The 56236-nt window shown below is 68.9% G+C and carries 53 protein-coding genes and 17 pseudogenes; 39 read left to right on the top strand and 31 right to left on the bottom strand.

The annotated features are described in order from the left end of the window. Positions 1-131: 131 nt before the first annotated feature. Positions 132-350, top strand: coding sequence for a hypothetical protein (locus AMK33_RS37550; RefSeq protein WP_327380498.1), 219 nt, complete (start codon positions 132-134; stop codon positions 348-350). A 27-nt stretch (positions 351-377) separates the two neighbouring features. Here AMK33_RS37550 and AMK33_RS45370 read toward each other — a convergent pair. Continuing rightward, positions 378-1256, bottom strand: a pseudogene (locus AMK33_RS45370) (FecCD family ABC transporter permease). A 137-nt stretch (positions 1257-1393) separates the two neighbouring features. Beyond that, entirely contained in the window at positions 1394-1693 is a 300-nt protein-coding gene (locus tag AMK33_RS44375; protein WP_235618310.1) for an iron chelate uptake ABC transporter family permease subunit, read from the bottom strand. Positions 1694-2147: 454 nt separating this feature from the next. On the opposite strand from AMK33_RS44375, the gene uppS reads away from it, so the two are divergent. The 3 genes and pseudogenes from uppS (at position 2148) to AMK33_RS37525 (ending at position 5364) form a co-directional block, all read left to right on the top strand. Further along, entirely contained in the window at positions 2148-2861 is a 714-nt protein-coding gene (gene uppS / locus AMK33_RS37535) for a polyprenyl diphosphate synthase (RefSeq protein WP_073937643.1), read from the top strand. Positions 2862-3007: 146 nt separating this feature from the next. Beyond that, positions 3008-4357 (top strand): oxygenase MpaB family protein, encoded by a 1350-nt coding sequence (locus tag AMK33_RS37530; RefSeq protein ID WP_235618309.1) that lies wholly within the window; start codon positions 3008-3010, stop codon positions 4355-4357. A 264-nt stretch (positions 4358-4621) separates the two neighbouring features. Next, positions 4622-5364, top strand: a pseudogene (locus AMK33_RS37525) (IS6 family transposase). A gap of 332 nt (positions 5365-5696) precedes the next feature. On the opposite strand, the gene AMK33_RS37520 reads toward AMK33_RS37525, so the two are convergent. Beyond that, positions 5697-6182 (bottom strand): hypothetical protein, encoded by a 486-nt coding sequence (locus AMK33_RS37520; protein WP_073937641.1) that lies wholly within the window; start codon positions 6180-6182, stop codon positions 5697-5699. A 547-nt stretch (positions 6183-6729) separates the two neighbouring features. Further along, positions 6730-7506: a calcium-binding protein gene (locus AMK33_RS37515; protein WP_073937639.1), complete on the bottom strand. Its 777-nt coding sequence runs from the start codon at positions 7504-7506 to the stop codon at positions 6730-6732. 1397 nt (positions 7507-8903) lie between these two features. On the opposite strand from AMK33_RS37515, the gene AMK33_RS37505 reads away from it, so the two are divergent. Together AMK33_RS37505 and AMK33_RS44365 are read left to right on the top strand one after the other, a co-directional pair. Beyond that, positions 8904-9509, top strand: coding sequence for a lytic polysaccharide monooxygenase auxiliary activity family 9 protein (locus tag AMK33_RS37505; RefSeq protein WP_073937637.1), 606 nt, complete (start codon positions 8904-8906; stop codon positions 9507-9509). A 418-nt stretch (positions 9510-9927) separates the two neighbouring features. After that, a pseudogene (locus AMK33_RS44365) lies at positions 9928-10576 on the top strand (IS5 family transposase); the annotation flags it as partial. Here AMK33_RS44365 and AMK33_RS45365 read toward each other — a convergent pair. Both AMK33_RS45365 and AMK33_RS42610 read right to left on the bottom strand, forming a co-directional pair. Then, positions 10537-10698, bottom strand: a complete 162-nt coding sequence (locus tag AMK33_RS45365) for a PGAP1-like alpha/beta domain-containing protein (RefSeq protein WP_443030951.1) — start codon at positions 10696-10698, stop codon at positions 10537-10539. The pseudogene AMK33_RS44365 and the gene AMK33_RS45365 sit on opposite strands and share 40 nt — an antisense overlap. Before the next feature lie 40 nt (positions 10699-10738). Further along, entirely contained in the window at positions 10739-11089 is a 351-nt protein-coding gene (locus AMK33_RS42610; protein ID WP_073937635.1) for a hypothetical protein, read from the bottom strand. Between the two features lie 209 nt (positions 11090-11298). On the opposite strand from AMK33_RS42610, the gene AMK33_RS37485 reads away from it, so the two are divergent. From AMK33_RS37485 to AMK33_RS45360, 3 genes and pseudogenes are all read left to right on the top strand, one after another. Further along, a complete protein-coding gene (locus AMK33_RS37485) occupies positions 11299-14109 on the top strand; it encodes an AfsR/SARP family transcriptional regulator (RefSeq protein ID WP_073937633.1) in 2811 nt (936 codons plus the stop codon). An 889-nt stretch (positions 14110-14998) separates the two neighbouring features. Beyond that, positions 14999-15175: a hypothetical protein gene (locus tag AMK33_RS42605; RefSeq protein WP_158075165.1), complete on the top strand. Its 177-nt coding sequence runs from the start codon at positions 14999-15001 to the stop codon at positions 15173-15175. A gap of 87 nt (positions 15176-15262) precedes the next feature. Then, positions 15263-15485 (top strand): annotated as a pseudogene (locus AMK33_RS45360) (IS5/IS1182 family transposase); the annotation flags it as partial. Positions 15486-15576: 91 nt separating this feature from the next. Here the strand turns inward: AMK33_RS45360 and AMK33_RS37475 are convergent. Beyond that, positions 15577-16071, bottom strand: a pseudogene (locus AMK33_RS37475) (transposase); the annotation flags it as partial. A gap of 102 nt (positions 16072-16173) precedes the next feature. Between AMK33_RS37475 and AMK33_RS37470 the strand changes: the two are divergent. Next, a complete protein-coding gene (locus AMK33_RS37470) occupies positions 16174-16770 on the top strand; it encodes a DUF4240 domain-containing protein (protein ID WP_073937729.1) in 597 nt (198 codons plus the stop codon). 3 nt (positions 16771-16773) lie between these two features. Here AMK33_RS37470 and AMK33_RS40925 read toward each other — a convergent pair whose 3' ends face one another. After that, positions 16774-17451, bottom strand: coding sequence for a transposase (locus AMK33_RS40925; protein WP_079195124.1), 678 nt, complete (start codon positions 17449-17451; stop codon positions 16774-16776). Positions 17452-17669: 218 nt separating this feature from the next. Then, the gene (locus tag AMK33_RS40920; protein WP_158075164.1) at positions 17670-17924 is read right to left on the bottom strand and encodes a transposase; all 255 of its coding nucleotides are present in this window, start codon (positions 17922-17924) and stop codon (positions 17670-17672) included. 340 nt (positions 17925-18264) lie between these two features. On the opposite strand from AMK33_RS40920, the pseudogene AMK33_RS37460 reads away from it, so the two are divergent. Next, positions 18265-18797, top strand: a pseudogene (locus tag AMK33_RS37460) (hypothetical protein). A 365-nt stretch (positions 18798-19162) separates the two neighbouring features. Here AMK33_RS37460 and AMK33_RS37455 read toward each other — a convergent pair. Beyond that, on the bottom strand, positions 19163-19924 hold the full coding sequence (locus AMK33_RS37455; RefSeq protein WP_235618308.1) for a hypothetical protein: 762 nt from the start codon (positions 19922-19924) through the stop codon (positions 19163-19165). Between the two features lie 198 nt (positions 19925-20122). Here AMK33_RS37455 and AMK33_RS37450 point away from each other — a divergent pair, with 198 nt between their 5' ends. From AMK33_RS37450 to AMK33_RS37420, 6 genes and pseudogenes are all read left to right on the top strand, one after another. After that, the gene (locus AMK33_RS37450) at positions 20123-20755 is read left to right on the top strand and encodes a hypothetical protein (RefSeq protein ID WP_079195122.1); all 633 of its coding nucleotides are present in this window, start codon (positions 20123-20125) and stop codon (positions 20753-20755) included. 1136 nt (positions 20756-21891) lie between these two features. Further along, positions 21892-22695, top strand: a complete 804-nt coding sequence (locus tag AMK33_RS37440) for a class I SAM-dependent methyltransferase (protein WP_201263149.1) — start codon at positions 21892-21894, stop codon at positions 22693-22695. Between the two features lie 34 nt (positions 22696-22729). Continuing rightward, positions 22730-22888: pseudogene (locus tag AMK33_RS37435) on the top strand (IS5/IS1182 family transposase); the annotation flags it as partial. Between the two features lie 69 nt (positions 22889-22957). Then, a pseudogene (locus AMK33_RS37430) lies at positions 22958-23626 on the top strand (AAA family ATPase); the annotation flags it as partial. Further along, positions 23623-23817 carry a hypothetical protein gene (locus AMK33_RS37425; RefSeq protein ID WP_073937625.1) on the top strand — a complete coding sequence of 65 codons (195 nt, stop codon included), beginning with the start codon at positions 23623-23625 and terminating at the stop codon, positions 23815-23817. The pseudogene AMK33_RS37430 and the gene AMK33_RS37425, both read left to right, overlap by 4 nt. Positions 23818-24020: 203 nt before the next feature. After that, on the top strand, positions 24021-24479 hold the full coding sequence (locus AMK33_RS37420) for a PH domain-containing protein (protein WP_073937720.1): 459 nt from the start codon (positions 24021-24023) through the stop codon (positions 24477-24479). Positions 24480-24703: 224 nt separating this feature from the next. Here AMK33_RS37420 and AMK33_RS37415 read toward each other — a convergent pair whose 3' ends face one another. Together AMK33_RS37415 and AMK33_RS37410 are read right to left on the bottom strand one after the other, a co-directional pair. Further along, positions 24704-25231 (bottom strand): DinB family protein, encoded by a 528-nt coding sequence (locus tag AMK33_RS37415; RefSeq protein WP_107425343.1) that lies wholly within the window; start codon positions 25229-25231, stop codon positions 24704-24706. A gap of 139 nt (positions 25232-25370) precedes the next feature. Beyond that, a pseudogene (locus tag AMK33_RS37410) lies at positions 25371-25672 on the bottom strand (transposase); the annotation flags it as partial. A 101-nt stretch (positions 25673-25773) separates the two neighbouring features. On the opposite strand from AMK33_RS37410, the gene AMK33_RS37405 reads away from it, so the two are divergent. From AMK33_RS37405 to AMK33_RS37375, 8 genes are all read left to right on the top strand, one after another. Further along, positions 25774-26148 (top strand): hypothetical protein, encoded by a 375-nt coding sequence (locus AMK33_RS37405; RefSeq protein WP_073937621.1) that lies wholly within the window; start codon positions 25774-25776, stop codon positions 26146-26148. Positions 26149-26515: 367 nt separating this feature from the next. Beyond that, on the top strand, positions 26516-26668 hold the full coding sequence (locus AMK33_RS42600; RefSeq protein WP_158075162.1) for a hypothetical protein: 153 nt from the start codon (positions 26516-26518) through the stop codon (positions 26666-26668). Positions 26669-26819: 151 nt separating this feature from the next. Next, positions 26820-27410, top strand: a complete 591-nt coding sequence (locus AMK33_RS37400) for a transposase (RefSeq protein WP_235618314.1) — start codon at positions 26820-26822, stop codon at positions 27408-27410. A 36-nt stretch (positions 27411-27446) separates the two neighbouring features. Further along, on the top strand, positions 27447-27917 hold the full coding sequence (locus AMK33_RS37395; RefSeq protein ID WP_073937617.1) for a hypothetical protein: 471 nt from the start codon (positions 27447-27449) through the stop codon (positions 27915-27917). A gap of 125 nt (positions 27918-28042) precedes the next feature. Continuing rightward, positions 28043-28558 carry a lytic polysaccharide monooxygenase auxiliary activity family 9 protein gene (locus AMK33_RS37390; RefSeq protein WP_073937615.1) on the top strand — a complete coding sequence of 172 codons (516 nt, stop codon included), beginning with the start codon at positions 28043-28045 and terminating at the stop codon, positions 28556-28558. Between the two features lie 261 nt (positions 28559-28819). After that, positions 28820-29260, top strand: coding sequence for a DoxX family membrane protein (locus AMK33_RS37385; RefSeq protein WP_235618307.1), 441 nt, complete (start codon positions 28820-28822; stop codon positions 29258-29260). Between the two features lie 181 nt (positions 29261-29441). Beyond that, positions 29442-30161, top strand: a complete 720-nt coding sequence (locus tag AMK33_RS44825) for a calcium-binding protein (RefSeq protein ID WP_073937613.1) — start codon at positions 29442-29444, stop codon at positions 30159-30161. Between the two features lie 335 nt (positions 30162-30496). Beyond that, positions 30497-30829, top strand: a complete 333-nt coding sequence (locus tag AMK33_RS37375; RefSeq protein WP_143203899.1) for a hypothetical protein — start codon at positions 30497-30499, stop codon at positions 30827-30829. A 25-nt stretch (positions 30830-30854) separates the two neighbouring features. Here AMK33_RS37375 and AMK33_RS37370 read toward each other — a convergent pair whose 3' ends face one another. Beyond that, the gene (locus tag AMK33_RS37370) at positions 30855-31421 is read right to left on the bottom strand and encodes a TetR/AcrR family transcriptional regulator (RefSeq protein ID WP_073937608.1); all 567 of its coding nucleotides are present in this window, start codon (positions 31419-31421) and stop codon (positions 30855-30857) included. Between the two features lie 87 nt (positions 31422-31508). Between AMK33_RS37370 and AMK33_RS37365 the strand changes: the two genes are divergently transcribed. After that, the gene (locus AMK33_RS37365) at positions 31509-31970 is read left to right on the top strand and encodes a nuclear transport factor 2 family protein (RefSeq protein WP_073937606.1); all 462 of its coding nucleotides are present in this window, start codon (positions 31509-31511) and stop codon (positions 31968-31970) included. Positions 31971-32057: 87 nt separating this feature from the next. Next, positions 32058-32327 (top strand): annotated as a pseudogene (locus AMK33_RS45355) (leucine zipper domain-containing protein); the annotation flags it as partial. Between the two features lie 80 nt (positions 32328-32407). Here the strand turns inward: AMK33_RS45355 and AMK33_RS37355 are convergent. From AMK33_RS37355 to AMK33_RS44340, 4 genes and pseudogenes are all read right to left on the bottom strand, one after another. Beyond that, entirely contained in the window at positions 32408-33466 is a 1059-nt protein-coding gene (locus AMK33_RS37355; RefSeq protein ID WP_443030950.1) for an integrase core domain-containing protein, read from the bottom strand. Between the two features lie 136 nt (positions 33467-33602). Continuing rightward, positions 33603-33992, bottom strand: a complete 390-nt coding sequence (locus AMK33_RS44350) for a hypothetical protein (protein WP_235618306.1) — start codon at positions 33990-33992, stop codon at positions 33603-33605. After that, positions 33992-34369, bottom strand: a complete 378-nt coding sequence (locus tag AMK33_RS44345; RefSeq protein ID WP_235618305.1) for a transposase — start codon at positions 34367-34369, stop codon at positions 33992-33994. The genes AMK33_RS44350 and AMK33_RS44345 overlap by 1 nt, the downstream gene beginning before the upstream one ends. A gap of 122 nt (positions 34370-34491) precedes the next feature. Next, positions 34492-34824: pseudogene (locus tag AMK33_RS44340) on the bottom strand (transposase family protein); the annotation flags it as partial. 676 nt (positions 34825-35500) lie between these two features. On the opposite strand from AMK33_RS44340, the gene AMK33_RS45020 reads away from it, so the two are divergent. Next, positions 35501-36064, top strand: coding sequence for a GntR family transcriptional regulator (locus AMK33_RS45020; protein WP_107425339.1), 564 nt, complete (start codon positions 35501-35503; stop codon positions 36062-36064). A gap of 22 nt (positions 36065-36086) precedes the next feature. On the opposite strand, the gene AMK33_RS37340 is transcribed toward AMK33_RS45020, so the two are convergent. Continuing rightward, positions 36087-36296, bottom strand: a complete 210-nt coding sequence (locus tag AMK33_RS37340; protein WP_167748617.1) for a hypothetical protein — start codon at positions 36294-36296, stop codon at positions 36087-36089. A 229-nt stretch (positions 36297-36525) separates the two neighbouring features. On the opposite strand from AMK33_RS37340, the gene AMK33_RS37335 reads away from it, so the two are divergent. Beyond that, a complete protein-coding gene (locus AMK33_RS37335; RefSeq protein WP_073937602.1) occupies positions 36526-36963 on the top strand; it encodes a contact-dependent growth inhibition system immunity protein in 438 nt (145 codons plus the stop codon). On the opposite strand, the pseudogene AMK33_RS45350 reads toward AMK33_RS37335, so the two are convergent. After that, a pseudogene (locus AMK33_RS45350) lies at positions 36865-37365 on the bottom strand (hypothetical protein); the annotation flags it as partial. The gene AMK33_RS37335 and the pseudogene AMK33_RS45350 sit on opposite strands and share 99 nt — an antisense overlap. A gap of 239 nt (positions 37366-37604) precedes the next feature. Between AMK33_RS45350 and AMK33_RS37330 the strand changes: the two are divergent. The 4 genes from AMK33_RS37330 to AMK33_RS37315 all read left to right on the top strand — a co-directional run bounded on the left by AMK33_RS37330 (position 37605) and on the right by AMK33_RS37315 (position 40663). Next, on the top strand, positions 37605-38111 hold the full coding sequence (locus tag AMK33_RS37330) for a DUF2617 family protein (RefSeq protein WP_073937600.1): 507 nt from the start codon (positions 37605-37607) through the stop codon (positions 38109-38111). Next, complete coding sequence (locus tag AMK33_RS37325; protein WP_073937598.1) at positions 38108-38512, top strand: DUF4247 domain-containing protein; 405 nt, start codon at positions 38108-38110, stop codon at positions 38510-38512. Before AMK33_RS37330 ends, AMK33_RS37325 begins: the two co-directional genes overlap by 4 nt. A gap of 97 nt (positions 38513-38609) precedes the next feature. After that, positions 38610-39047, top strand: a complete 438-nt coding sequence (locus AMK33_RS37320; RefSeq protein ID WP_073937596.1) for a DUF350 domain-containing protein — start codon at positions 38610-38612, stop codon at positions 39045-39047. A gap of 11 nt (positions 39048-39058) precedes the next feature. Further along, positions 39059-40663, top strand: coding sequence for a polyamine aminopropyltransferase (locus AMK33_RS37315; RefSeq protein ID WP_073937594.1), 1605 nt, complete (start codon positions 39059-39061; stop codon positions 40661-40663). Here the strand turns inward: AMK33_RS37315 and AMK33_RS37310 are convergent. From AMK33_RS37310 to AMK33_RS37285, 6 genes and pseudogenes are all read right to left on the bottom strand, one after another. Beyond that, a complete protein-coding gene (locus tag AMK33_RS37310; protein WP_073937592.1) occupies positions 40657-40887 on the bottom strand; it encodes a hypothetical protein in 231 nt (76 codons plus the stop codon). The genes AMK33_RS37315 and AMK33_RS37310 overlap by 7 nt on opposite strands. A gap of 493 nt (positions 40888-41380) precedes the next feature. Then, positions 41381-41704: pseudogene (locus AMK33_RS44330) on the bottom strand (DUF6262 family protein); the annotation flags it as partial. A gap of 104 nt (positions 41705-41808) precedes the next feature. Then, a pseudogene (locus tag AMK33_RS44325) lies at positions 41809-42306 on the bottom strand (transposase); the annotation flags it as partial. Between the two features lie 141 nt (positions 42307-42447). Beyond that, positions 42448-42657, bottom strand: coding sequence for a hypothetical protein (locus tag AMK33_RS37295; RefSeq protein WP_235618317.1), 210 nt, complete (start codon positions 42655-42657; stop codon positions 42448-42450). A gap of 267 nt (positions 42658-42924) precedes the next feature. Continuing rightward, on the bottom strand, positions 42925-43458 hold the full coding sequence (locus tag AMK33_RS37290) for a 2'-5' RNA ligase family protein (protein WP_073937590.1): 534 nt from the start codon (positions 43456-43458) through the stop codon (positions 42925-42927). 403 nt (positions 43459-43861) lie between these two features. Next, the gene (locus tag AMK33_RS37285) at positions 43862-44308 is read right to left on the bottom strand and encodes a hypothetical protein (protein ID WP_073937710.1); all 447 of its coding nucleotides are present in this window, start codon (positions 44306-44308) and stop codon (positions 43862-43864) included. Positions 44309-44355: 47 nt separating this feature from the next. Here AMK33_RS37285 and AMK33_RS37280 point away from each other — a divergent pair. Both AMK33_RS37280 and tpg read left to right on the top strand, forming a co-directional pair. Beyond that, positions 44356-45524: pseudogene (locus tag AMK33_RS37280) on the top strand (telomere-associated protein Tap); the annotation flags it as partial. A 16-nt stretch (positions 45525-45540) separates the two neighbouring features. Then, the gene (gene tpg, locus AMK33_RS40910; RefSeq protein WP_079195118.1) at positions 45541-46137 is read left to right on the top strand and encodes a telomere-protecting terminal protein Tpg; all 597 of its coding nucleotides are present in this window, start codon (positions 45541-45543) and stop codon (positions 46135-46137) included. Between the two features lie 173 nt (positions 46138-46310). Here the strand turns inward: tpg and AMK33_RS37270 are convergent, their stop codons facing one another. Together AMK33_RS37270 and AMK33_RS37265 are read right to left on the bottom strand one after the other, a co-directional pair. Beyond that, positions 46311-46793: a saccharopine dehydrogenase NADP-binding domain-containing protein gene (locus AMK33_RS37270; protein ID WP_235618303.1), complete on the bottom strand. Its 483-nt coding sequence runs from the start codon at positions 46791-46793 to the stop codon at positions 46311-46313. A gap of 154 nt (positions 46794-46947) precedes the next feature. Further along, positions 46948-47820: an aldo/keto reductase family oxidoreductase gene (locus tag AMK33_RS37265; RefSeq protein WP_073937586.1), complete on the bottom strand. Its 873-nt coding sequence runs from the start codon at positions 47818-47820 to the stop codon at positions 46948-46950. A gap of 141 nt (positions 47821-47961) precedes the next feature. On the opposite strand from AMK33_RS37265, the gene AMK33_RS37260 reads away from it, so the two are divergent. Together AMK33_RS37260 and AMK33_RS37255 are read left to right on the top strand one after the other, a co-directional pair. Further along, the gene (locus AMK33_RS37260) at positions 47962-48399 is read left to right on the top strand and encodes a winged helix-turn-helix transcriptional regulator (RefSeq protein ID WP_383462909.1); all 438 of its coding nucleotides are present in this window, start codon (positions 47962-47964) and stop codon (positions 48397-48399) included. Positions 48400-48751: 352 nt separating this feature from the next. Next, positions 48752-49417: pseudogene (locus tag AMK33_RS37255) on the top strand (transposase family protein). 140 nt (positions 49418-49557) lie between these two features. Here the strand turns inward: AMK33_RS37255 and AMK33_RS37250 are convergent. Beyond that, positions 49558-50553, bottom strand: coding sequence for an L-histidine N(alpha)-methyltransferase (locus AMK33_RS37250; RefSeq protein ID WP_079195117.1), 996 nt, complete (start codon positions 50551-50553; stop codon positions 49558-49560). Positions 50554-51477: 924 nt separating this feature from the next. Further along, a pseudogene (locus AMK33_RS45015) lies at positions 51478-52618 on the bottom strand (transposase); the annotation flags it as partial. A gap of 351 nt (positions 52619-52969) precedes the next feature. On the opposite strand from AMK33_RS45015, the gene AMK33_RS37235 reads away from it, so the two are divergent. After that, positions 52970-54322 (top strand): FAD-dependent oxidoreductase, encoded by a 1353-nt coding sequence (locus AMK33_RS37235; protein WP_073937707.1) that lies wholly within the window; start codon positions 52970-52972, stop codon positions 54320-54322. 70 nt (positions 54323-54392) lie between these two features. Beyond that, positions 54393-54848: a hypothetical protein gene (locus tag AMK33_RS37230; protein WP_073937578.1), complete on the top strand. Its 456-nt coding sequence runs from the start codon at positions 54393-54395 to the stop codon at positions 54846-54848. Here AMK33_RS37230 and AMK33_RS45010 read toward each other — a convergent pair. Together AMK33_RS45010 and AMK33_RS37220 are read right to left on the bottom strand one after the other, a co-directional pair. Further along, the gene (locus AMK33_RS45010; protein ID WP_327380480.1) at positions 54845-55165 is read right to left on the bottom strand and encodes a hypothetical protein; all 321 of its coding nucleotides are present in this window, start codon (positions 55163-55165) and stop codon (positions 54845-54847) included. The genes AMK33_RS37230 and AMK33_RS45010 overlap by 4 nt on opposite strands. Positions 55166-55710: 545 nt before the next feature. Next, positions 55711-56127, bottom strand: a complete 417-nt coding sequence (locus tag AMK33_RS37220; RefSeq protein WP_073937576.1) for a hypothetical protein — start codon at positions 56125-56127, stop codon at positions 55711-55713. Positions 56128-56236: the final 109 nt, after the last annotated feature.

Genomic DNA, 56236 nt, shown 5'->3' with positions numbered 1-56236 from the left:
CACGTATCGCCGACTTGGCGCAGTACACGCCCTGCACCCCGCCAACACGATTTCCAACTGTGTCGGCGGGGCCTTTGGCCATGTGCAGGGGCGTTCACCTGCGTTCAACCGACCTCCGGCTCGTTCACATCGTGCACCACCACCAAGACGACGAAACGGAACGGATCGGCTTCTTCTTCGAAGCCATCGAATGGGAAGGGGAGCCCCTCAACAAGGAACCGGACAAGTGCCTGGCACTCACCTGGTTCACCGTGCACGAACTACCCGACGACATCATCGAATACCCAAACGCCGGCCTGCTCGGCTACCCCAATGGCACCGGCATCTTGACCATGCACAACTGGCCGTAAGTACTCGCTCGGTGGCCGGTCTCCCCGTCACAGCCGGAAGCCCCGGCGCTCGGCGCGCAGCAGCCAGGCCAGGTAGGCCCCGCCGGCCACGCCGGTCACCATGCCGACCGGCAGCAGGGCGGAGCCGGTCAGACCCTGGGTGACCAGGTCCGCGGCGGTCACCAGGAATACTGCCGTCACCCGGTGGGAAGGACGTTCGGGCCCGCCGCCCGCGTCACCCGGCGGGCCAGCTGCGGGGCGGCCATCGCGACGAACGGGACGGGTCCGGCCGCGGCCACCGCCATGGCGGTAAGGTCCATGCCCGCACCGAGCAGCACCAGGCGGCTCCGCTCGGGCGGCACCCCGAGCGCGGCGGTGTCGTCGCCCATCTCCAGCACGGTCAGTCGTCGTCCGTACGCCGGGACGACCGGCGCCAGCACCGCCGGCCCCAGCGCGGCGACACGGACGTCGTTCCAGCCCCGGGCGTTGAGCGAGCCGATCGTCCAGGCGGCGGCCTGCGCGGCCTTGCCGATGTCGGTGCGCAGGTACAGGAAGCTGGTGGCCGCGCCCAGCACCGAGGAGGCGCCGATGCCGACGAGGACCAACCGGTAGCCGTGCGCCCCGCGCTTCCAGGCCAGCAGGTAGACGGCGACGGCCGTCGAGGACGATGATCGCCACGAGCGCGCTGGCCGAGGCTCCGTTGCCGAAGCCGATGACGTCGGGGCTGCCCAGCGGGTTGCGGGTCAGGGACTGGAAGACCGCGCCCGCCATGCCCAGTCCGAAGCCGACCAGCGCGGCCACCAGGGCCCTGGGAAGGCGCAGGTCGAGCACGACGAACCCGGCTCCCGGCGGGCCGTCGCCGGCGAGCGTGCTCAGCACCTCGGTCGGGGACAGCTCGTAGGTTCCGGTACCGACGGCCAGCACCATGGCGCACGCCGCGAACACGGCGAGCAGCACGCAGACCAGCAGGGCCCGGCTGTCGTAGCGCAGCGACCAGCGGCCGGTGCGCAGCAGTCCGCGCCGCACCTCCGCGCGGGCCCGCGCGGGGGCGTCCTTCACGAGGCTCACAACTGGGCCACCTTCCGCTGCCGTACGAGATGGATGAGGAACAGTCCGCCGAGGAACGCGGTGACCGTGCCGACCTCGATCTCGGACGGCGGCATCACGACGCGCCCGATCACGTCCGAGACGAGCAGCAGCACCGGCGCGAACACCGCGCAGCAGGGCATGAGCTGACACGGGTCGGACCCGCAGAAGGCGCGGGCGGCGTGCCGGGTCATCAGGCCGATGAAGCCGATCGGCCCGCACACGGCGGTGGCTCCGCCGCACAGCAGGGTGACGGCGACGACGGACAGCACCCGCACGCGCCGCACCCGGGTGCCCAACGCCCGCGCGTGATCTTCTTACGTCTCTCACCCTGCCCCAGGCGAGTTCGGACCAGCGGTCTCTGGGGCAGGATGGGTCGCCCATGAACCGGGCAGGAGTTGACGCCCGAAGGGGTGGCGCGAGCCCGGTCGGCATCGACAAGGAGCGCGAACTCTCTGACTTGAGCTCACCCCCGCCTCGTTCCAACCCACACATACGTACCAAGGGTGAATTCGTAGGATGTGCGGACCGTGCGGCGCTGAACGCTGTCAGTCTTCCGTTGATGACCGTAAGACGGTGGCGGTGCCGCTGGACGATGCCTCCTCCACTGCGGGGTGGCGTCCGTCTCGACCGCTGAGAGGGGCGGGCGTGACAGTAAAGCAGTCCACAACTGAACGGCCCGCTTCCCGTCCTGCCACCGCCAAGGACACGGCGCCACCGAGGCCGCGTGAGGTGCCGCGTCACGTCGCGTGTGTGATGGACGGGAACGGCCGGTGGGCAGCGCAACGATCGCTCCCACGAACCTCCGGCCACCGCGCCGCGGAGACAACAGTGATCGACGTCATCGAGGCGGCGCGGGCGGCCGGAGTGGGCTGGCTGAGTCTGTTCGCGTTCTCCACCGAGAACTGGCGCCGCCCGGACACCGAGATCGAATTCCTCATGCACCTGGTGCGCCGAGTGGTACGCAAACACGCCCCGTTGCTGCACGCGCGGGGCATCCGCTGCCGCTTCCTCGGCATGACCGATCCCCGCATCCCTTCCGGGCTGGTCCGAGACATCGCCGACCTGATGACGCTGACCGGCCAGAACCGGCAGATGACGCTGACCGTCGCCTTCGATCACGGCGGCCGCAGGGACATCGTGGAGGCCGCACGGTCGCTGATCCGCAGCGGCGTGCCGTCCGAGGCCGTGACCGAGGAGAGCTTCGCCGCTCATCTGCCCTTTCCCGACACCCCCGATGTCGACCTGGTCATCCGCACCTCCGGCGAACAGCGCATCTCCAACTTCATGCTCTGGCAGGTCGCCTACGCCGAATGGGTCTTCCCGCCCGCGCTGTGGCCCGACTTCCGCGCGTCCGACTTCCTCGAGTGCCTACACGCCTACCGGCAGCGCGAGCGCCGCTTCGGCGGCGTACTGCCGAACCAGAACGGAGAAACCCGATCGTGACGACCGCAGACAGTCCTCAGTCCCCCACCGCCGGTGCCGGTACAGGGGGCCACGGAACTGAGGATCGCGACTTCGGAGGAGAGCCCCTGTTCGGTCCTGGCTCACAGTTCCACACGCTCTTCAACGACCCGCGCTGGGCGTTGGCCATGATCCGGGCAACCGTGCTCGAAGCCGCGCACCCACAGATCGGCGCCGCCCTGATCGAGAACTCCACCTTCGTCGTCCATCCCTGGCGGCGACTGAGCAACACCTTCATGAGCCTGCGGCGGATGTTCGGTGCCGACGACCACGTACGGCAGAGGGAGGCGACCCGGCTCAACCGCATGCACGCACGGCTGCACGGCACCGACGCACGAGACCGGCCCTACGACGCGATGGACCCGGGTGTGCGTGCCTGGGTGGTGGCGACCATGTTCGAAAGCGCCATCACCATGTGCCGGCTCAGCGGACAGCCCCTTGAGCAGAAGACCATGGAGCAGTTGTACGCCGAGTTCCAGGCCTTCCTGGCCGCGATGGGCGACGAAGCCGGCCATCTGCCGCCCACCCTGGACGAGTTCTGGCCCTACTACGACCGGGTGGTCGCTGAGGAGCTGGAGAACACCGAGGCGATGCGGATCATCCTCTACAAGCTCTTCGACCACCTCCCCGCGCCACCCGTACTGAACGGCTTTCCTGCCCTGTGGGCGACCGGCCGGGCCGTCGCCGGCCCGGTCATCGGAGCGATCACCGTGGCATCCCTGCCGGAGCCGTTCCGGCGGCGAGCCGGTCTGCCCGAGATCGCGGGGGTGCAGACCCTGATGCAGGGTGCGTACCTGGCGGCCGGTCTGGCCCGGTTCCTGCCCGAAGGGTGGATCCAGGCCGAAAGCATCGCCGAACTGCTGTCGCTCTCCCCCGACAGCGACGATCCCCGCGCGAGGACGATCGCCGCCCTGCGTGATCAGATGAAGCGGGCCGGCGCCCTCATTCGCCTCATCGCCCCGCTGCCCCCGGAACCGGAACCCGTCGCGACCACCACGGCGCAGCGCAGTGCGGAGGAGTTCTTCACGGACGTCCTCGACCAGACCGGGGACGGATACCTGGATTGGCCCGACCTCGCCGCCATGGCCCGCGAGCTTTCCAGCCGGCTCGACCTGGACGAGCCCGAGGAGACCCGGCTCTACAACGCCTACGCCGACTGGTGGCGGGAACTACAGGCGGCCCTCGACGCCGACGGCGACGGCCGCATCAGCGCCCACGAGTACGCCTCCGCCGTCCCGTCGCTCGCCGGTCCCGCGCTGATCAGGGTCGCCGAAGTCCTCTTCGACGTGACTGACAAGAACGGTGACCAGAGCATCGACGCGGACGAGTACCGGGCCCTGTTCCGGACCGCGTTCCACCGCGACACCACCGGGAGCGGCGAGACATACAGCCGCAGCGCGTTCATCAACGACTTCCTGTCCTTCATGTCCGCACGTCGGCGCACCACCCCCTACGACCCCCTCCTCGCCGAAGCATGACCGCCCGGACAGGCAACCAGCCGGAAACGGCGCCTTCCGGCACGAGCACGGCCGCTGGCACGGCGGCCGTGCCCTACGGCCGGCCCGCCCATGAGGCGGTTGCGCAAGGTGCCGCTCTTCGCGGTCGGGTGAGCTTCCGAGGTCCTGCGACGGCGTACCGGGAGGAGCCGCTGGAGGAGGGAGCAGGAACCCTTCGATGGGCACTGTCACGTTGGTTGACCGGGGGGACGCTCTTCGGGTTGATCATGTTGGGAGGGGTCGTCCGTGGAGGGCACGCCGCCGCCGTACAAGGAGCACCGGTACCCGGCCGAGGTGATCTCCCACTGCGTGTGGCTGTACCACCGATTCCCGCTCAGCTTCCCTGAGGTCGAGGAGCTCGTGCTCCAGCGCGGGGTCCGGGGTCATCGTCTCCTACGAGACCATCCGCCGCCGGTGCGCCGAGTTCGGCCAGGCCTACACGAACGGACCACGCCGTCACCGGCCCCCGACCGACGACAAGTCGCACCTGGACGAGGTCCTCACCAAGACCAACAGTGGGCTGAAGCACTTGTGGCGCACCGTCGACCAGGACGGCAACGTGCTCGACATCCTCGCACAGAGCCGACGGGACAAGGCCACCCCCAGGCGCTTCTCCCGCCGCCCGTCGAAGAAGACGCGCGCGGTGCCGCGGGGGGTCATCACGGACAAGCTCCGCTCCTACGGAACGGCCCACCGCGAGGCCATACCCTGCGTCGAGCACCGTCAGTCGAAGCACCTCAACAGTCGAAGCACCTCAACAACCGGGCGGACAACAGCCACCAGCCCACCAGGCAACGCGAACGGACCATGAAGGGCTTCCGCAGCGTGGGCGGAGCCCAGCGACCCCTGCCCGCGTTCAGCAGCAGCTCACCCCACAGCCGACCTCACCGCCACCTGCTCACCGCCCCGACCACCGAACCGAAATCACCACCCGCTTCACCATCCGGGACCACGCCACCGGAGTCGTCGACACGGCCGCAACGGCCTGACCCAGACCGACACTCGAGCCGACCACACCCCGGCACGCCACCAGCCCCACGCACAACCAACAACTGACAACGCCCCAGACTGCCTTCGGCCGGAATGCCGTCGATGTACGGCAGGCTCGACGCCATGCGGCCGACGGACTGGCCGTCCATCGCGGCCCGGGACGTGGACGATGAATATGTCCCGTGGGGCGCAGTCCCGCAGGGCCGCCGCGCTGGCCTCCTCACTGCGGCTTCGTGGTGCCCCCCGCCGCGTGCCGGGAGACACCATGAGGCCGTCGCACAGCTTTGCCGCCCGACGGTTCCCGGCTTCCGCGAGCCGTGACCGGCCGTGCTCAGGCAGAGATCCGCACCTGCCGGTAGGGGACCAGCCGCACGGGTCCTACCAGCCCGTACCGCTGGCGCGGCTGACTGGTCTGCGCGGGGAATCCGTCGGTGACGCGTAGCCTGTTCCTGAGCGGAGTGGCCACCCGGACGGTGACGGTGTTGGTGCCGGGCCGCAGAACCTCGGTCAGGTCCATGCGCCGGGTCACCTGGTCGCCCGGCGGCACGGCTCGGCCGTTGACCGTCACCTCATAGGTGTCGACGACTTCACCGAGGTGGAGGTAGGCCCCGTCCAGGTCCCCCAGCCGGACGCTGGTGGTGTAGGTGCCGATGCCCGACACGTCCTGCAGGGCGGGGATGTCGGACCAGGGCCGCAGTGCGTCAAGGGTGAGGTGGTGGGCGGTGGTCGCGCGCTTGCCGTCCGGGCCGCGGTGCCAGTCCTCGACGTCCAGCGTCCAGGAGCCGAGGGTTTGCGCGCTGGGGACTTCGGGGGCCACTACGGTGACCTTCTTTCCGTAGCGCCGGTGAGGCGGGCGGGGCGTGACGCCTCCGGACGCATGGAGGCCCGAACGCCGCCCGGACCGGCGCCCGGGCGACGGGTGCTGTTGTGCTGCGCCTGCTCAGCACCGCACGTCGACATCGGTGTACAGGAGCAGCTCACGGAAGGAGGGACCGGCCCACACGGTGCGGGTGCCGGTACCAAGGACCTAGTACTGCAACGGTGCTCGCACTATGACCGCATAGGTTCACCGGGTTGGGTCCCCGATCTGGTTGACGCAGCGGCCCACCGCGATGATCTCCTGCTGGTCGACCTGCCGGGTCTCTACGGGATCGGGTAGGCCGAGCAACGTGGAGACTCGCGCCCGCGCCGACCGACAGGTTCGACGGTCCGGTCCAGCCGGGTCACCTCGTGTCGCGCGGGGACCTGCCGCCTGCGGCGTTCGTGGTTGACGCGGCTCGGGTGGCGGGTCGCCGACGGTCGTGGCTCGACGCCCGCGACGCTGTTCGCGCCGCGAGCCAGGGCCTTCGGGCATGGAGGCGCGCTTACGGAAGGACGATGTTGCGGCCTGGTCCGCCTTCGAGAGCGTCCTTTCCGGCGCCACCGCAGACGAGGTCGTCGCCGCCTTCGCCGTCCAGTGTGTCGTTGCCGGGGCCGCCGAGGACGATGTCGCGGCCGTCCCCGCCCATGGCGTGGTCGTCGCCGGGGCCGGCGTGCACGGTGTCGTCACCGCCGTAGCCCTCGATCATGTCGTCGCCCCGGCCGCCCCACATCTGCTGGTTGCTGCCGTCACCCATCAGGTGGTCCATGCCGTCGCCGCCGTGCAGGGCCGCGGGTCCCATGACCATGTCGTTCCCCGCGTCGCCCAGCACCGTGCGTGCGGTGTGGGCGTGCAGTTCGTCGTCGCCGGGGCCGCCGCTGACGGTGCCGATCCCGGGGGTGAAGGCGGCGATCGTGTCGTTGCCGTCACCGAGGAAGACGTCGATCCTGTCGGGCCGGGGGCTGTCAGCGGGCAGTTCGCAGACGACGGAGGTGGTGTCCTCGGCTCTGGAGTACGCACAGTGGTCGCCCGGTTCGAGCGGGACCACGTCGCTGAAGCCGATCCGCCGGATCCCGTCGCTGGTGTACATGGAGAATATGTTGAGGTTGTTGGTCTGTCCTGCAGCGGCGGTGAAGACGATCGACTGAGTTGCCCAGTCGGCTCCGACACGGGCCTTCGCCTCGGCGGCGGTGGCGGTGGCGGCGGCCGCCGGGCCGACGGCGAGACCGGCGGTGAACAGGGCCACGGCGACCGCGCTGACGGTGGCTCGGTTTCGGTTCATCAGACCTCATCTCGGTGGAGTGACGGTGGACCGACCTGCTTGGCGTGGTACTGCCGGGGACCGGGCGGACCCGGTCGTAAAGGCAGTCTCCCCTGCCGGTCCGGATCTGCAAGACCGCGAATTGACGCGGCGTCATGGTAAGCCGATGTCCCTCCGGATGTGATGGTTGGGCTTCTTCGGTCAGGCATGTTCCCGGTGTCGCCTTGACAGAGTTCGCTAGCTCAATTCTGTCTCAGCGAAGGCGAGTTGGCCGATGCAGTCGATGGTTGGGAGTGCCGGAGGAGCGGAAGGCGGCTGCCCGGGTGCGGGCGGAGGAGCTTCGCCCGCAGGCGGAACGAATCGCGGCCGGATTCTCCGAGACGGAAGCGGTGTTGGAGCGTCGGGTGATCGACCGGGAGGAGCTCATCGAGGCCCTGACCGCTCCGGACGTGGCGGAAGTGCCCGCTGCGGGTGCGCGGGGCGGTATCGGCGGTGGTCGAAGAGGCCCTTGGCGCGGGGCTGTCATGTCGCACTGGCACGAGGTGGCGACCGTGGAGGTGCTCGCGGTGGACTACCGACGGGTCGTCGAGCTGGTGGCTGCTACGTGGGTGAGGGCGGAGGGCTCGGCGGGGGAACCATCATCAGTGGGGAACTGGCGACGGCCGAGCCGCAGCCCATGCCGCCCGCTCACCGCGGGGCAGCCCCGTCCGGAACAGCCATGTCAGCAAACATGGAACGGACCCGGGTGTGATCAGCCAGCCTCTTCTCCATGGCCTGGCTGACGGTCCACCGGGAAGTGTTCCGGCATCTGGTCCGCGAGCGTCTCGGGGCCGCTGCGGCGGCCCAGGTGAGTTGGAGTGCGCCGAGACTGATCTGCGTTGCCGGCGGCTTCCCTCACTACGGCATCCATGCTCCAGTGCCGTCGGTTCAGATCCGAGGAGTACGCACGTTCCCGCTGCGTGCCATCGGCCGCGTTCCCCGTCCGATGCACCATAAAGTCACAGCTCCTACCAGGCAACTTGCCCGGCGAGGCCGACTCGGGTGTACGGAAGCGCACCACCGGGGCCTGTGATCTCGCGTGTTGTGGAACTGGACAGCCCTCACGCCAGAACCGGGTTCCGTTGCCATGCTGCGAACACCCCTCCCCGGCATCGCCCAGCACACCGGTCCAGGTCGCATCCTCGCTTTCCGGTCCCGGGAACGGTTCTGACTCCTGGCTCACGGCAGATTCCCTGCTCGCCGCCCACCCCTGCAATCAACTCTGTTTGTTTCATTGACATTTCACTCAGAAGACGTACCGTTGGGAGCGCTCCCATAACAGTCTTACAACTGGAAGGAGTTCCCCCCACATGCGCAAACAGAGTCCGTTAACCGGGCGTTCGCGGTCGTCCCTCCGCCGGCCTCTCCAGGCGCTCGTCATGGTGTTCGCCGTAGTTGTCGGCGCACTGGCCTGGTCGGCCCCCGCCCAGGCTCACGGCACCATCGTCAACCCCGCCTCCCGCGCGTATCAGTGCTGGAAGACGTGGGGCAGCAACCACACGAGCCCGGCCATGCAGACCGAAGACCCCATGTGTTATCAGGCATTCCAGGCCAACCCCGACACCATGTGGAACTGGATGAGCGCGCTCCGCGACGGTCTCGGTGGCCAGTTCCAGGCGCGGACCCCCGACGGGACGCTCTGCAGCAACAACCTCTCGAGGAACGCCAGCCTGAACAAGCCCGGGCAGTGGAAGACGACCAGCGTCAGCAACAACTTCACGGTCCAGCTGCACGACCAGGCGTCCCACGGTGCCGACTACTTCAGGGTCTACGTGAGCAAGCAGGGTTTCAACCCCAAGACCCAGACCCTGGGCTGGGGCAACCTCGACTTCATCACGCAGACCGGCCGCTTCGCCCCGGCGCAGGACATCAGGTTCAACGTCAACACCTCCGGCTACACCGGACACCACATCCTGTTCGTGATCTGGCAGGCCTCGCACCTCGACCAGGCATACATGTGGTGCAGCGACGTGAACTTCGGCTGAGCCGGAGAGCGTCGCACACGGCACCGGCCTCTGCCGGGCGCCGGTAACCCGCCGCCCGGCCGACCGAGCTCCGTCGGGGCAGGGGACCCATTTGGTCACCCTGCCCCGACGGGGCTCCCTGCGCTCCTGGTGTGAACACACCCGATCACGCGGCAGTCGCACGGTAGCCGGCTCCCCACCGTCTCGTCGTACGACTCCGGCACTCAACGGCCATGGAGAATCCTCGGCACCGTCAGCCCACCGGGGCGTATCGCGCCGCCCGGCGTACCCGCGCCGCCCTGGCCTTCCCCGGCCGCCGACAACTCTCGGAGACCTCATGCCCTGACGAAGCTTCCTCCCGGAGCACGCCTCACTTACTGGCTCCAACAAAAGTGGTTTGATCATGTGACTGTCTGCCTGATCGCTCGTTGATGTGGGCGTGGGGAGGCGTCGGTCGCGGCCGTGGATCGTGTCGGACGAACTGTGGTCGCTCATCGAGCCGTTGCTGCCCGAGCCGCCGCCGAAGCAGGTGGAAGGGCGGCCGCGTGTGCCGGACCGGCAGGCGTCGTGCGGGATCCTGTTCGTCCTGCACACCGGGATCCAGTGGGAGTACCTGCCTCAGGAGCTCGGCTTCGGCTCGGGCATGACGTGCTGGCGGCGTCTGGCGGCGTCTGGCGGCCTGGAACGAGGCGGGCGTCTGGGACCGGCTGCACCAGCTGCTGCTGAACAAGCTGCGGTCGAAGAACCAGCTGGACTGGTCCCGGGCGGTGATCGACTCTCCCCCTGGCTTCGCCGGGGGCACCCCCACCCACGTCCGGGCCGTACGCAGGGGCCCAAAAGCGGGCCCAGCCCGGTCGACCGCGCACGTCCGGGCAGCAAGCACCCCGTCATCACCGACGGCCGGGGCATCCCGCTCGCGGTGTCGCTGACCGGCGGAAACCGCGGGCGACGTCACCCAGTTGCTACCGCTGCTGGACAAGATCCCGCCAGTGGCGGGAGCCGTGGGCCGACCGCGCAGGCGGCCCGACATGCCCTTCGCGGACCGCGGCTACGACCACGACAAGTACCGCCGGCTCCTGCGGCAGCGGAAGGGCGGCCATCCCTCCATATGACGCTCGGTGCCCGTCAGAGCCGCCCGGATGATGAGGCCGCCCATGGAGTGGCCGACGAGGTCCACGCTCCATCCGTACCGGGAGTCATTCTTGTAGATCTTCCACGCCAGGCGGCGTCCGAGCTCGATGAGGGGGAGGTCACGGGTTCCGTCGTAGGTTCCATCGCTCCTCTTCCTGATCAGATAGGTCGCAGTGAGTGTCGCCGTTGTAGAACTTCACCTGGACGAACTTGCCTCTCCGTCCCCAGCGCTTCATGGCCTTCTCGGCGGTGTTCCAGCGGGACGTGCAGCTCACGCCGGACTTGGCGTGACTCGTCGGCGGGTCGTAGCCCTTCGCCATGTAGACCTTCTCGGTGGTGCCGTTGGTACGCGGTGGCGATGTCGCATCCGGATCGGCGGCCGCGCCCGTGGCACCGATGAGCACCGTGGACAGACACAGCGCCACGATGCCGAGGAGTTTCCCCGTGGTGGTGAGCGAGTTCTTGAGCACCGCAAGCTCCTTCTTCAGGGACGGTGGTTGACGCGGTGCCCGCCCCGCGCGGGCACCGCATCAACCACCGTTTCCAGCCGACTGTGGTCAAACCTTGGACAGACCTTGAACTGGCAGGTCAGGGTGACGAGCAGGCCCGGCAGGACGCCGTCCGGTCCGGCTCGACGACGGGATGGGGCCGGGAAGGGGCTGTGGAAGCAGGAGGTGCGGTGACGGCGCGGTTCGCGGTGCTGGGTGACATCGAGGTCCAGGTCGGTGGTCGGCCGCTCGACATCGGGCACATGAGACAGCGCGGTGTACTGGCGGTGTTGCTGGTCGACGTCAATCGCACCGTCTCGGTGGATCAACTGGCCGACCGTATCTGGGCGGACCGGCTCCCGCAGCGGTTCCGTTCCACCCTGTACAGCTACCTGTCCCGCTTACGGCAGGCGCTGAGCTGCCTCGAGGGCGCCGGGGCACGGATCGTGAAGGAGCCGGGCGGTTACCAGCTCACCGTCGACGCCTCAGCGGTGGACCTGCACCGGTTCCGGGATTTGGTAGCGCGGGCCAGGACCACCGAGGACGGCGAGCATGCCGTAGCCATGCTCGAGGAAGCGCTCGGCTTGTGGCGGGCCGAGCCGTTCGCCACCCTGGACACGCCGTGGTTCAGCACGCTGCGCGAGACGCTGGCCCGTGAGCGGCTCGCAGCCGAACTGGACCGCAACGACCTCGCGCTGCTCCAGGGTCGTCACGGCGAGTTGCTGGCCGACCTGACGTCGCGGGCCGAGGCGCACCCCCTGGACGAGCGGCTGGCTGGTCAGCTGATGCTCGCCCTGTACCAGTCTGGGCGGGCCGCCGATGCTCTGAGCCATTACCGGTGCACCCGGGAACGGCTCGCCGAGGAGCTCGGCGTGGACCCCGGGGTGCCGTTGCGGGACCTACATCAGCGGATCCTCTCGGCCGATCCCGCACTGGCATCGTCGCACTCCTTGCCGACGGCTGCCTCGCCGCGGCCCGTGCCCCGGCAACTTCCGGCACCGCCCGGGGTGTTCACCGGCCGCAGCAAAGAACTGCACCAGCTGACGGCAGCGTTGGAGGCTTCGGCGGACACGAAGGGTGGTCCGGGCGGGACCGTGGTGATCTCGGCGATCGGCGGCATCGGTGGCATCGGCAAGAGCTGGCTGGCCCTGCGCTGGGCGCACGAGAACACGCACCGGTTCCCGGACGGACAGCTGTATGTGAATCTGCGCGGCTTCGACCCGACCGAGCAGCCGGTGCCCGCCGCCCTCGTGGTACGCGCCTTCCTTGATGCGCTGCACGCCGTCCCGGACAGTATCCCGGCGGACCCGGACGCGCAGACCGCGCAGTACCGGAGTCTGCTCACCGGGCGGCGTATGCTGATTGTCCTGGACGATGCCCGCGACGCCGACCAAGTCCGGCCGCTGCTGCCGGGCAGCCCTTCGTGCACCGTGCTGATCACCAGCCGCAACCGTCTGACCGCGCTGGTGGCAACGCACGGCGCCCAGTTGCTGCCGCTCGACGTCCTCGGCCGGGACGAGGCGCACCACCTGTTGGTCAGCCATCTCGGCACGCCCCGGGCCGCTGCCGAGCCGGAGTCCGTGGCCGCGCTGGTGGACCACTGCGCGGGGCTCCCCCTGGCCCTGGGGATCGTGGCCGCCCGCGCCGCCACCCACCCGGACTTCCCACTCGCCGTGCTGGCCGCGGAACTGAACCAGGCCACCGACCGCCTCGACGCACTGGACGTCGGTGATCTCACCGTCAGCCTGCGGGCGGCCTTCGCCGCCTCCCACCGCGCGCTCACCTCGTCGGCCGGCAACCTGTTCGTCCTCCTGGGCCTGACCCCCGGGCCGGACATCAGCCTGGCCGCAGTGGCGAGTCTCACCGCATCTTCCCCGGCCCGGGTCAGAGCTCTGCTGGCGGAACTGGAGTCCGCCCACCTGGTGCGGCAGGACCGCCCGGGCCGCTATCGGATGCACGACCTGGTGCGTCTGTACGCCGCCGAACTCGCTCACCAATTGCCCGGCCAGGACAGGGAGGCCGCCCTGACCCGGTTCGTCGACTTCCATGTGCACACCGCTTACGCGGCCAACAGACTCCTGGACGGCCCGAACACGCCGTTCGCGATCCGGACGGAGCCGCCGGCGCCCGGGTGCGGCCCGCTGAGCCCGGCGGACACCACGGCCGCACTCCAGTGGTTCGACGAGGAACACGTCTGCCTCCTCGCTGTCCAGTCCCTGGCCCTGGCCACCGGCCGTCTCCCCCAGGTGTGGCAACTGGCCTGGTCCCTCATCTCGTACCACCAGGCCGGTTACCACCTGACCGAATACTTCACGGTCTGGCGGGCCGCCCTGACCGCAGCCGAACGCCACGGCGACGCCCCCGCCCCCAGAGCCCTGGCCCACTGGCGCTACGGACACGCCCACTCCCTGACGGGCGACCACAGCGAAGCCCTGGACCATCTCGGTGCCGCCCTCACCCTGGCCGAACGCACCAACGACATCACGGGCCAAGCGCACATCTGCCGCACCCTTGGCCGGGTCTGGGAGCAGTACGGCGACGACGAGCGCGCGCTGGACCACGCACTGCGCGCCCTCGTCCTCTACCAGCAGCTGGATAACCCGGTCTGGCAGGCCAACCAGCTCAACGCCGTCGGCTGGATGCATGCCCAGCTCGGCCGCTATCCGCAGGCGCGTGTCCACTGTGAGCAGGCGCTGCGCCTGTACAACGAACACGGACGTCCCGGCGACGCCGCCTCCACCCTCGACAGCCTTGGTTACATCGCCCACCGCACCGGCCGGCACGCGCAGGCGGTTGAGTACTACGAGCGGGCCCTGATCCTCTTCCGCGAGTACGCGGACTTCTCCAACGAGGCGGACACCCTCGCCAATCTGGCCGAAACCCATCAAGCCATGGGCAGCCTCGCTGCCGCCCGCGAAGCCTGGGAGCAAGCCCTGGCGCTGTACCAGGAACAGAACCGCACCGCACAGTCAGAACAGATACTGGCCCGACTGCGGCACTGATCCCGGAGGCCCCGGCCGCTATCCGCAGACGGCTGGCCGTCGTCCCTCGGCCCAGTGGTTCAGTGGTCGGCTCGGGCGGGTGCGCTTGCTGAGCGGACGGTGACCTCCCTCCAGCGGCGGTTGGCGAGTGGTTGACGGTCGACCGTTCAGCTGCCGCTCACCACCGGTGTGGAGCACAGGGTGGCGAGGCAGACCGCCAGAGTCGGCGCCGCCCCGACGAGGCTCTGCTCAAAAAGCAACAGCGCCTTCACCCGCCGCCCAGGGAACCCTTCACCGTCGCGTTCGGCACACGAGGCGGACGAACGGGAGTTCACCATCGCCGTCGAGAGCGTGCCTGGTCGGTCCCGCACCATCTGATCGACACTCGGGGCTGGGCCCGGTCACGGGGCGACGAGCTGATCGTGACCGCCGTCGGCGAGGACCGAGCCTCCGAACAGCACAGCCTCCAGCCGGACACCTCCGCCGGACCGAACTTCGGCATCGTGAACGACAAGGACGAGTACTGATGGCCACCCGTATCCGCACCATCGCTGGAGCCCACGGCGCCCCGCTGGCCGGGGCCATCGAGCTGACCAAGTGGCTCGGCACTGGAACGCCGTGTGAGGCCAGTCGCCTGCACGCCCTTTGCGAATGGTGCCCTGATCGGCTGATTCAAGGTTCCTCCAAGAATCGGGCAAGGTCGCGTGAGCAAGGTGGTGGCCGTCGAACAAGTGCGGCGGCCCGGGCCTCCCCGCCAGGGCCTTCACCGGAGGAAGGGATACCGATGGACATCCGCAAGATGATCGCAGGGCTCGCTCTCGGAGCCACCGTAGGACTGGGTCTCATGGCCACACCTGCCCAGGCGGCTCCCGCAACGTCGCCTATCGCTCCCGCCAGCACGAAGAGCGACTTGGACGGCCTGAGCCCACAGGCGACCAAGCACTTCTACAGCAGCCACTGGACCCGTACGGAGTGCGAGAACCGAGGGTGGTACTGGGTGAGCCTGCACCCCACGTGGACCTGGGAGTGCGCCCCCGGCCTCGGCACTGACGGGAAGTTCAAGTACCACCTGTACCTGTGGTACTGAAGGGTGTTGTAGAAGGCCGCGAGCAGGGCATCTCCTGCGCACGGGCAAAGTTGAGGACCGAACGGGTGTGGGAGGGGGCGTTCACCGGGCCGCGGGTGGGGCCGCCCGTGGCGGCTTCCGCTGGCTGACCGGGTGCTGCTGGTAGCCGTGTACTACCGCACGCGACGCACACGACGCGGCAGTTCGCCTCGCTGTTCAGCGGCTCGGTCCGCTGCTCACGCTGAAGCCGGCCGAGCGGCTGTGGATTGTGGACGGCATTCTGGTCCCGGTCCGCGGCCGCCCGGTCGGCGCGCCCTCGCACAATTGGAAACGCCAGATGACTGCGATCGGGGAATTGTCCAGGGCGGCAGCCGACGCTTCCGGACACCAATGCGGCTACTGACCTTCAAAGCGTGATGTCGTCATGATGGTTTGGGCAGGCCGATGCCGGTGAGGCAGCCGTCAAGGGCGTCGTGTCGGTACTGGAGCCGGCGCAGACCGCGTCGGACGGCGGTGATCAGGTCGTCGGGGTCGGCGAAGGCCCGGTTGGCCGTGGTGGTGCGCCGCAGCACGGACCAGATGCCCTCGACCGGGTTGAGGTCGGGGACGTAGGGCGGCAGTTGGAAGACGGTGAGCCAGTCACGGTCGGCGATGTAGCGGCGCATGCCGGCGGTGAGGTGGGTGTTGAAGTTGTCCCAGACCAGCACGATCGGTCCGCCGAGTTGCTGGGGGGCGGTCTGGATGATGTCGCGGTAGTCCTGCCAGGAGAAGCTTTTGAGCCCGTCGGGCCGGGCATCGGGACAGGGCCGGTAGATCAGCCTCGAGGGTTCGCCGGCCTTGTAGCAGACCAGGGCGGCGACCGATAAGCGGCGGCGGGAGCGGACCCGGACGCGGATCACGGAGATATGGCCGCGGCGGTGATGACGCTTTTTGAATCTGGCTCTGTCCGCGGTCCCGTGAAACGGGTCGGCAGGGCGGCCGGGATCGATTGTCATCGGGTCGTGGCAGAGTGCGCGGTCATGGACATCGACACGTTCTGGGACATCATCGAAACCGCGCAAGCCGGGGCAGCCGAAACGGGCGAGCCATTCGACGAGGTCCTCGTCAAGCAGCTCGCGGACAGACCGCGGCAGGAGATCCTGGAGTATGCGGAACGCTTCGACGAGCTGCAAGACGCCCTGTACCGCTGGGATGTGTGGGCGGCTGCTTACCTCATCGGGGGTGGGTGCTCCGACGACAGTTTCATGGACTTCCGCGCTGGGGTGATCGCCTTGGGTTGTCAGTGGTACCAGCGCGTGGCCGCTGACCCCGACAGCCTCGCTGGGCACCCTGATGTGGTTCAGGCTGCGAACGTCCGGGACCGTTCCGAAGTGCTGTTCCACGAGGACGTGAACTATGCAGCCAGCGGGGCGTTCGAGCGGATCACGGGTGATGCGGATGCCTTCTACGAAGCCTGGCAGGGTTTCCGCGGGACTGATACGGAGAGCGACGACGTCGTTGACATGGGCGAGGACTTCGACTTCGACGACGACAAGGAGATGAGCCGCCGGCTTCCCCGTCTGGCCGCCCTGTTCCTTGGCCCAGACCACCGAGAAGGGGCTCCGGTAGTTCCGTGATGCTCATGACCGGGTGAGGATGCGGGTCCGCAGGAGTTCGAACGAAGCTCGGCCGTACATGGCCCTCTTGAGTGTTTTCACCCGGTTCACGCGGCCCTCGACCACTCCGGAACTCCACGGCGGGCCGAGTCCGGCGGTGACGGCGTCGAGGTCCTGGCGGAGGAAGCCGGCGAAGCCCTTCATGGGCTTCGATGCGTCCTGCTCGGCCTGCCGGATCCACTCGAGTAGCAGGTATCCGCGCCGGTGGCGGACCAGATCGGCGAACGCCCGAGCGAGGTCGCAGGTCCGGGTGATGTCCGGGCAGGCGAGCCGGACCTGAAGCAGCCGCTCGTCCTGGCTCTCGGCGAGCGTCTCGTGGGGCCGCATGATCCAGGGGGTGATCTTGCGGGGGCCGGGGATGTCGGCCCGGACCGGTTCGGCGGTGCCCGCTCGCAGGGCGGCGAGGTGTTTACGGACGACCTGGCGACTGCCCCGGTAGCCGCGGGCCTGGATCTCCAAGAACAGCCGGGTGCCGCTGACCTGGCCTTGGTCCTCGGTGAAGCGGGTCTTCAGGTATGCCTTGAACGGCTCCAAAACGCCGTTGGGTCGGCGGTCGCGGGCCGAGGCAAGCAGCTGGTCGAGGGCGGTGTCGCGGAAGCGGCGGACGGTCTTGCGGTCGAGGTTCAGCCGGCGGGCGATCACGCTGACCGTCCAGCGTTGCTCCAGCAGGCGGTGGATGTCCTCGTAGCGGTGACGGGTGCGCTCGATGATCTGCGTTCGGGGCAGTTCCCGGGCGGTAACAGCATCTGGGCCACTTCGGGCACTTCAGCCACCGTTTCCTCCTCGGCGCGTTTGCGCAGGCAGTCGCGGTGCTGGTGGCAGGTCTTCTCGACCGCGGCGGACAGGTTCTGCAGCAGGTGTCAGCGGTCAGCGACTTCCAGGGCGTCAGGGGCGGCTTCCTCGACCGCCTTGGTGCAGGCGGTGGCCCGGTCCCGGCAGATGATCTCGGCCCCGGGGTGCTCGGTCAGCCAGGCCGCGAACGTCGCGGAGGTGCGGTCGGGCAGCACGTCCACGACCCGGTCGGCCTCGACGTCGACCAGTACGGTGCCGTAGGTGCAGCCCTTGCGGAAGGCGAACTCGTCCACCCCCAGCACCCGCGGCGCACGGTCCGGCACCGCCGGCGCCGTCAACAGCCTGAGCAGCCGGGGCCGGCCTGCGGTCAGCCGCAGTCGGCGGCACAATCGGGCAGCAGGACGGCCGCCGAGCTCGACCGCGATCGACCGCGGTCAGCCCGTCAGCTCGACGCTGGAGCGGCGATGCCGCTCGGACAGGCCCGGCACCTGCTCGACGAACGTTTTGCGAGAACAGCTCTTCCGGTCGCAGAAGTACCGGCGCACCCACAGCCGGACTATGACCCGGCGAGAGGCCAACGGCCGCTCGTTCAGGGTGCGTTAGTGCATGTTGCGTACGCGTCTCGGCTGCTTCCGGCAGTCCGGGCACCAGCCGGGCCGAGCGGTGGACACCGCCCCCACGGCCAGGGCGTCGGAGCGCCCCATCCTCTTCCTCGACGTTGACCGCCCGCTCAGCCCGTTCGGGTCGTCGTCCAGCCGCCTGCAAGCCCCTGCTTCCGGCTCTCAGACGTCCCTCGACCGAGAAAACCCACTACTCGGACGGCTTGGCCCGGCCTCGGACCACGCCTCATGGCTCTGAGCTGCGAGCTCGTATGGGCCTCGACCTGGATGGAGGATGCGAACGAGGCCATCGCCCCATGCCTCGGACTACCAAGGCTGCCCGTCGTGAAGTGGCCGGACGTCTGCTCCGAGGACGGCCCGCGCGGCCTGCGCTGGAAGACCCGCCACCTCGTCGAGTGGGCCAACCGCCGGCCCTTTGTCCGGGTCGACGACGAGATCAGCGCCATGGACCGCGTCTGGGTCGCCGCCCAACACCCTGGGCCGTCACTCCTTCATCGCGTCGACCCGGCCGAAGGCCTCGTGGATGCCGACTTCTCAGCGCTCGCCGATTGGCTCCGTGCCGCTGCGCTGAGCTGAGCCGAGACCAGGCGATCAGAAGATGCGGGCACATCCTGTTGGCTCGGCCGGGCGGACACGGATCGTCGCCGTAGCAGGCTGCTGGGTGCTGTCGCCATCCACTCTCGTTGCCGTCGGTGCCCTCGCGCGACCCGCTCAAGAGAGCTGCTGACATGCCCGGGGATACACCAGCACCTCCTCCGGCATCGGTCACGACTCACGCCGGCTTCAGCGTATGGTCCAGGCACTCGCTCGGGGCACAGGTTGCACGTCGTGCTCTCCGCCGCCGCCGCGGTCGTCGTGACCCAGCACATCGTCGGTCAGCGGAACGCGGGCCACGAGAGCCCGACGGCCTTCGAGGAGTGGGCCAGGGCGGCGGGAGCTGATCAGCTCTCTGCTCCCAATCCTCCCGCGGGGCGGGCATCCTGGGCGAGGTAGCGCAGGGCGCGCATCACCGTATCCGCCTCCTCGCCGTGCAATTCCCGGCTGGGTCCCCCGAGGGCGGCACCCCGGGCGGCGATGTCGCGCAGGGCCCGCAGCGCGGTTCCCGCCTCCTCGACCTGCGATTGCCGACTGGGCCCCGCCGCCTGGAGATCGCTTCCCATGGCAGCGGAGATCGCTTCTCGCTCGGGAAGGAACGCGATCGGGGCCGAGTATGCGGCCAGGCCGTTCACGCGGACCAGGCGCAGCTCGCTGGGTTCTATCTCGGAGCCAGACAGGACCACTTCGGTGCTCTCGACACGGCCCCGGGCGACCCAGCAATGGTCGCTGCTGTTCCGCCAGAGTTCGAACGTCACGGGTTTTCCGTCTGCGGTGATGGTGACGGGTTCGGAGACCGGCAGGCTGGCCGGAAGTCCCTCACCGGCGTGGCAGTAGTCCTCCAAAGCGTCCGCCAGAGCCTCGCTGGCCTTTGTACCGCCGGAGGAGGCGCTGAAAACCATGACATGCTCGACCTGCGGGTCATAGGACGCAGAGCCGAACCACAGATACACATGGATGTCGCCGGTGACTCGGTTGTAGCCGCCACCCTTGAACTGTCGTGATTCCGGCCAGTCGGCATCAACAGCGACGACCCTGAAGCCACCTGCCGAGTCAGGGATGCCTTGATCGTTAATGGGATCTCCTTGTGCTCGTCCGTGATCAGGCATCCTGCCATGCGCGAGACCGGGGCCAACTGGTTGGGCCCGGGCTGGTCGGTGCACCACCACTCTCACGGGACCGGTCTCACCAGGTTCTGACAGCGGAGCGCACGGGGCGCCTCTTTGGGATCGTGCTGGCGCCCTCGACACCCGCTTTAGACCGTGGCGGCGCGGCAGTGGGTCCGGCATCATCCCCGTGTGATTGTGATGCAACCCGTTCTGGAGATTTTCACTGCCGACGACTTTGCGCTCTGGCCCATTGGCGAGCACGAGTCGTACGGCTACCTCGTTCTGGGCGGGGAGCTGACTCCGGCGGAGGTCGGCACGGCAGTTATGCGGATCGCCGACTGCAACGACTTCGAGCCGGAGGAGGAGCACGGGCCGTGCCCGACCGACCCACTCGGCACGTTCCTGCACGGACTGCTCACCATGCCTGACCTGTTCGCCGCCGGCGGGTTCCGGGTGACCGACAACGCCACCGACACCGTCTTCGTCGAGCCGGGTTGCTGCAGCGGCCTGGAGACCTGGCGGGACTGGCTTGAGGTGCTCGACGGCACCGGCTGCTGCTACTTCGGCCACGACCCGTCCTCGATGGCCGAACGCGTGGGCGACAGTGTCCGGCTGACTCTCGACGCCTACGGGGAGGAAGACAGCCCGGTGATCGAGCTGCCAGTGGGCCAGGTACGCACGCTCGTCACGGGTGCCCAGCGGGACTTGCAGGACTTCCTCAACCTCGCCGGAAGCTGGGCCGGACAACACCTGCCGGCACACGCCGCCGCCGTCACCGCCGCCCTGGCACGGGCGCTGGACCTGGGGCCCACACAACGACCAGCTTCCTGACCCACCGAACGCGCGTGCACGACGCCCGCCTCCCTCTCCGCCGCCGGCACAGCGCGCTGCGGACCTGCACCACCCTCTTTGCGCCATACGGCTTCCGGGCTACCTACCACCGCCTCACGCTCAGCGCCGCGATCCCCCGGCGGCTGGAGGCGGACCCGGACGCGCTGGTGCGGGCGGTGGAGGAACTGCATGAGGCGAGGGTTGTGTGGCTCGCGCGGGCGGAGGAGTACACCAAGCAGCGCCGGGCAGAGAAGCGGGCCGGGCGGCGGGCTGTAGCGAACCCGCGACCGTGGTGGCTGCGGAGCAGGTGGGAGGGCCCGGACCGCGCTTGGTATGAGGACCCGTTTCGCCACCCGTCGCTGCGACTGTCCCAATACGTCCGGCGACAGAACGCGATTCTGGACGGCGCCGCTCTCCCCGGCTGCCCGGCCTGTGGGGACGAGGGACCGCTGGAGTCGAACTCGACCGGGCACGGCTGGGTCGAGTTGTGCCGTGGGTGTGCGTGGACGCTGGTGCCATGCCCGTGCGGGCAGCGGCACCGGCTCGTGCCGGAAACCCCGTACCGATGGAACGAGATCTGGCAACGGGCGCACATGAGCGATGACGGCATGCCGAACCCACACTGGCCCGCGAGCTAGCCAGTTGAATTCGCCACGGCGAACGCTCGGGAAGCCAGACCCCGCCAACCGCAACGAACCCGCGCGCGGGACCACCACAGTCGTCAGCTGACATGCAGGTTCCGGCTTACCAGCGCTCAGGATTCTGGGAACCCGCGCGCTTCCGCCCGCACCGACGGCAAGGCATCCTTATTCTCCGAACTGCTTGGCAGTAGAGGCGGTCGCTGGCGGTCCTTCATCCGGACGCGGCGTTTCGGCAATCAGTTTGGATGGCTGTGCCTAAAGCGCTCCGCAGTGAACGCACGCTTGCCGGCCGCGGTCCCCATCGTGGCCGATGGGGCGCCGGTGGAGTGGGGGTCTGCGTCGGTGAGGCGTGTCGCGGTTTCCCACGAAATCCGGTGGAGTCTCAGCGGCCGGAAGTGGTTGGGTCCTGCTCAATGCTTCGCTGACGCGGCCCGGCACAGTGCGAGGCACAAGGTCCGAATCGCAGGCGCGGTCTAGCCCGCGTGTCGTCGAGTGATGGAGGTTATCGCGGTGGCTGGTTATGGGGCGCTTTCCGACGTATACGAGTGGCTGATCGGGGACGACAGGTTGACCCCCGCCAAGGCAGCCGCGGTTTACTACAGCGATGTCGTGGGCTCTCTGCCGCCCAACGCGCGCGTCCTCGACTGCGCGTGTGGAACCGGCCAGCTCGCCGTCGGTCTCGCGAGTCTTGGCCTTGACGTGGTCGCCGCAGACGCCAGCAATGGGATGGTTCGCCGGACCGAGAAGGCCGCCGACGAGCAGGGTGTCTCGCTTCGAGCCCTCCGCGCGAGTTGGGACGAGCTGCCCGACCACCTGGAGGACTCCACGTTCGATCTGGTGTTCTGCGTCGGCAACTCGCTCGGGCACGCCAAGGGCGCAGCCGGGCGCCTGACCGCACTGGAAGCGATGTCGCGGCTGCTGAATCCGGGCGGACGCCTTGTGCTCCACTCACGCAACTGGGAGCTCGTGCGCTCCGCCGGCTCACGGGTAGACGTCCGCGATCGACTCATCCGCCGCAACGACCGCGATGCGGTCGTCAGCTACTACTGGCAGATCGGGCAGCGCTGGGAGCAGGAACACTTCCTCGAGATCGTGGTCGCCCGGATCGAGCCGGATGGGGCAGTGCGAGCCTGCTCGGAGCGGTTGTCCATCTGGCCCTACCGGTACGAGGACCTCGTGGCGCAGTTGCGGAGCGTCGGGCTCACGGTGCAGTCCACCACCTTCGACCCCGAGAGCGATGGATACCTGGTGGTCGCCAGCCGCGACCAGGCGCGAGGTACGTCTGAGCCGGCGCGCTGATCCGCCTTTCGTCGTTGTCGTTGCCGACCTGCCGGCTGTCAACCGCTCGCATGCAAGGATCCTTACGCTCGTCGAGCAGGCCATGGCCACCCTCAAGACCTGGCGGCTCCTGCGCAAGCTGCGATGTTCCACGACTCGCATCACCAGCCTGGTTCAGGCCGTCCTCACTCTGCATCTGACCTGCTCAAACTGAGGTTGGAAACAGCTCAGTGGGACAACCGCGTTCACGGCCCCGCTGGGATTCGCTCGATGCGAACAGTAGAACTTGACAGGGAACGCCACCAATTGTGAGCAGTCCGTGCGGGTGGAGCTGGTGATGGTCGCCAAGCGGCACGGCATGCCCACCGTCGCGGTCATCGTCGCCACGCCGCTGGATGTGTGCCTGGAGCAGCAGGGCCCGCGGCCGGACAACCGGCACGTGCCCGAGGACATCGTCCGCGCCCAGCACCAGGCCATGGTCCACTCGCACCAGCGGCTGGCCGCCGAAGGCTTCAACACCATCGTCTTTGCCGACGCCCTGTACCGCCTGGAGCCATTCCTCGGTCTGGGTGATCTACTGCTGGTCCGCCGCTTCTTCGGCCCGGAGATCCTGCCGCTGTGGCGGTGGCGGCCGGGCTCGGACCTGGTGACCGGCCGGGACCGCGTCGCGGAGGTCCGGCTCGGACAGCAATCCCTCACCTTGGCATTCCGTGACAACGTCGACGGCGAGGGCGACTTCGGCTTTGACGTGGCGCTGCCCTGCCCCGTCGCCCCGGAGTGCACCGGGTAGTCGTGGGCGCCTGCCTACTCGGTCACCGACCTGCACAAGGCGCTGACCGGCGCCATGGACGACGACCCGAACATCGTCTGCACCGTCCACGGCGACGATGTCGACCAGGACGCCGCCCCAGAGGGTCGCGCGGACCTGGAAGCGCAGTACGCGGACGCGTGAGCCGCGCCGCCGACGGCCCGCACCCGCTCGCCCCGGCCGAACTCCCGGCCAGGGATGAGTGGTGGCACGGCTGCCGGGACTGCCACCTGCCGATCCAGGGCGGGGCAGCCCACCTCGCCGCGCACCGCCTCACCGTCCACCCCCACGCCGGTGATCCCCGGCGCCCGATCACGATCCACTTGGAGTTCTGACCCACCCTCACCGGCGTGCCGGACACTCCGTGCCGCCCCGGCCCTGTTCGACGGAGGCCAGGTCGGTCACGGTGGTCCCTCCTTACCGAGTACACGAGAGGAACTGGACGTCATGCACCTGCGGATTTACGAGACACCTCAGGCGTTTAACTCGTCAAGTTGGTGGGCTCGTTGTTCGAGTGTGTGTCGGTAGCATCATGGACATGCCCGATGTGTGGATCGGTCTCAGCGAGGCTGAGCAGAGGAGAAACTGGTGGTGGACCGGTTTCCTGACGCTGGTCTTTGCCGGTGGGGCGGTAGCGGTCGGCCTGGCCGAGTTGACATCAGACCGATGGTGGTGGGTTGGTGGCTTCGGTGTCGTGTGGTTGACCTCGGTTTTCTACATGATCAACCGTGGATACGGTCGGACGCGCCTGACTGCGGATGGCATGGAGTTCCGCACCTTCGTGAGCCGGCGCTCGGTTCCCTGGAGCGAGATCACCCGAATCGAGAAGCGACAGCACCTCACGCGTAGTGGGTCCTGGTGGGACCTGCGGGCCGTACGGGGCCGTGGGCGTTCGCTCACGATTCCCGGGGCCTTCACCAACCGGATGTGGGATGCCGAGTTCGAGCGGAAGTTGTCCGTCATCCAAGAGCGTTGGTCGCGAGCGATCGGCGGCTGACGGCACTCATGCCGCGTGAGCTGCGGTGGCTGTGGGGAACGCGACGGCTTCGTCGAAGTGGGTCCCGTGTTGGAGGCAGTGGTAGAGCTGTCCGGCTCCACCACTGTCTTCAGACGCGGCAGCATTTCGACGAACAACGCGCTTTCACACCGGTCCTTCAAGCTGCCGCGTGACCTGGAGTCGACCAGAGGTTCCTGGTCGCCTTCCGACCGTGCGAGCACACCTCATGCGCCAGTAGATCCGTCGATCTGCTCGCGGATGAGGTCGGCATGGCCGTTGTGACGTGCGTATTCCTCGATCATGTGCACCATGATCCAGCGCAGGGAGACTTCCTGATCGCCGACGTGCCCCGCTTCCTGTTCGGACAGGCGGCCGGAGTCGTCCAACGATGCGTCAGCGATCAGCTCACGACCGCGAGAGACCTCCGCTTCCCACGCGGCCACCGCCTCGTCGAGCCCTCGTTCAGGTTGAAGGGAAAAGCCATCGAGGTTGCTCTCCCCGAAGACCGGCGGCACGTTCTGATCTGCGAACACACGCTGGAACCAGTTGCGTTCCACCTCAGCCATGTGCTGCACGAGTCCCAGCAGCGTCATCGACGAGGGTGACGCCACAGCAAGTCGTAATTGGTCATCTCTGAGGCCCGAACACTTCAGGGCGAGAGTCGCACGGTGAAATCCCAGCCATGCTTCCAGCATGGCCCGCTCGTCAGCATGCGCGGGAGGAATTGGCCGTCCGTCCGGTGTCGTATTCATGAGCACACCGTGGCAGCAGCAGCCGTACCTCACGCGTGTCTTCGCTGGTGACGAACGCACGTCTCGTCCTCTCCCCGCCCATGGCGCACAAGCCGACTCCGCCGAGGGGCCGCTTGACTTCTTAACCCCCTGAGATGTCTTTGAGGGCCCGGACGTGCGAGCCGTCCACGGCGCAGTCGTCCAGGTCCAGCAGGTCCGCTCGGCGCAATTCAGTCAGCAGCGCGGCGTGCAGACGGGGCCAGACGCCCACCTCGGTCCAGTCCCTCAGCCGGCGCCAGGCCGTCGCCCCGGAGCAACCCACGACCGCGCTTGGTACGTCACGCCAGGCCACGCCCTTGCGCAGGACGTAGATGATGCCGGCGGTGCGACCCGGTCCGGCACCGGGAGCCGCCCAGGGTGGCGATGCCGTCGCGCGGACCGTGCTGGCAGCAGCGGGGCTATCCGGTCCTACAGTTCGTCGGGGACAAGGTTCGTGGTCACGACGCTGAAGACCGCCGTAGAACCCGGTTGAGCCCTCCGGGCTGGCTCGACATACTCCCCGCATGACCAACACCGGGACCGAAGCCGCTGAGCAGGGATGGGACGGGCCCTGGTATCGCGTCCGAGCAGATCGGTTCCAGGCGTCGTTCCTGCCCAGCGCAGGCGAGCCTCTGGACGCCGTCTGCAACATCGACGTCGAGGTCCGGCTGACGGCGGACGGGTCACGCTGGAGCGCGACCGTGTTCACCCTCGCCGAGGTCGAACGCCTCATGGAGAAGGGCTCCCGAACCGGCGAGGACCTGGACGGCCGCTGCTTCTGGTGCTCCGACGGCCTCATCGTTCGAGACCCCGGCATCGACAACATCACGCAGGTACTGACCGGCCTGCTCGATTGCGGTGACTTCGCGCAGGTCCTTCACCGGCTCGACGACGAATAACCGTCCGCCCTCATTCTGAAACGATCAGGAAGAGGCCAGACAGCGCAGAGGCGGGCACGGGATCCTTGCGTGCATGACGTGGGCATCAGGAAGTCGAGCGGTACGGAATGGGAATCCCGTGGCGCGGGCGCGGAAGCACCGGCCCAGTGTGTTGCTGGTTCGGCCGCGCAGGCTCCACGCTCCTCCGCAAGCGAGCCCTCCTCACGTAAGAGCCTGGCCGAGCATCGCGAAGATCCAGTGTCTGGTCGTGGACGTCGCGCGAGCGCCAGGATGCGTGGCGGAGCGCAGACGGATGCGGAGGGAACGTACGCGAGCGTTGTCGGCAACGCGTAAGTGGAGTACCCGGCGCAAAGTGACAGCTGCTGCGATGTTGCACATGCTATGGCTGGGCATGCTGATCACCGCCGTGATCATCTGGGACCTCTCTCTTCCCGTCCCCGTCGCGATCGCGATATGGGCCGGGCCGGCCCTGGGAGGAGTGGCAGGCACCTGGGCCGCCTCGAAGGCATCTGCTGGGTGACGATCAGTCATCGCTTCACGGAATGGATGTCGTTGGTGATCTTCACTCGGTTGGGTGAAGCCTGCGAACCCTGGCTGTGTCGATGCCCCGGTGGTGCCGCGCTGGGAAGAGCGGGGCGGTTTCGGCGGTCGGAGGGGTGGCCGCGGTGGCAATGGGTTCGGGTTCGGGGCGGGTTATTCCGCCGTTGACGGTGCGGATGGCGCGGGCGAGCAATCCTCGTGGCACGGCTGCGATGTGGGTGCGCGATCGGCTGGACGGCCTGTTCACGGATGCCGACTTCGCCGACTGGTATCCGGCCAACGGGCGGCGTGGGCTTGCGCCGGCCCGGCTGGCGCTTGTGTCGGTGCTGCAGGACGCGGAGAACCTCACCGACCGGCAGGCGGCGGACGCGGTCCGCTGCCGCCTGGACTGGAATTACTGCCTGGGCCTGGGGCTGGACGATCCCGGATTCGACTTCACGGTCCTGAGTGAATTCCGTGCTCGGGTGGCCGAAGACGACCGCGCGGACCGGCTGTTGGCACTGGTCGTGAACCGGTTCGCGGAAGCAGGGCCGGCCAGGCGGCGGGGACGGATCCGCGCCGATTCCACCCACGTGCCGGCAGCGGTGCGCCGCCTCAACCGGGCTGAGCTGGTGGCCGAGACGCTGTGCTTTGGAGGAGCTCGCGCTGCGGGGCGAGAAGTGGCTGGCCTCGCTCGTCACCGCGGACTGGGCGGACCGTTATGGCCGGCCGGTCCGCCATGACCGGCCTCCCGGGGCAGGGAGGCGCTGGCCGCCTGGGTGCTGCAGGTGGGTGAAGACGGGCTGCACATTCTGCGCGCCGTCCATCGGGATGATGCCCCGACCGGGCTGCGGGAGTTGAGGTCCGTGCAGGTCCTGCGGCAGGTCTGGGTCCAACAGTACTGGCACGACGCGTCTGGCCGACCGTGCTGGCGCCACGCGAAGTCGACCCGCGACCGGGCCAGCCGCAGGGCGGTGGAACAGAGGAACACCGGCAAGAGATCGGCGGCCGGGCGGCCGGATGCTGATTCCGCACGGGTGCCGTGGTCGACGATGGAGATCGTCACCCCGCACGATCCCGAGGCCCGTTACAGCCAGAAGATCACCGCGGCCGGCCAACGTGACTGGACCGGCTGTCGCGACCACCAGACCGAGACCTGCGATGAGACCAGCCCCGACGTCATCGTCCAGGCGGTCACCCGCCAGGCGCCGCGGATGCAGAGGCCGTGTCCGGGTACTGGTTTGGTCTAGACCAAGCGGGGTAAGCTTCCGCCGCTGTCACTGGTCGTCTCCGCGGCCACGGAGGCGCCGCTTGACATGCTCACGCCCGTCTAACCTTCGGGTGGTCGGGCCGAACCCCCCACACAGGAGTTGTCATGAAGAGCAAGAAGATGCTGGCCGCCGTCATCGGCGCGGGGATCGCCCCGCTCCTGGCCGTGAGCCTGCCGGCCGGCAGCGCGAGCGCGCACGGCTACATATCCTCGCCTCCCAGCCGGCAGGCTCAGTGTGCCGCCGGTCTGGTCTCCTGCGGTTCCATCAAATATGAGCCGCAGAGCGTCGAGGGCCCCAAGGGCCTGATGAGCTGCAGCGGAGGGAACGCCGCCTTCGCCGAGCTCGACAACGACAGCAAGGGCTGGCAGGTCACCCCGGTCAACCGGACGACCAGCTTCAACTGGCGGCTGACGGCACGGCACGCCACCAGCACCTGGCAGTACTACGTGGGTGGCCGGAAGATCGCGGAGTTCAATGACGGTGGAGCCCGGCCGGGCTCCACCGTCACCCACCAGGTGAACTTCGGCAGCCTGACCGGCAGGCAGAAGGTGCTGGCCGTGTGGAACGTCGCCGACACCGCCAATGCCTTCTACGCCTGCGTGGACGTGAACGTGCGCTGACGCAGTGCCGCAGCACCAGACCCGGCCGGCATGAACCGGCTGTCGTGTCCCGGTGCTTGAAGCGGACGGTGCGCCGCCCGCTCCAGGCACCGGGTGGCTGCTCATCTCCAGGCCGCCCGGCGGCCGGGAGCCTTCGGACGACCGCGTGTGAGCACGTGCGAAAGGGTGGGTACGGCGGTGGACAGAGTTGACGAGCGAAGCCTGTGCCCCCCTCGAGGGCTCGCCCCGGGGGGAACCGGGGACGGCGGGCTAGCCACCCGGATGGCCCGGTCCCTGGCCGGGCGGGTCCAGCGGCGCGGCCCGGGGCTGCTCAGGGTCTGCGTGGGCATGGTGTTCCTCTGGTTCGGCGTTCTCAAGTTCTTCCCCGCGGCAAGCCCCGCCGAGGGGGTCGCCGTCCGGGCCGCGACGCAGCTCACCTTCGGCCTGCTGCCGCCGGACGTGGTGTTACCGGTTCTGGCGGCGTCCGAGACGGCCATTGGCCTCGGCCTCATCACGGGAGTGCTGCTCCGCGTGGCCCTGGTGGGGTTCTTCGCCCACATGGTCGGTGTCTTCTTGGCGCTCCTGCTGCTGCCCGGGGAGATGTGGCAGGGGGGCGCGCCGGTCCCGACCCTGGAGGGCCAGTACATCATCAAGAACGTCGTTCTGGTCGCGGCCTGTCTCGTGGTGGCGGCCGACGAGTGGGGCCGCACGCCGCCACCGTGAGGACGTCCGGTGAACCAGGGCGCGCCGGCCGCGGCGCGGTGGCTCGCCCAGAACACTCCACCAGCCGCCCCTGTTCGGGAGAGGCGGCCACGAGGACGCTGCCGTCACGACCGCATCCAGGCTCTCGGCAACTACTCCGCCAGCAGGCCGACCCACCGGTCGCCTATCGAGATGAGGACCCATGAACCGACACGGAGTCACCGCCCGCGCGGTCGCCACGACCCTGCTCGCCACCGGTCTCGCCGCGGCCCCGGCAGCCGCCGCCCCCGCCGCCACCGGGGCGAAGGCCCGCGTCGGCGCTGACTGGGCGAGCCAGTCGATCGTCTTCACCGCCGCCGCGGGACAGGCCAACGACCTCCACGTGATCCCCATGGACCGCGGCGCCGGGGTCCGGCGGATCGGCTTCCGCGACGCAGCCCCGCTCGAACCCGGCCACCACTGCGCGTATCTCGAGCCCGGGGACAACACCTTCGTCGTCTGCGAACTGCCCACCAACAGCCCCCGGCCGGACAGGATCGACATTTTCCTCGAGGACCGCGACGACACGATCGTCACCAGCGACCCCGCGGTCGCCACCGTTCGCGGCGGCCACGGCGACGACACACTGCACGCCCACACCGCACACACGGTGCGCGGCGACGCCGGCGATGACATGGTCATGGGGCGTGCAGTACTGGACGGCGGCGACGGCAGGGACCACCTGATGGGAGACGACAGCGGCCAGCGGCTGTGGGGCGGCCGGGGCGACGACATGATCGAGGCATACGACGGTGCGGACATCCTGTACGCCGGCCCGGGCGACGACCACGCCATGGGCGGAGACGGCCGCGACATCGTCCTCGGCGGCCCTGGGAAGGACACCGTCGAAGGCGGCCCGGGCCGCGACATCGTCCTCCAGTAAAAGCGCCCCACCAAGGCCCTGCCCCGCTGACCTCGCCGTTTCGCTTGGGTGCGGCGGGTGACGAGGCGGCAATGTGAAAGTGCCTTCCTCACCCGGGACGATGACCTTGCTGAAGGGTTCTGTCGGTCCAGGCGGAGGGCACTTTCTACGTGCAGGGTATCGGGTCGCGTCCCAGGGCCTATGTCAGCACCGGTGGTTCGGGGGGCAGTCATGCAGGAGCACGACTGCTGACGGATCTTGCCGATGCCACGGGGTTGACCGCCGCACACTCCACCGCTCTCAGGCCGCTGCGGCCGTGCGAAACCGGACATGATCCGGGACGGATCGCCACTGGCTTGCCGGTGACGCTCGCCGACGGCGGCGAGGCATCGCCGACCCGGCCGCGCTGCGGGACCAGGCCGAGGTGGTTCGGCTCGGTTGCCTCGACACCGACGGCCTGGCGGCTGCTCGTCGATGTTGACGAGCGGGCACTGGCTTCCCTGCGCTCGACCCGCACCCAGGCCCGGGAGGTCGCCTGGCTGCAGGCCGCCGGGACCAGTGAGGGCATACCCGCCGCCCGAGCCGCGGGACGCGTGCTGCCCGGCCTCGTCCTGGACCTCGACGCCACCCTGGTCACCTGCCGCTCCGAGAAGGACCAGGCAGCACCCACCTGTTGTTGCGGGCCATGAGGTTGTTGGCGCTGTGGCCAGGGGATCAAGGCGTTCCGAGCAACATCGCGACGGCTGCACGTGCATGACAGGCTGGGGCCGGGTCGCCACTGATACCGGCCGTCACGATGGCTCCTTCGACCAGCAGGAAGACCGGTTCGACCACCGGCAGCCCGGTGGCGTGGACCCACACCGCGATCTGGTCGTGGAACGCCTGCTTGTGTGACCGGACTTCAGCCAGCACCGCCTCGGACGAAGGGCCGAGTTCGCCGTAGGCGTTGACCCAGGCGCATCCGCGGAAACCAGGCTCTGCGAACCACTCGGCCAGCCAGTCGAAGACCGCGAGCACGCGCTCGCGGGGATCCGGAACCTGCTCCACGTGGGCGGCCAGGTTCCCCCGCCATCGCTGATCGCGACGCTTGAGCACCGCCACCACCAGGTCCTCCTTCGCCGCGAAGAACCGGTAGATCCGCTTCAACGGCAGGCCCGATACCGCGCGGACCTCGTCCATGCCGACCGCCTGGATGCCGCGCTCGTAGAAGAGCCTTTCCGCTGCATCGAGCAGCGCCTCGCGGTCCAGGCGATTCTGCTCGTCGGTGATCGGGGCTGGCATCCGGCCCTCCTTGACGTTGAGAACGATCGTTCCCTACCTTAGCCTCGACCGATAGGAAACGATCGTTCTCAACGCGAGGAGGCAGTGGTGCCGGAAGATCGACCGCCCTACCCACCGTTCACGCAGGAAACCGCCCTGCAGAAGGTCCAGGCCGCTGAAGACGCATGGAACACTCGCGATCCCCACCGGGTGGCACTGGCCTACACACCCGACTCGAGGTGGCGGAACCGGGACACGTTCATCAGCGGGCGCGAGGAGATCGTCGCTTTCCTGACACAGAAGTGGGAGCGGGAACTCGACTACGCGCTGCGCAAGAGTCTCTGGGGGTTCCACGAGAACCGGATCGCCGTCCGGTTCCAGTACGAGTGGCACGACGCGGAAGGCCGCTGGTGGCGCAGTTACGGCAACGAACTGTGGGACTTCGACGAGCGCGGCCTCATGCGACGCCGTGAGGCGAGCATCAACGACGTCGCCATCCCTGAAGCCGATCGGCGTATCCACGGCCCCAGGCCCAGGGACGAACACGGGGCCGACATCCCGCTTCGGTAGAACCCGCCACCATGCCGCCCCAAGGCGGTGGACTCAGGCGACACGACCGTCCGATCCCACCGCGCTCGTGTGTTGACGGAAAACGCTGTGCCCCACGCCGACGCGCCTCCATCCGTCGAAGGGCGTCGTCGTCTTGTCGAACGCTGCCGGACCCGGCCGATCGCCCATGTCGCAGCAGGGATCGGAATCTCCCGAGCCTGTGCATCGAAGTGGGTCAACCGCTACCGCCGGCATGGGGAACTCGGCCTCCTCGACCGATCCTCGACCCCGCACCGCCAGCCGACCGCCATTCCGCACGACCTGGTCGCGAGGATCGACGAACTCCGGCGTAACTACAAGTGGTCCGCCATCCGGATCGTGTGTCGCTCGAGAATACGATTCGGTGCTGTGAGCTGCGGCGAGGCTGTTCGGTCAGGCGGTTCTCCGGCACTGGTTGATCAGGCCGCCGAGGAGGGCTGTCGTTGGATTCTCCGGGCCTGGAGGTCGGTGACGTTGGTCGGAACGGGCGGTTTGGTGCTGTCCGAGGACAGTTGCCGCCGGGACTGGTGGGGGCGGTGCTGGTTGTAGTGCCGGATGCACTCGGCCAGGACCGCCTGGGCATGGACCTCGTTGTGGATCAGGATCCGGTCGAGGAGCTCGCGCCGGAGGGTGCCCACCGCTCTCTCGCAGATCGCGTTCGCTCTCGGTGCCTGCGGCGGGCTGAGCAGGATCTGCACGTCGTCGGCCTGGAAGACGGCGTCGAAGGCGTCGGTGTACTTCGCATCCCGGTCCCACAGCAGAAAGCGCAGCGAGTCCATTCGGCACCCCAACGTCATGGCGAGATTCCTCGCCTGCTGGACGGTCCACTGCGCGGTGGGGTGGACGGTGACGCCGGCGAGGTGTAGTCGGCGAGTGCCGTGCTCGATGAAGACCAGGGCGTACAGGCGCTCCAGCACCACGGTGTCAAGGTGCAGGAAGTCGGCGGCGATGGTGCCGTGGGCCTGGGTGGTGAGGGACTGGCGCCAGGGAGGGCCGGAGCGATGCGGGGCGGGGTCAACTCCCGCGGACCGCAGGATCTCCCATACGGTGGACGGGGCGACGGAGTAGCCGAGGCGGGCGAGCTCGCCCTGTATGCGGCGGTGGCCCCAGGTGCTGTTCTCGCGCACCAGACGGAGGATGAGCTGCTTGACGGTGGGCGCTGTCGGGGGCCGTCCCGGGTGGCGGCGCTCGGTGAATGTCCACTTCCGGGAGACCAGGCGTCGGTGCCAGGCCAGCAGCGTGGTCGGCGTGACCGCGAAGACCTGGCGCCAGCGCCCCCGCGGGATCAGCCGGGAAAGGACGGCCGACCGGATCCGGTCGGCGGACTCATAGCGGACCCGAGCGATCTGGCGGCGCAGCACCGCGTTCTCGTGCCGCAGCGCCAGCACCTCCGCGTCCTTGGCCACCCGACTGCGCAGCACGGCAGCGGGCACCTTGATCAGATCCCGGACCAGCGCGGCGACGATCGACAGCGGCACCAAAAGATCATCCCAGGCGCCGCGGAGGCCGTTGCCCCACACGGAGAAGCTGCAGGCCAAACTCAGAATCGTATTTCCGAGCGGGACAGGGACAGAAACCAACCTGCCTGGCCGCTGAACAACGTCGGGGCCACCCTCAGGGACATTGCGTGTTGTCGTTCTGTCCGTTTGAGCACGTGAGTCGTGGTTGATCATGTCCATCCGAGTGTGGCCAGCGGGCGGCGGGGTGGCGGGCGTGGTGTCGGGTGGCGGCGGCGATGTTGGTGCGGTTGTCCTGCCGGCAGACGCTGATGGCGAGGTTGCGAAGACTGGCCATCACGCGGGGCAGACTGCCGGTGCGGATGGTGGAGGCGTCCTCGGCGAACGTGGTGTCGCGGACGTGGTGGAGCTGGTTCTCGATCTTCCAGTGGCCGCGGATCCAGGTCGCGATCTGGGTGCCGGAGGCCGCGCCGGACGGCAGGCCGGTGACGGAGCACAGCCGCTCGATCGTGACCCTGTTGCTGGTCAGGTCCTTGCGCCAGCGCATCACGCGCAAGGCTTGACGGGCACCGGATAGTCGAGGTGTCGGAACACGGCCGTCTTCAGGTGCCGGACCTCCAGTCGGCCCCGGCTCTTGGAGCGGTCCTTGTGGTCCAGGCCGATGTCGGCCCACGGCAGTTGCCTCAACTGCCTGAGCAGGCCGGGATGGTTGCCCTTCACGACAGCGATGTAGTGGGCGTGGTGTTCACGCAGCCAGATGCCGTTGGCGTGCTGGGTGTGGGCCGCGTCCGCGGTGACCACGGTGTTCTCCCCAGCCAGGCCGTCCAGAAGAGGGATGAAGGCGGGAGTCTCGTTGCTCTTCGTGTCGATCTGCCGCTGGGCGAGGACCGTTCCGCCATGGTCCATCGCGGCCAGCAGCCACACCGCCTTCCCGCCGGCCGCTTTCGATCCGCGCAGTTGTTTCCCGTCGACGGCGACCGCCCGCCACCGCCTCCGTCCTGCCTGCCGGGTGTCAGCTCTGCGTGCAGGAGCGTGCTGATCGCTGCGTGGAAGGCGTCACCGTCCAGGCGGCGGAGAAGCCGCATCACCGTGGTGGCATGCGGCAACGTGACCGCCTTGCTGAACGGGTCGAACGCGAAACCCAGGGCCAGGAGGATCCAGCGAGGCGCATCCGCGATCCATTCGGTGATCGCGGCCAGGGATCGTGCACCGGCCAGGACACTCGCCGCGGCGGCGGTCACGATCGCCGTCAGTGGGAAACGTCGGCCACGGCGGTCACGGGGATCCGGCAGACCCGCGAGGAACCGGGCCAGGCACACCGCATCGGGCAGCGGCTGCGGCGACAGGGTACGGGCCAGTTGCTCCAGGACCGACGGCATGGGAGAAGATGAGGCAGCAGGCACGGTCTTCGGTTGTGGTCACGTGAACTCGACACTCACATGATCAGCGAGACCGTGCCTGCACCTGCATGCGGTGTCCTGCTCGCACCGACATGACGGGCCGTCACCGGGCGGACTCACCCAACCCGCGACCTCGCGATGTCCCTGGTAGTTCGGTGAAGGCGCGGATCTGGTCGGCCAGCACGGTCGTCTCGGGACAGGCTCTGGTGAGCTGGTCGTGCAGGGCGCGACCGTGCTCGTCGAAGTGGCCAGGGGCGGCAGGTGAGTAGGCCGGTGACCTTGCGGGGTGACAGGGCGGCGTGGTCGGCCTCGACGCGTCCTTGGTCGATATAGCGGACCAGAAGATCGGCGCTGCCGGTGCAGCCCTGTTCCCGGATCTCCGCCAGCAGGTGAGTGACGGAGACGGCCGGGTCTTCGGTGCGGTGTCTTCGCAGGTGGTTGCGGTAGGGGTCAACCAGGCAGGACCGGTGGATGGGGGCACGGATCATGCGGTCCGGCTCGATGTGGCGGGCGTAGCGCTTGACCGCGTTGAGCGACAGGCCGAGACGTCGGGCACAGGCGAGCAGGCCGACAGCGGCCGTCCGCAAGGAGGCCGAAGCGCGGCACGTCGCGAACCTCGAGGCCGCGCTCACCGCCGAACACTGACCTGCGCGCGGTGCGGGCCTTGGCCGGCCATGTGCCGACCCTGACGGTGCCGCCGTCGACGCGCGGATCCGCCGACTGCTGGCCTACGGGCGCGAGTTCCACGGCAGTCACCCCTACGGCCTGGAGGACCTCGCCCGTCACGCCGTGTACAGCTTCTCCGGGGTGCGCACCGCCTACGGCGAGACGGAGATCAGGCAGGCCGTCGCGCAGATCGGCCGGGAGCCGAACCGGCCACGCCGCAACGCTGCCCAGGGGACCGGTGAGCACGGCGCCTCCGACGCCGGGACATGCAACGGCTCCGCTGCGTCCATCGGCCCTCCGGGGCCCGTCGCTGCCTGCCTGCCAGCAGGCAGCGGCGGACCCGCGACGGCAGATCCTGTCCGGCCGGCTGGAACCGGGTGAGCGGCTGCCCGTGGTGCGCAGCCTGCAGCAGCAGTACGCCGTCGCCGCCATGACCGCGCGGGCGGCCCTGCACGTGCCGCGCGCCGAGGGCCTGGTCGACGTCGTGCAGGGCATTCGACGAGAGCCTGGCCTTCCCGGCTTCACCCGAAGCGCAGGAGCCGCTGCCGCATAAGACCGGCCGACTGAACTGCCCCTCATTCAGGGATGGCCAGCCCGCGGTCACGCAGTTGCGGCAGACAGATCTCCAGGCAAGCCTCCACCGAGGCCGCGTCAGTGCGCACGAGCAGGTCCTCATGGAAGGGGAGACCGTTCGCGACGAAGGTCCACGGCCTGACTCCATCACGCATGCGTTCCGCATCCGCCTTGCACAGCACCGTGACGCCCTGCTCGGCCAGTGCCTCCATCACTCGCACCACGTCGACCAACGTTCCACCCCAGCCGTTCGTACAGGCAGGTCACGCTACATGACCTGAGGGCAACCGACTTGACGGCACAGCAACATGAGGTGTCCGCCTGGCAAGCAACGACCAGCTGACCAGGTGGTGGGCGGTACTGGATGTCACTCCCGCTGACACCATCAGGTCGGGCGTCCGCGCTGAAGCGAGCGGCGCCGGCCGTGACCATCCGCGTCAGATGCCAGGCCGCGTTTGCGATCGGGTATGGGACGATCCCTCGGTGACTCGCCCCCTGAACCGTGACCGCTCCCTTGAAGAGCTGGAGGACGACCGTTGGCCGGCCCCGTCGGGCGACGCGACTCGCCTGGTGGCGACCGCGCACGCGCTTCGGCGTAGGCCGATCGGCGAGCTGACAGTCGAGGACATGAGGCTGCTGATCAGGCAGAACGAGGGCCTGCCCCACCTCCTTCCGCTGGCGTTGGAGGTCCTGCGGCTGGATCCGATGGCGGAGGGTCACATGTACGAAGGTGATCTGCTGGCCGCGGTGCTGACCAGGAGTCCAGAGATCTGGAGCAAGTCACCCGGACTGGGGCGTGAACTTCGCCTGATCGTCTCGGATCTGAGCGATCTGACACCGGACCTCAAACACGAGGTGGAACGGTTCCTGGCTCTGTAGCACGCCAGCGGCACCGCCCTGCAGGTGCCCAGGTGCGGGCACCGTCCACCAGGGCTGTCGTACGAGCGGGCGCGGGCCCAGCCGCCTTGTGGGACAGCCGCGGGTGAGACGACGGACCATGACACCGATCACCGCCCAGCGGATCATGGACTCCGCGTGGGCCGGACCGGTCCCGTAGTCCCCGGCGAGGCGCCGACGGGCGGTGATCCACGGCAACGTGCGCCCGCTCACCCACCGCTTCGGCTGGACTTGGAAGCCTCGCTGACCACGGTCCTGCGCATTCACGGCGACAACATGGGCGGCCCGGAGCAAGCCGAGCGTATCGGTTACGAGGAACCGCTTGCGGCCCTTGACCTTCTTCCCCGCGACGAAGCCCCTGGTGGCGACGGGGACGGTGTCGGCGGTGCGGCCGGCGGTGGTGGGGATGCCGAGGTCGTTGAGGAGGGCCGTAAGGACGGGGCTCGCGCGAAACTGTGTACGGAACTCCTCGCGCTTCACGGAGTGGGATCGGTCGCCAGCCCCGCTTCATCCCCTGCATCCACCCTGCCCTACAGCCGCGTCCCTCCCCCACCCCTCAAGTCCCGCGAACACCTGTGTCATACTCGAGCGCCGATCATGGCAAGAAACGACCGGGGGGCCGTGTGTACGCCGTCTCTCTGGACGCCCCCTATCTGGACACGGACGCGGATCAACTCTGCTTCTCGCTGGACCTGACGGAGCGTCCGGCGCTGGCAGAACGAGTGGTGTCGCTCGGCGGGCTGGATGTGCGGTTGCGGCTGCTCGGGGCCTCGCACCAGGTGTTCGCCGGTCCCGTGCGGGAGACGGTGGCCTGTCTGCGGGGCGCGGTGAGGGGGCTGCCCGAGACCTGCACCCATCACCTACCGGGCTGGGTCTACGACTTCGGCGCCACCACCCGCCGACTGGCCCCCGAAGAATTCAGCGCCGAGGTGACACAGGTCCTCGGCCGGGCCACCGCCGCCGAGCACAGCCTGTGCGGGGTCTTCCCCGGCTCGCCGGAGGCGGTCACGGCCGTGGTCGTCGAGTCGGTCGGGGGGCCGTACGGCGCCAAACTCGTCTGGCGCACCTGGCACACGTATCCGCAGAACGGCCAGATCGTATCGACGCACAGCCGGCTGGAGGCCCGATGAACAGCACCCGACTCGTCCGCGCAGCGGTGGCGGCCGTGCTGGCCGCGACCCTGCTCACCGCCTGCTCCAGCGACGGGGACAACAACGCGGTCCCGCGCGAGTGGATCAGGAAGACGTACACCGCGACCGGGGCGGACTGGCTCGACCCGGACAGCACCCCGAGCGAGGTCGCCCAGGCGATCCACACCGAGCGGGCGGAACTGGACCGTGCCTCCGGCGACAGCATGGAGTTCCTGCGCTACGGCGACGACATGGTCACCGTCTCGCCGTACCGAAGCGGCAGCCTGATCGAGATCGAGGACTACCGCAACGGCTACCACCGCCACCAGCGGCACCTCACCTACTGGCCGGACCCGGACAGCGCGAGCTTCCGCGGCGGCGGCCCCGGTGAGGGCAAGTAACGCCCGGTGACCGGCCGGCCCACCAGCCGACGCACCCCACGTTCCTCCCGCACACCACCTGATCACGCCCCGACCCCGTCCCCAAGAAAGGCACGCAGTGACCGAGATCTTCGAGTCGACCGGCCAGGCCCTGCTCTACGGAGTCGTGGGCCTCGTCGTGATGGCCGTCGGCTTCATCGCGCTCGACCTCGTCACGCCGGGCAAGCTGTACCACGTGGTATGGACCGACCGGAACCGCGGCGCGGCCGTCCTGCTGGGCAGCCAGTCCGTCGCCGTGGGCCTGGTCATCATGAAGGCCATCGAGGCGAGCGAGTCCGAGCAGGGCCTCGGCTACGGCCTGATCAGCACGCTGTTGTACGGCCTGGCCGGGGTGCTGGTGATGACCGTCGTCGGCATCGTGATCGGCGTGTTCACGCCGGGCCAGATGGGCGCGGTCGTCCTCGACGACCAGGACAGCCGTCCGCACCCCGCCGCCTGGGTCCAGGCCGGCATGTACCTGGGCACCGGGTTCATGGTCGGCGCGGCGATCTCGTAACGGCGCCCCCGATGAGCGCCACCACCGTGCAAGGCCGCGACACCACCGCGGCACCCTCCCGCCCCCCGGCCGTCCGGCCCACCCGGGGGGCTCGTTTCCTGCTGCTGTTCGCCGTCTTCCTCTGCGCGGCCTGCGGCCTCGTGTACGAACTGGCCCTGACCGCGCTGGGCAGCTACCTCATCGGCAACTCGGTGCTCCAGACCTCCGTGGTGATCTCCGTGATGGTGTTCGCCATGGGGCTCGGCTCGCTCGCCGCCAAACCCCTGCGCCGCCGCGCGGTGGGCGCGTTCGCGCTCGTGGAGGGCGTGCTGGCGCTGGTCGGCGGGCTGTCGGTGCTGGTGCTGTACTCGGCGTTCGCCTGGCTCCAGCTGTACACCCCGGCGATGATCGTGGTCGCGGTGGCCGTCGGCCTGCTGATCGGCGCCGAGATCCCGCTGCTCATGACCATGCTCCAGCGGATCCGGCGGCAGGAGGCGGGCAGCGCGGTCGCCGACATGTTCGCCGTCGACTACATCGGAGCGCTGGTCGGCGGCCTGTGCTTCCCGCTGTGGCTCCTGCCGACGTTCGGCCAGCTCAAGGGCGCGCTGGTCGTCGGCGCGGTCAACGCGGTGGCCGGTGTCATCGTGGTGGTGTTCATCTTCCGCCGGCAGATCCGGCGCTGGGTGCGCAACGCCCTGCTGGCCGGGGTCACGGCGGTACTGGCCGTGCTCGGTACGGCGTACGCGCTCGCGGACGACCTGGAGGTGACCGCGCGCCAGCAGATGTACCGGGACCCGATCGTCCACTCGGAGACGACGTCGTACCAGGAGATCGTCGTCACCCGCTCCACGGCCTTCACCGGCGAACCGGACATCAGGCTCTTCCTCAACGGCGATCTCCAGTTCAGCTCCGTCGACGAGTACCGCTACCACGAGTCCCTCGTCCACCCCGCGCTCGCGGGCTCCCGCGCCAACGTGCTGATCATGGGCGGCGGCGACGGGCTCGCCCTGCGCGAGGTACTGCGCTACGACGACGTACAGCACGTCACTCTCGTGGAACTGGACCCGGCGATGACCCGGCTCGCGCGCGACTACGAGCCCCTGCGCAACCTCAACGACAAGGCGCTCGACGACCCGAGGGTCAAGGTCGTCAACGCCGACGCCTTCAACTGGCTGCGCGGCGCCCGCCAGTCGTACGACGCGGTCGTGATCGACTTCCCCGACCCGGACACAGCGGCGCTGGCCAAGCTGTACTCGGTGGAGTTCTACCACCTGCTCGGGCAGGTCCTGACGCCGCAGAGCAGAGTGATGGTGCAGAGCGGATCGCCGTTCTTCGCACCGAAGACGTACTGGTCGATCGCGAAGACGATCGAGACGGCGGGCTACTCGACCACCCAGTTCCAGATCGACGTACCGAGCTTCGGCAACTGGGGCTTCGTCCTGGCCACCCCGGGCGACGGTACGTCCCCACCGCTGCGGCTGGCATCGGACGCCCCGCAACTGCGCTACCTGGACGAGGCGGTCCTGAAAGCCGCCTCGGTGTTCCCCGTGGACCGCCGCCGCCAGGACGTACGGCCGAGCACGCTGATGGACCCGACCGTGCTGGAGTACGTGCTGGACGAGTGGGAGAACTACTGACCGCCCGCGCTCGAGACCATCCGCGCTGTGGGCAAGGACGGGTTCGCGACAGCAGCTCCTACGACCCCCCGGTCGTCGGCGGCCAGCAGCTCCGGGAGCGCCGACGCGGACAGGGCGGGATGGCGAGCGGCCAGCAGGCGGGTCCAGGGGTCGACCAGGCAGGCCGACAGGACCGAGAGCGTCGCGTTGCAGTGCCGGACGATGTCCCGCAGGGCCCTGCCCACGAGCGGCCGACTTGGTGCCAGTTCGGTCAGTGAGGCCGGCCGCCCCTCCGTAATTGCCGGTCCGCAGTCCCTGCCGTCGAACCCTGGCGGGTTCGTCTCGCGCCAGGGTTCGCCGTGCACGGCTGACCGTCACGGGGGCACAATCAGCGACGCGGCTTGGGGCCCGCGCCCACCGGACCCCGTGGTTCCGAAATGAGGACGCGGCGTTCTGGAGGGCGCTATTGGCGCTGCCCTGATCTGCAGAAACACCCTTACGCACAAGCCCCCTCCCCTGGAGGGACGAGGTCCGGGGAGCCCAAGCTCCGACTTGACCAGTGGACTGCTGCCGCTCGTCCCCGGCCAGGAGGTGGCCACGGGCATCCGTTTCGTGCAGGGCGACCGATCCGGCCTCGTTCAACGGATCGAAAGCGGTCCGAAGTCGTGGTGCTGGGCCGAACGTCCGCTCATCGTCATGGACGTAGACAACGAAAGCCGGGCTCCAGGCTGGCCGTTCTCAGCGGCGTGCTTGGTTCAGTGCCCTGATCAGTTCGCGGTTCGCGGCCCAAGCTGCTTCGAGTTCGGCCTGGCGGTCTTCGAGCTGTCGGATCCGAGCGGTGAGCCGGACGTCGCGGTCCTGGGCGTCGGCAAGGCCGGCCTGCGGGGAGGCCCGTGTCACCTGGGCACCGCTCTCCAGCCCGACGGCCGGTGCGGCTTCGACGGCGTAAACTTGGGCCGACAGGTCGCGATGCCGGTAGAAGAACGTGCGGTCGACGCCGGCCCGCCGTGCGACGGCCGAGACGCTCAGCGGCTCCCCTTGCCGGATCGCCTCGTGGAGGGCCTTGACGACCCGTTCCGGCGGCGGGCCGGGCCGTCACCCACCAGACCACGGCGGATGCCTTCATCATCCGCCCGACGAGCGGCGGACAAGCGGCAAAGACCGCGGTGCCGGCGAAGCGCCCGACAGTGAGTCCCGGCGGTCAGGTCGTGGGGGGAGCCGGGCAGCGCGGGCGAGGCCCGCAACAGTCGGCCGAAGGGATCGGTGAGGACTTGGACGTTCATGCCGTGACGTTCGTGTTTGCCCGAGCAGTACGGGGTGTCGGCGGCGATCCGGCCGGTCGGCAGCAGGGTGCCGTCCAGGATCACGGACGCCTCGGTCCGTGCGATGTGTACCGCCTCGGCCGGACCGGGCGCGAGGCCGGCCGGCACCTCGACGGCCTCGCGTATGCAGCGGTACACGGTCGCGATGCCGATGCCGGACCCGGCGGCGAGGCGGACGTACGTGTCACCGCATCGCAGACGGGCCGGGGCGAGAAGAGCCTGACGACCGGCGGTCGGACGCCGCCATCGGGTCCCGGTCTCCCCTCGCCGGGCAGCGAGCCGTCCGGTCAGGCACCGCAGGGTGCGACTGGACAGGCCGGTCGACGACGGGTGGACAAGCACGCGAAGCTCCTGGTGGCTGCGGGCGATCTCGGTCGAGAACCCGTCTGCCAGGAGCTTCGTCGTTCCGCAGATCCGACCGACACGCGGCCAACGCCGTCAGGCCGGAAAAGGCTCACTCACCCTGTCACGGCCTGAGCATGTTCAGGGGAACTGCCAGGAGCGCAGACATGCGGCGATCTCGTACGAGTCCAAACGCAGGGCGCGGATGTCGTTGATCAGCTCGCGCCACAGCTCGAACTTGATGTCCACGCGCTGCCCGGATATTTCCAAGTAGGCAACGGCCAGGCCGTAGCCGAACAGTTCGTCGCGGGTCGGAAGCGGGCGCAGCAGGACACACTCTTCGAGGAACACGGCGGCGCGCCGGAAGGCGTCGGAATGGTGCTGGTCGTGGCGGGGCTTGTCGGCGGCTGGGGCGACGGCCTCGTCCCAGGGGGGAGGACAGGCGCACGTGCGACCACTCGCGTACCGCTGCGACAGCGTTGGGCCCGGCGGCCTCCGGGACCAGGGGCTCGATGTCCTGGTCGACCAGGTGGGCGGCGGCAGGCATTGCGGACGGTGCCGCCGGCCGCTGGGCTACCACTTCGGCGGGAGCGCTGACCGGTCGATGTCCGGGACCTTTCAGGGGCAGGGCTCCACCACCTCCAGGGCACCGGTCCCGGTGTCGTAGCTGCGCAGGGTGACAAGCCGGGCCGACAGCGGCGGTGCCGGCAGCAGTTCGGGGACGCGACGACCGGTGAAGGCACCTGTCCGCCGGGTACGGCCGAGGGTGATGTGCGGGACCCAGCGCCCGGGTTCGTGGAATGGGCTGAGGCTCCCGGGCGGGCTGTCCGAGGCCACCGCCTCCCACACCCGACGGTGCAGGCCGGCCAGCGCGGAGTCGAGATCCAGCGACCAGGCCAGCACCGAGGTGGGCCGCTCGAAGCGGACCACGCCGGTGAATCGCACTGGCAGCGGCAGGGCGGCGGCCACCTCGGCGAGCTCCCAGCGGATCGGGGCAGTCAGCTCCGGGCAGGCGGCCAGGGTCAGGTGCGGGCTGTTGGTCGGTGAGCGGTGGCGCGCCTGACTGGGCAGCCCCGCGTCCGCGAGCCGCCGCCAGGCCTCGCGAACCGCTAGTTCTGCCGCCTCGTCCAACAGAAGCTCGACCGTGCGCACCGCCGTAGCCTACCGGCGGTCTGTGAGTGAGCATGTCCGCGGGAGCAGGCCGCACTGTTCAGGAAGTGCGGTGGAAGACTGCGGCAGGGCCGATGACGCCCGGGGACGGGCCGTCGCCGACGGCGCCAGGGTGCCCAGGGCCGCATCCACCCAGTCCCCCCTGCTCGCTATGCGCTGTGTTCGGGCTGCGCCGGCAGAAGCGCAGGAGAGGGAGGCATGGGGCGCCGCCATCGCCAGGGACTGCCTCCGGGCGGGCTTCCGTCCCTGCCCCGCTGCGCTGTCCTCCGCCTGGCGTTATCGATGAGTTCCGAGAACGTGGGAGTGCTTGGCTTCGGGGTCATCGCTGGGGTCCGCGCGACAAAGACCGGGACGCTGCTGAAGTCTGGGGTTGAGGAACCTGCCGTCAGGCCGGGCGGCAGGAGTCGCAGAGATGGTTGTCGATCGCCGTTGTCAGTTTGCTTGCCGCTGTCCGCACCGCGGGATCTCCGTCACAGGTCAGCAGGTTCGCTGTGCTCGCGCCGTTCAGCACGGCGCGGTGGGCCTCGCGCTGCACGTCGATCTGCGCGGCGTTGTGTTCGAGGATCGTCTGGAGCAGTTCGATCACTTCGGGCCGGCAGGTGACGGACTCGGTCACGGCAAGATCCCACAGAAACGGAACCGCCGCGACGGTCGCGTCGAAGACAGCCAGCTCACCGAGCCACAGACCGAGATCACTCAACGCCTCGGTGCTTGTCCGGGCATCCCCCCACGCCACCCGGGACAGTCGGCCCGGAACACCTTCCGCAGATCCATACGCGTGCGTCAACTCATGCCACGGAACGCGGCTCATGCCTTTGAGGATCGTCCCCACCACGCCCTCCAGTCCCGCTCTCCGTCACCGACTCCGAGCAGTACCCTCTCAACCCACCGGTCCGCGTGAGCGAGCCGGACCGGGACGGCAGGCGGCACCGCGAGCACCGACCCGGCTCGCTGGGAACCGAGCCGATGGACCCGGCACCGCGCGAGGCGACCGACGGACACCCCGTCCTGGCCCACCTGCCCCGCTTCCACATGCGCGGCCCCGAGAAGAAGCTGTCCGAGGAGGCCTACGAGCGGGCGCGGGACCTGACCGATACCGAGTGCGTGCAGCGTTACCTGGTCGGCATCGACGTCAACCTGGCGTTCGGCGCGGCCGCCAACGGCGCGGTCGTCGGTCTGGCGTCGCCGCCCGTGCATGTCACCAGCCCGGTCTTCGATGCGGCGGTGCCCGGATCCTGGCTGGTCGACCTCTCCCACGTCGACCTTTCCAGGGTGAAGGTCGGCAAGCAGCGGCGCGAGCTGGAAGGCGACCTGCTGCCCAGTCCGTTCACACCGACCGGCGAACGCCCGACCGGGCCGGCCTGGTACGCCACCGCGACCGCCGCCTACGCCGTCGAGGTCGGCTACGACGTCGCCCCCGTCGAGGCGTGGGTGCGTCCCGAGAGCGGCCGGTTCCTGGACGGCTGGTACAAGCGGCTGCGCAATGCGTACGTCGCCACCATGGCGGATCTCGGTGTCGTGGAGAAGCTCGGTCCGGCCGAGTTCCTGGAGGCGATGGACGGCTACAAGCAGCGCGATGCGGAGCTGGGAATCGTCGTGGCCGCGGTCAAGATGACCGTCAAGGGCGGTATCGGCAAGCTGCAGGAGAAGGCGCGCGGCGGCGGCTGGAAGCCGGGGCGGGCCTGGCCCGCGCTCGCCCGCCCGACCTGGCGCCCAGACATCCGCGCGACCGTGATCTCCCTGGCCCGTACCAAAATGCTCCGCCTGGCGGCTGCCACGGACGATATCCGGTCGCGGTCCTGTCGGACTGCGCCGTGTACGCCGCCGACGGCCCCAGCCCTCTGGACGTCCTGCCCCACGGCCCCGACGGCAAGACGATGCCGGACGGCTTCCGGCTGGAGGTGTCGCCCGGGACGGTCAAGCAAGAGGGCACCCAGAGCGTGCTGCGGGGTGCGGACGTGCTCGAGCAGCTCGGCACCGACGGCAAGGTCGTCAACCTCGCCCGCTCCGTCAAGACCGGCGAGGTCACCGCCAAGGACGTCGGAGAACAGGAGCGTCGCGGCGATGGTCACGGTCGCAGAAGAACTCGACAAGGCGGTGCAGGGCGCGTTCACCCGTCCCATCCCCAAGTCCACCGGGGCGCAGATGCGTTACCTGGTCCGCCAGCACCAGCGCGGCACCCGGCGCGTGGCCGAGCTGCTCGGCATCAGTCAGCGCACCGTCGAGCGGTACGTGAAGGACCAGATCAAAAATCCCCGGCCGCAGCTTGCCGACCGGCTGGAGCGTGAGGTCCGGGTGCGCCGGCAGCCGCAGGTCAGGGCCAGGGCGAAGCGGGCCGCGGCCACCAGCGGCGGCATCATGATCGACACCCGTGCCCGGTTCGGCCACATCGTCGCCCCGGGCAGCACCGACGACGCCCGCGTCCGCCACCTCACCCTCGTCCTGCCCCCGCAGCACGCCGCCCGCCTCTTCCAGGTCCAGGAGGCCGGCGCCACCGACGACCAGCTCCGCCAGATCGCGGCCGAGACCCTGGGCGAGGTGTACTTCCGCGACAACGGCCGCCGAGCCCACGGCCTCGAAGTGGAACTCACCGACCTCGAGCATCTGGAGTTCGAGCTGCAGCCGGGGCGGCGCCTCGTCGCATCGACGGCTCACTGGTGAGCCGAGGCACAGTAGTTGTCACATAGGCAGGCTTGTCGTCACCGCTGTGACCGAGCACGCTGGTCGACCACGCAGAGCATCACCGTGGGCCGCAGCGACACCGGTCAGCGGCAGCAGCTCGCCTCGATGCGGATCGCGCCCGACGTCAACCGAGCGGTGATCAGCGGAACCTGTCAAACCGCCGGGTCCGCCATCGCCGGACGCCGGCTTGGCTGGGGCGGGTGGGCCTGGCTCCCGGCCGCCCGGGCCCGCACCGCTTCGTCGTGCAGAGCGAGCAGCCTCTCCACGACGACCACGTCGCTGGCCCCGTCGACGTAGTGGCCGCCGGGCATGCAGGCACGGGCGATCACCGGCGCCGTGGCGGCGAAGGCGCCCATCGTGTTCACCACCACCCTCGGGCGCTCCCGGGCGATCTCGTCCGCGATCCGCTCAGCCGAGTCGGCGACGACCACCTTCGCGTCCTCGGGCAGACCGGCTTCGGCCCCGGCGGCGACCATCCGCTCCCGGCTGCGCCCGACCGGCACGACCGTCAGCCCTCGCGCAGCCAGCCGCGCGGTCACGCCCCGGCCCACACGGCCGGTAGCCCCGACTGTCCAGACCTCATCGTTCGTCCTGCTCTCGCTTGGCGTCCCGCCGGTCTCACTGGTCTCGGTCATGTGAACGTCACCCCGCCTGCTCCGGGCCGCACCGGGGACGGGCACCCCCAGTGGCGAATCGTCCCGCTTCGGCCCGGTCGCACGAAGGCGACCGGGGCCGAGGCTTGAACGGTGGCGCCGGTCGTGGCTCGTGGGCCGTTCAGCTCTGGGGCGTTCAGCGGCCGATGTCCTCCAGCTCGGTCAAGTCCTCATGAGAGAGGGCGAGTCCCGCGCCGGCGATGTTCTCGCGCAGGTGTGCCGTCGATGACGTGCCGGGGATGAGCAGGACGTTCGGTGATCGCTGCAGCAGCCAGGCCAGTGCGACGGACATCGGTGTCGCCTCCAGTCGGGCGGCGACCGCCGAGAGCGCCGAGGACTGGAGCGGGGTGAAACCCCCGAGGGGGAAGAAGGGCACGTACGCGACGCCGTCGGTGGCGAGCCGGTCGATGAGCTTGTCGTCGTGGCGGTGGACGAGGTTGTACATGTTCTGCACGCACACGATCGGCACGATGCTCTGCGCCTCGGTGACCTGCTCCTCTGTGGCGTTGCTGACTCCGAGGTGGCGGATCAGGCCCTGCTGCTGGAGTTCGACGAGCGTCTCGAACGCCTCGGCGAGCGAGCCGGGCTGGGGACCTTCGGCGTTGCCGAGTCGGAGGTTGACCAGGTCGAGTACGTCGAGCCGGAGGGACCTGAGGTTGTCGTGGACCTGACGGCGCAGATCTTCGGGTCGCCGGGCCGGAGGCCAGCCACCCTGTTCGTCGCGGGTCGCGCCCACCTTGGTCACGATGTGCAGCGACTCGGGATAGGGGTGCAGTGCCTCACGGATCAATTCGTTGGTGACCCGCGGCCCGTAGGCATCGCTGGTGTCGATGTGGGTGACACCGAGGTCGACCGCTTCACGCAGAACGGCCAGGGCGCCCTCGTGATCGGCGGGCGGCCCCATCACCCACGGGCCGGCCAGTTGCATGGCACCGTAGCCGAACCGGGTGACGGTCAGGTCACCCAGAGTCCAGGTGCCGCCGGGAAGAGAGAGGGAGGGTGTGCTCATCGTGTTGCCTTTCGTCGTGCACTCGGGGAGTGGCGCCTGCCGCCTCCCTGCATCAGCATTGGAGAGAAACTTCCCGTCGGGAAGTAGGCACTTTGGAGTGCGTAACCCACCCATTGGTGAGAGGTGCGATCAGTGACGACGATGAAGGCGGCCCAGAAGAGGGCTCAGGCCAAGGTGGAGTACAACGCGTTCCTGGCAGGCTGCCCCAGCCGGCAACTGCTCGACCGAATCTCGGACAAGTGGGTCGTCCTGATCCTGTGCGCGCTGGGCGGCGACAACAATCCTGGACCTCCCGGTGCAGCACACGCAGACGCCCCGAAGGCGATGCGTTACTCCGAGATCTCTCGTCTTCTGGCCGGGGTCAGCCAGAAGATGCTGACCCAGACGCTACGGTCGCTGGAGCACGATGGTCTGCTCACCCGCACCGTGACGCCGACCGTCCCCGTGACCGTCTCCTACGAGCTGACCGACCTCGGCCTCTCGCTCCACCACATGACGCGCGGACTCAGGAACTGGGCACAGACCCACATGGCCGAGGTCCTCGCAAACCGCGAGAACTACGAATCTCGTACCTCCTGACGACTCACATCCAACCGTCCAACAGCTCTGCGTTCTCGGCGCTACGCCCTCAACTGCGAAGAGCCGGTTCCGCCTGCGTCGATTCCGGCCCGGATCGCAGTCATGCGATGCCTTCGTGCGGTGGTGTTGCCGGTGCTTCCCACGGACGACCTCGCTATCGATTCCCTATAAAGCGATCATTCGAAATTCCTTATTGGCAGCCGAGTCGTCGTGGGGCACCGGGCGGCCAATCACTGAGCCATTTCCAACCTGACGGTGGCGCCCGGGTGTGGGCGGCGGAGGCTGCACGGAACGACGAAGCTCCTGGCAGACGGGGTCTCGACCAAGATCATCCTTGCCGCCGGGAGCTTCCGTGCTTGTCTGCCCGTCGTCCATGGATCTGTCCAGCCGCGCCCTGCGGTACCTGACCGGGCAACTCGTCGTCCGTCGACGGGAGGTCGGCACTCGGTGGCGGCGCCCGGCTACCGGACGACGGGCCCTGCCGGCCCTGACCCATCTGCGGTACGGCGACACCTACGTACAGCTTGCCGCCGGGTTCGGCGTCGGCGTCGCGACCGTCTATCACTCCGTGCACGAGGCCGTTGAAGTGCTCGCCCCCTCGTGCCGAGTCCGGCCGAGGCTATGGAGACGGCACGGACGAAGGCCTTCGTGATCCTGGACGGCACTGTGCTGTCGATCGACCGGATCGCCGCGGACGCCCCCCGTACTGCTCCGGAAAGCACAAGCGGCACGGGATGAATGTCCAGGTCCTCACGGAGGCGGGACTCAAGTGCCGAGCGGACAAGGCGGACAAGGCGCATCAGGGCACCGGCCGCTCCGTTCGTGCCCCGTTCCGGGGCCGTCGGCTCAAGCGGTGGAAGCGACGGCACAACACCACCCACGCCAAGACCCGCTGTGTCGGCGAGCAGGCCATGGCCGCTTTGAAAGGCCGGCGCCTGCTGGGAAACTCCGCTGCAGCACCAACCGCATCACCGATGTCGTGAAGGCATTCCTCGCCCTTCACCGCGCTTCAGCATGAGGTTGAAAGTAGCCCACTCCCACCCGAAGAGGAAATAACTAGGGCATCAAGGATAATCTGCCTACTTCAAATGCCCTCTGAGTGCTTGCCGTCAGACGCTTCAGAGCGCGTGGGCCACACAACGGCTCTTCGAGAGCTCCTCAGGTCAGCAGCACGGCCGCGTACTGACATTCCCGCTCCACCCAGTGCCGACGGTATCGGAACCCGAAAGATTCCAGCTCGCGCACCAGTTCGCTCAGCTCGAATTTGTGCAGAACATCGTGAACGAGCGTCTCGTCCTTGGCGAAGTCGAGAGTCAGGCCGAGGCCTGGGAGAGCCACCTGCTGCCGCCTGGTACTACGGATCTCGCCCCGTATCTGCCGGAGGGGGACGTCGTAGACCACTTCCGGTTCGAAGCAACCGAGGTCGAAATCGGCCCCATATGCTCTGTTGAGGTGAGCCAGGGTATTGAGGGCGAACAGTCGGCGCACCGGCCGTTCCCCCTTGTATCCGGCCTGGTACGCCCGGCGCACGGTGTTCACCGGCTGGAAGAGGTCGGCGCAGAGCAGAATGTGGTCGCACGGCCCGCAGCAGGCCCGCAGAGTGCGCAGGAAGGCGAACCGCTCGGGCGGTGTCAGGCACCCGAAGGTGCTGCCGAGCATCGCCATGAGGCGCCCCGTCCCGCGGCCTTGGATCCACGGCAGAGCGGTAGCGAAGTCGCCGTGTACGACCGTGACACGGGCCGTCGGCCACCGGGCCCTGATGCGCAGGGCGGCCGCCCGCAGCGGCCGGAGACTCACATCGATTCCCGTGTAGCCGTGAAGGGTCCTGTTCGCGTCCATGGCCGCCAGCAGGATCTCCGACTTCTCCGCGCTGCCGGCTCCGAGGTCGACGAGTTCGGTGGCGTTCGACAGACGCGCTACGTCGCTCCCATGGGCCCGCAACAGCTTGCGTTCTGAGCGCGGAGGGTAGTACGCGGGCAAGCGGCTGATCTCCTCGAACAATTGCGATCCTGCCGCGTCGTATCCGTAGCGGTGCGGGATCCGACGGGGCCGCTCGGCGAAACCTGCCCGCAGTTCCTCCGTCCCATCTCCCGCCTGGCGATCCGGTCCGAGGACGACTTCTACGACACCGGCTCCGTGACTGTCTGCGCTCATCTACCGCTCCTGAGGCTCGGGCCCGCCCCCGACTTCCTTCCTCACCAGCGCACTACGTGGTGCCTCCTCGACTGGCTCGGAGGACGCGGGGCGGCCACCTGGCGAAGTTCGGGTTGTCGGGTGCGCATCAGCACCGGTGTCGTCTTTTCAGCAACTCACGACGCACCTGGCACGTCCTGCCGGCTTCGGCCATTAGTGGGACACCTGGCAGCTGAAGGGTGTTGCAGAACGGTCCGGAAGATCGCGCAATGCCTCGCACGCGAGATCAACAAGCACCGGCAGTCGCCAGGAAACCGGACAAAGAGAAGCTCTCGGCAGGCAGGAACACGGCGGGAAACCAGCGCTGATCTCGTTCTGCAACAGGTTTTAGCTTGATTTTTAACCCGTAGGAGGCCTCGGCGCCGGATCGCATACTGGTTCGATGAGTTCGATCTCCACGCACCACCGGTTCCGGGACCCTCGCAGCACGAAGTTCGACTTCCTTACGTCGGTACAGCACCAGACCCGTCCGGGGTGCACGACCAAAGCCTCTTCGCATCAAGGCGTCTTTTATGTCGGAGCTGCGGGATGGCGAAGGAATGGAGTCGTCGCGGTGTGGCCTTGCACCGGGATCGGCACGCGCCGGCCACAGACCCGTACTTCGATGTCCGTACCTGGCGCAGACCGAGACCCGGCACAGGTGGGTACGGGCCTACGGCCTGGGACACCTGGACCTGATCAGACGATTCGCGCGGGCACCGCTGCGCGAAGGGATTCCTTGGCACGACCACGGCCGAAAGATGACCGTGGTGGCCCGCCTGCCCGCATGGATGCAGCAGGCCAAGAACCATGACGAGGTGCTGAGGGCCATCGCCCGCATCCATGCCTCACTGCCTCGTACCTGACTTGATCTCTGGCCTGTGCGGCGGGGCCGTGGGGTGGTTGACTTCTTCGTTCGCTGCTTCGTCGTCCGTCTCGTGCGGGGGGGGGCACGTCGTGGCGGGGTGTGGGCCGGGTGTTCCTTCGGCCCAGGGGTCGTCCCAGGCCGGGGCGAGAGGGTTTGTGCTCTGGCCGGGCAGGCATCTTGTGGGCGGATGTGCCGGAAGTCACGGCGAACGCGGGTGGGTGAGAGGCGTCCGGCGGGTGCGCGTTTCTCCCAAGAACGGCGACGGTCTGCTGCCAGTGGCCGGGGAGAAGTGCCGTCGGCCGCGGGCCAGGACTAGCGGTGGGTGAGCTTGGGGCGGAGACGATCCCAGGAGCGTGCAAGGGCGGTGCCGCAGAGGCGCGTGTCGGTAACGGTTTCAGTGTCCGGGGTGCCCCAGGTATCGGGCCGGCCGAAGACGAACTCGCCGCCGTGCCGGGGCGGGCGGCCCGTAGCGTGAGGCTGCCGCGGTGGTGCGGGCCTGCGCAGGACACGGTCCGAGCGCATCCGGGCCAGCACCTGCACCGGCAGATCCTTCAGCAGAAAGGCGAGGCGGGATGCGTCATATCCGGCATCTGCGCTGACGAGGACGTCAGGATCGTCCATCTGCCACTGCTCCTGCGCGATCAACCGCAGGAGCAGTTCGCGCAGCTGCCGGGCGGTGACGCTGGCGGTGTCGTCCCCGGGCGCAAGTCGCAACGCGTCCAGTGGTGCGGTCCACGAGCTGCGGCCGGGTTCCAGCACGCAGACGATCGAGCAAGGCCAGCCGGGAACGGGGATGTGCTGGTCCTTTCCCCGACCGTAGGTGTGACACAGGATCCGTTGTGGTGAGGTGTGGGCACCCGGCCGCAGCCGGCAAGTGACGTCGATGGCCAGGACCAGCCGGCCATCCGCCGACCGGGGCAGCGGCACCGAGGCAAGGGCTCGTCGCATCCGGTCCGCGTCGACCTGGCCCTTGGCGAGGGGCGGCGTAGAGCCCTCCGTGACCACGGCGGTGTTCGCCCACCAGCGACAGCTCGGCCAGTGACCTCACCGGCCCGCCTCCGCACAAAACCGCATCGGCAAGCTCGAACAAGGCATCCGAACGGGTGGTGGGACAGGAGTAGAACGCGCCCGGAAGCGTGACAGTTCCGCCAACGGCTCTCGCCGGGCATCGTGATGCAGCAGGCTCGTCCTCGCGGCCTTCGTGCTGGACGTGTGTGTCCCTCGGCCGGAGCACATGTTCGGACGAAGGCCACTTCCGTGTACGGCGGTTACCGAACCGATTGATCAAGTACGACGTACCGTTCGACGGCGCACATCAAAGGTCAAGTCAGTGCGGGTTCAAGATCCATAGCCCCGCCGAACCTCTCGGCTTGTGCTGCGCCCCCCGACGGGGGCAGAAGGGCTGAAACTCGGTCAACCTGACCTGGACGGTGGGATACTTGTGCCGACTCGGTGTCGGGGCGACCAGGGAGTGGGCCGGTGAACTCTGCCGTAGGTGCGGACCGTCGGGGTGGGCGGCATGTGGTGGTCGTGGGTGGGAGCCTCGCGGGGCTGCTCGCGGCACATGTGCTGGCCGGGCACGCCGACCGGGTGACCGTCGTCGAGCGGGACCGGCTCCCGGGCGGTGCCGAGCCGCGGCCCGGGGTGCCTCAGGGACGCCATCCCCATGTGCTGCTGCAGGGCGGGCAGGTGGCTATGGAAGCGCTGCTGCCGGGCTTCCTCGCAGAGCTGCGGGAGGCGGGCGCGCCGTGGGTGGGCATGCCGTCGGACCTGGTGCTCTGGCAGGCCGGGCGCTGGTTCCGCCGGCTGTCCGCCTCCACACACATCTACACCGGGTCCCGCGCGCAACTGGAGGAGCTGGTACGGCGGCGGGTTCTCGCCAATCCGCTGATCGGCACCGTGGAGGGCACCGATGTCGTGGGGCTCCTCGGTGACGCCTCGCGGGTGCGGGGCGTGCTGCTGCGGGAGCGGTCCGGGGACACGCGCGCAGAACCCCGGGCGTTGGAGGCCGACCTGGTCGTCGATGCCTCCGGCGCCGGTACGAAGGCCCCGCAGTGGCTCGCCGAGATCGGCGCCGCGGCCCCACACGAGGAGACCCTCGACACGGGGCTCGCCTACGCCTCCCGCGTCTACCGCGGCCCGAAGGGGGTTCTCGACGGTGCGACCGTCGGGTACTACGTCTATCCCGGCCCCTCCCAGCTGCACGGCGGCGGTGCGCTGCCCCTGGAGGACGGTACCCACCTGGTGATCGTCTCCGGGCTGCGCGGCGACGAGCCCCCCACGGACGACGACGAGTTCGTGACGTACACCAAGCGGCTGGGCCATCCGCTCCTGGACCGCTGGATGGGCGAGGCCGAACCGCTCTCCCCGCCATTCGGCTACCGGCGCACCGCCAACGTCCGCCGCCGCTACGACCTGCCCGGCCCGTCGGCGGGATTCCTCGCCACCGGCGACGCGCTGTGCACCTTCAACCCGATCTACGGCCAGGGCATGGCCGTCGCCGCGATGAGCGCGGTCGCCCTGCGTGACGCGCTCGCCGATCCGCGCCGTACGCCTACGACCCGGCGCGTGCAGCGGGCGTTGCTCGCGGCGTCCCGGCAGGCGTGGGACATCTCCGCCGGGGCGGACCGCAAGATGCCGGGTGCCCTTGGCAACGCCCTCGACGGCGGCCCCGCGGACCGGGTCGCGGACTGGTACCTGCGCCGGGTCCAGGAGAGGGCACCCGGCGACCCGGTCGTGGGCGGCGCCTTCCGTGCCGTACTCACGCTCGCCCGACCCGTCTCCGCGCTGTTCGCTCCGCCGGTGGCCCGCTCCGTCCTCTTCGCTCGGCCGGCGCCGACACCGACGGAGCCTCCCGCGGCACCGGAGGGACCCGGGGTCTGAGCGGGCGGGGTCCGGGCAGGCGAATGGCACCGGTCTAGACCTCTTCCGGGTTCTCCGGCATGATCGGAGCATGGAGAAAGCGCGTCTGCCGACCACTGAGGCCGCTGTCCAGGCGATTCGTGAGATCGCGGTGCGGTTCGGGGTGAGCATGTCCGTCACGGACGACATCGGCGCGGACCGGACCTCGCGGCGCACGTCGGCCGAGCTGTTCACCGTGTTCGATCCCGACGGTTCGCTGCCGCACGAGGCGTTTGTGGAGCTGGCGGGGTCGCCCGCCGTGAGCGTCCGGCTGTTCCCCGAGGGCGATGCCAGGATCACCGTCGAGGGGGTGGAGTTCCACGACGTGCCACGGGATTCCGTCCCCGGGTTCCTCAGGTCCGTCTACGGCGGGCTCGCCACCACCAAGGGACGACTGTTCCCGCCCGGCCAGTGGCTCATCGTGCCGCTGCCCGGGGACGAGACGTACAAGGAGCTGGTCCTGGACTCCAACTTCACGCCCTGGCTGGCCCGTAGCGCGCGGCCCTAGGTTGTTCCCGGACGTACCTGGCGACCAGGTGGTCCAGGCAGGCGGGGAACGGCCCAGGCGATCTGGTGCCCAGGCCGGGCACCGGTGGCCGTTCGGTCAAGGGCGGGCGGAGGTAGCGTCGAAGAGGGGGCGAGCGGATCGCCCTCGTAGCCGACGACGAGGCGGGCCTCGGCCACCGGTTCCTGGGAGAAGTCCGCGAGCCGGGCCAGAACGGTCGCCTCGGAGGGCAGCCCGGCCGGGTCGAGACCGAGTGTCCGGGCCGCACGGCCGCGCCGTTCGTCGGTGTCGGGCATGTCCTGCCGGTACTCGTCGGCCACTGCCTGGAGTCCCTCGACCGATCGACCCACCACCGACACCCCAGCTCACACCAACTGCCCCCGCCCCAGCGACACGTAACAGGTGAACCGCCGGGGCGCGGTCGTCGCGCCGACCTCTACCTGGACTCCGGCGAAGTCGGACGGAGGGCCCGAGACCCTTGATGAACATTCCCGGCCTGACCCCCGCGCGCGTACTGGACGACGCGTGCCACCGCGGCCTGGTGCGCCGCAGCGGAACCCTGTACCACCTGTCCCACCCAGCCTACACCAGCGCACTCATGCGAGAATCCGCCAGGCCACTGTCCACAGGGCTAGGTCCCCTGACCCGTGCGGCACGGGCTTTCAGACGGCACGATTCCCAGGACTCGCCCTCAGCAGCCCCACGCTGACCTGCGCACCGACATGCGGCTTCGTTCACTCCAAGCGGTTCTGGCACATCTTCCGGGCTCTGTCACTGGTTCGGGGGTGGTGGCCGGTCGATCAAGGCGGCAGGAGGGTTCGGCGTCGTAGAAGGTCGAAGTCGGCACGGCCGTACGTCTGTCTCTTCAGAGTGTGATCCTGGTGACGTTGCCCTCGACCGCTCCCGAGGTGAGAGCGGTGACCAGGGCGGCGAGTACGGCTGCGCGGTCGCGCCGTACGCCGGCGGTCAGGGTGCGGTGTTCCCGTTGTCCGTCGAGTCGGACGTCGGCGAGCCGGACATCGAGGGTCAGGTGCTCGCTGCGGCGTTCGCGCACCATCGCGGCCAGACGCCGGACGTACTGGGTGGTCGTGACCGGGGCGGGGTTGCGCTCGCACAGCCCGTCGAGGCACTTGCGCTCGGTCTCGGTGAGGTGTTCGGGCCGGCACATGATCCAGTCGGTGACCCGGCGGACGGTCAGATGGGGCAGCGGAGCGTCCGCCGGGATCGTCCCGGTGCGATAGGGCCGCAGGCCGTCGTCGAGGACCAGACGGACATCTTCCACACCGACAGGAACAAGGCGGTGCGGCTGTGGCGTGAGAGCCTCGAACGCTTCCTTGAAGCGCTTGCGGCATTGATGCATGACTCGCCGGGGGTCACGTCCGCTGGAGTGG

This window comes from Streptomyces sp. CB02400, assembly GCF_001905725.1.
GTDB classification, from domain to species: Bacteria; Actinomycetota; Actinomycetes; order Streptomycetales; family Streptomycetaceae; genus Streptomyces; species Streptomyces atrovirens.
Note: the sequence above shows the minus strand (reverse complement) of the source record. Positions and strands in the feature narration are given on the sequence as shown.

Excerpts from the sequence above, each read along its gene's own strand:
- AMK33_RS37530 (WP_235618309.1), top strand. The coding sequence starts at position 3,008 with ATGATCCGGGCAACCGTGCTCGAAGCCGCGCACCCACAGATCGGCGCC.
- AMK33_RS37515 (WP_073937639.1), bottom strand. The coding sequence starts at position 7,506 with ATGAACCGAAACCGAGCCACCGTCAGCGCGGTCGCCGTGGCCCTGTTC.
- AMK33_RS37505 (WP_073937637.1), top strand. The coding sequence starts at position 8,904 with ATGGTGTTCGCCGTAGTTGTCGGCGCACTGGCCTGGTCGGCCCCCGCC.
- AMK33_RS37470 (WP_073937729.1), top strand. The coding sequence starts at position 16,174 with ATGGACATCGACACGTTCTGGGACATCATCGAAACCGCGCAAGCCGGG.
- AMK33_RS37455 (WP_235618308.1), bottom strand. The coding sequence starts at position 19,924 with ATGCCTGATCACGGACGAGCACAAGGAGATCCCATTAACGATCAAGGC.
- AMK33_RS37450 (WP_079195122.1), top strand. The coding sequence starts at position 20,123 with ATGCAACCCGTTCTGGAGATTTTCACTGCCGACGACTTTGCGCTCTGG.
- AMK33_RS37440 (WP_201263149.1), top strand. The coding sequence starts at position 21,892 with ATGGAGGTTATCGCGGTGGCTGGTTATGGGGCGCTTTCCGACGTATAC.
- AMK33_RS37420 (WP_073937720.1), top strand. The coding sequence starts at position 24,021 with ATGCCCGATGTGTGGATCGGTCTCAGCGAGGCTGAGCAGAGGAGAAAC.
- AMK33_RS37415 (WP_107425343.1), bottom strand. The coding sequence starts at position 25,231 with ATGAATACGACACCGGACGGACGGCCAATTCCTCCCGCGCATGCTGAC.
- AMK33_RS37405 (WP_073937621.1), top strand. The coding sequence starts at position 25,774 with ATGACCAACACCGGGACCGAAGCCGCTGAGCAGGGATGGGACGGGCCC.
- AMK33_RS42600 (WP_158075162.1), top strand. The coding sequence starts at position 26,516 with ATGTTGCACATGCTATGGCTGGGCATGCTGATCACCGCCGTGATCATC.
- AMK33_RS37400 (WP_235618314.1), top strand. The coding sequence starts at position 26,820 with ATGGGTTCGGGTTCGGGGCGGGTTATTCCGCCGTTGACGGTGCGGATG.
- AMK33_RS37390 (WP_073937615.1), top strand. The coding sequence starts at position 28,043 with ATGAAGAGCAAGAAGATGCTGGCCGCCGTCATCGGCGCGGGGATCGCC.
- AMK33_RS37385 (WP_235618307.1), top strand. The coding sequence starts at position 28,820 with ATGGCCCGGTCCCTGGCCGGGCGGGTCCAGCGGCGCGGCCCGGGGCTG.
- AMK33_RS44825 (WP_073937613.1), top strand. The coding sequence starts at position 29,442 with ATGAACCGACACGGAGTCACCGCCCGCGCGGTCGCCACGACCCTGCTC.
- AMK33_RS37370 (WP_073937608.1), bottom strand. The coding sequence starts at position 31,421 with ATGCCAGCCCCGATCACCGACGAGCAGAATCGCCTGGACCGCGAGGCG.
- AMK33_RS44350 (WP_235618306.1), bottom strand. The coding sequence starts at position 33,992 with ATGCGCTGGCGCAAGGACCTGACCAGCAACAGGGTCACGATCGAGCGG.
- AMK33_RS37340 (WP_167748617.1), bottom strand. The coding sequence starts at position 36,296 with ATGGAGGCACTGGCCGAGCAGGGCGTCACGGTGCTGTGCAAGGCGGAT.
- AMK33_RS37335 (WP_073937602.1), top strand. The coding sequence starts at position 36,526 with ATGCCAGGCCGCGTTTGCGATCGGGTATGGGACGATCCCTCGGTGACT.
- AMK33_RS37325 (WP_073937598.1), top strand. The coding sequence starts at position 38,108 with ATGAACAGCACCCGACTCGTCCGCGCAGCGGTGGCGGCCGTGCTGGCC.
- AMK33_RS37315 (WP_073937594.1), top strand. The coding sequence starts at position 39,059 with ATGAGCGCCACCACCGTGCAAGGCCGCGACACCACCGCGGCACCCTCC.
- tpg (WP_079195118.1), top strand. The coding sequence starts at position 45,541 with ATGGTCACGGTCGCAGAAGAACTCGACAAGGCGGTGCAGGGCGCGTTC.
- AMK33_RS37270 (WP_235618303.1), bottom strand. The coding sequence starts at position 46,793 with ATGACCGAGACCAGTGAGACCGGCGGGACGCCAAGCGAGAGCAGGACG.
- AMK33_RS37265 (WP_073937586.1), bottom strand. The coding sequence starts at position 47,820 with ATGAGCACACCCTCCCTCTCTCTTCCCGGCGGCACCTGGACTCTGGGT.
- AMK33_RS37260 (WP_383462909.1), top strand. The coding sequence starts at position 47,962 with ATGAAGGCGGCCCAGAAGAGGGCTCAGGCCAAGGTGGAGTACAACGCG.
- AMK33_RS37250 (WP_079195117.1), bottom strand. The coding sequence starts at position 50,553 with ATGAGCGCAGACAGTCACGGAGCCGGTGTCGTAGAAGTCGTCCTCGGA.
- AMK33_RS37230 (WP_073937578.1), top strand. The coding sequence starts at position 54,393 with ATGGAGAAAGCGCGTCTGCCGACCACTGAGGCCGCTGTCCAGGCGATT.